Source organism: Rhodobacter capsulatus SB 1003 (assembly GCF_000021865.1).
Taxonomy (GTDB): domain Bacteria; phylum Pseudomonadota; class Alphaproteobacteria; order Rhodobacterales; family Rhodobacteraceae; genus Rhodobacter; species Rhodobacter capsulatus_B.
This window is the reverse complement of the sequence record NC_014035.1, coordinates 1-52362: the sequence shown is the minus strand read 5'-3', so window position 1 is coordinate 52362 and position 52362 is coordinate 1. Positions and strand designations below refer to the sequence as shown.

General features: G+C 66.6%; 59 protein-coding genes, 6 pseudogenes and 2 riboswitches (1 of these 67 only partly in view). Of the genes and pseudogenes, 40 read left to right on the top strand and 25 right to left on the bottom strand.

Translation table 11 applies throughout. The features are described from left to right. A protein-coding gene (locus RCAP_RS17805) for an NnrS family protein (RefSeq protein WP_013069293.1) crosses the window boundary here: on the top strand, positions 1 to 1010 show its 3' portion. Its footprint begins 211 nt before the window's first position; 1010 of the gene's 1221 nt are visible here — the last part of the coding sequence; its start codon lies beyond the left edge, outside the window; it ends in the stop codon at positions 1008 to 1010. 168 nt (positions 1011 to 1178) lie between these two features. On the opposite strand, the gene RCAP_RS17800 is transcribed toward RCAP_RS17805, so the two are convergent. The 4 genes from RCAP_RS17800 to RCAP_RS17785 form a co-directional block, all read right to left on the bottom strand. Then, positions 1179 to 1580, bottom strand: coding sequence for a type II toxin-antitoxin system VapC family toxin (locus tag RCAP_RS17800; RefSeq protein ID WP_013069292.1), 402 nt, complete (start codon positions 1578 to 1580; stop codon positions 1179 to 1181). Beyond that, positions 1580 to 1822: a type II toxin-antitoxin system Phd/YefM family antitoxin gene (locus tag RCAP_RS17795; RefSeq protein ID WP_013069291.1), complete on the bottom strand. Its 243-nt coding sequence runs from the start codon at positions 1820 to 1822 to the stop codon at positions 1580 to 1582. Before RCAP_RS17795 ends, RCAP_RS17800 begins: the two co-directional genes overlap by 1 nt. Before the next feature lie 356 nt (positions 1823 to 2178). Beyond that, positions 2179 to 4239, bottom strand: a complete 2061-nt coding sequence (locus RCAP_RS17790) for a TRAP transporter permease (protein ID WP_013069290.1) — start codon at positions 4237 to 4239, stop codon at positions 2179 to 2181. Between the two features lie 83 nt (positions 4240 to 4322). Further along, positions 4323 to 5333 (bottom strand): TAXI family TRAP transporter solute-binding subunit, encoded by a 1011-nt coding sequence (locus tag RCAP_RS17785; RefSeq protein WP_013069289.1) that lies wholly within the window; start codon positions 5331 to 5333, stop codon positions 4323 to 4325. 210 nt (positions 5334 to 5543) lie between these two features. Next, positions 5544 to 5770: riboswitch (cobalamin riboswitch) on the top strand. 39 nt (positions 5771 to 5809) lie between these two features. Between RCAP_RS17785 and RCAP_RS17780 the strand changes: the two genes are divergently transcribed. The 6 genes from RCAP_RS17780 (at position 5810) to RCAP_RS17755 (ending at position 12325) form a co-directional block, all read left to right on the top strand. Then, positions 5810 to 6826 carry a helix-turn-helix domain-containing protein gene (locus RCAP_RS17780; protein ID WP_023925889.1) on the top strand — a complete coding sequence of 339 codons (1017 nt, stop codon included), beginning with the start codon at positions 5810 to 5812 and terminating at the stop codon, positions 6824 to 6826. Between the two features lie 97 nt (positions 6827 to 6923). Then, positions 6924 to 9017: a TonB-dependent receptor gene (locus RCAP_RS17775; protein ID WP_013069287.1), complete on the top strand. Its 2094-nt coding sequence runs from the start codon at positions 6924 to 6926 to the stop codon at positions 9015 to 9017. Continuing rightward, positions 9011 to 10054, top strand: coding sequence for an SAM-dependent methyltransferase (locus tag RCAP_RS17770; RefSeq protein WP_013069286.1), 1044 nt, complete (start codon positions 9011 to 9013; stop codon positions 10052 to 10054). Before RCAP_RS17775 ends, RCAP_RS17770 begins: the two co-directional genes overlap by 7 nt. Next, the gene (locus tag RCAP_RS17765; RefSeq protein ID WP_013069285.1) at positions 10051 to 10980 is read left to right on the top strand and encodes a substrate-binding domain-containing protein; all 930 of its coding nucleotides are present in this window, start codon (positions 10051 to 10053) and stop codon (positions 10978 to 10980) included. Before RCAP_RS17770 ends, RCAP_RS17765 begins: the two co-directional genes overlap by 4 nt. Further along, the gene (locus RCAP_RS17760) at positions 10977 to 11735 is read left to right on the top strand and encodes an ABC transporter permease (RefSeq protein ID WP_013069284.1); all 759 of its coding nucleotides are present in this window, start codon (positions 10977 to 10979) and stop codon (positions 11733 to 11735) included. The genes RCAP_RS17765 and RCAP_RS17760 overlap by 4 nt, the downstream gene beginning before the upstream one ends. Positions 11736 to 11737: 2 nt before the next feature. Further along, positions 11738 to 12325: an ATP-binding cassette domain-containing protein gene (locus RCAP_RS17755; RefSeq protein ID WP_050759995.1), complete on the top strand. Its 588-nt coding sequence runs from the start codon at positions 11738 to 11740 to the stop codon at positions 12323 to 12325. Positions 12326 to 12527: 202 nt separating this feature from the next. Here the strand turns inward: RCAP_RS17755 and RCAP_RS17750 are convergent, their stop codons facing one another. Continuing rightward, positions 12528 to 13466 (bottom strand): alpha/beta hydrolase, encoded by a 939-nt coding sequence (locus tag RCAP_RS17750; RefSeq protein WP_013069282.1) that lies wholly within the window; start codon positions 13464 to 13466, stop codon positions 12528 to 12530. Between the two features lie 321 nt (positions 13467 to 13787). Continuing rightward, positions 13788 to 14347 (bottom strand): annotated as a pseudogene (locus RCAP_RS19985) (transposase); the annotation flags it as partial. A 93-nt stretch (positions 14348 to 14440) separates the two neighbouring features. On the opposite strand from RCAP_RS19985, the gene RCAP_RS17740 reads away from it, so the two are divergent. Next, positions 14441 to 15121, top strand: coding sequence for a condensation domain-containing protein (locus tag RCAP_RS17740; RefSeq protein WP_013069281.1), 681 nt, complete (start codon positions 14441 to 14443; stop codon positions 15119 to 15121). Between the two features lie 58 nt (positions 15122 to 15179). Here the strand turns inward: RCAP_RS17740 and RCAP_RS17735 are convergent, their stop codons facing one another. Next, positions 15180 to 16058 (bottom strand): TonB-dependent receptor, encoded by an 879-nt coding sequence (locus RCAP_RS17735; RefSeq protein WP_013069280.1) that lies wholly within the window; start codon positions 16056 to 16058, stop codon positions 15180 to 15182. Between the two features lie 132 nt (positions 16059 to 16190). On the opposite strand from RCAP_RS17735, the gene RCAP_RS17730 reads away from it, so the two are divergent. The 9 genes from RCAP_RS17730 (at position 16191) to RCAP_RS17690 (ending at position 24522) form a co-directional block, all read left to right on the top strand. Beyond that, positions 16191 to 17225, top strand: a complete 1035-nt coding sequence (locus RCAP_RS17730) for an ABC transporter substrate-binding protein (protein ID WP_013067069.1) — start codon at positions 16191 to 16193, stop codon at positions 17223 to 17225. After that, positions 17222 to 18262 carry a FecCD family ABC transporter permease gene (locus RCAP_RS17725; RefSeq protein ID WP_013069279.1) on the top strand — a complete coding sequence of 347 codons (1041 nt, stop codon included), beginning with the start codon at positions 17222 to 17224 and terminating at the stop codon, positions 18260 to 18262. The genes RCAP_RS17730 and RCAP_RS17725 overlap by 4 nt, the downstream gene beginning before the upstream one ends. Next, complete coding sequence (locus tag RCAP_RS17720; RefSeq protein ID WP_013069278.1) at positions 18259 to 19020, top strand: ABC transporter ATP-binding protein; 762 nt, start codon at positions 18259 to 18261, stop codon at positions 19018 to 19020. Before RCAP_RS17725 ends, RCAP_RS17720 begins: the two co-directional genes overlap by 4 nt. Before the next feature lie 21 nt (positions 19021 to 19041). Beyond that, complete coding sequence (locus RCAP_RS17715; RefSeq protein ID WP_013069277.1) at positions 19042 to 19977, top strand: DMT family transporter; 936 nt, start codon at positions 19042 to 19044, stop codon at positions 19975 to 19977. Positions 19978 to 20128: 151 nt separating this feature from the next. After that, positions 20129 to 20328, top strand: a riboswitch (cobalamin riboswitch). A 168-nt stretch (positions 20329 to 20496) separates the two neighbouring features. Beyond that, positions 20497 to 21507 (top strand): ABC transporter substrate-binding protein, encoded by a 1011-nt coding sequence (locus RCAP_RS17710; protein WP_013069276.1) that lies wholly within the window; start codon positions 20497 to 20499, stop codon positions 21505 to 21507. After that, a complete protein-coding gene (locus tag RCAP_RS17705) occupies positions 21504 to 22544 on the top strand; it encodes a FecCD family ABC transporter permease (RefSeq protein ID WP_013069275.1) in 1041 nt (346 codons plus the stop codon). The genes RCAP_RS17710 and RCAP_RS17705 overlap by 4 nt, the downstream gene beginning before the upstream one ends. Further along, positions 22541 to 23308 carry an ABC transporter ATP-binding protein gene (locus tag RCAP_RS17700; protein ID WP_013069274.1) on the top strand — a complete coding sequence of 256 codons (768 nt, stop codon included), beginning with the start codon at positions 22541 to 22543 and terminating at the stop codon, positions 23306 to 23308. Before RCAP_RS17705 ends, RCAP_RS17700 begins: the two co-directional genes overlap by 4 nt. Before the next feature lie 3 nt (positions 23309 to 23311). Beyond that, positions 23312 to 23737, top strand: a complete 426-nt coding sequence (locus RCAP_RS17695; protein ID WP_013069273.1) for a pseudoazurin — start codon at positions 23312 to 23314, stop codon at positions 23735 to 23737. After that, entirely contained in the window at positions 23734 to 24522 is a 789-nt protein-coding gene (locus RCAP_RS17690; protein WP_013069272.1) for a class I SAM-dependent methyltransferase, read from the top strand. Before RCAP_RS17695 ends, RCAP_RS17690 begins: the two co-directional genes overlap by 4 nt. A gap of 127 nt (positions 24523 to 24649) precedes the next feature. Here RCAP_RS17690 and RCAP_RS17685 read toward each other — a convergent pair whose 3' ends face one another. Both RCAP_RS17685 and RCAP_RS17680 read right to left on the bottom strand, forming a co-directional pair. Further along, positions 24650 to 25681: a hypothetical protein gene (locus RCAP_RS17685; protein WP_013069271.1), complete on the bottom strand. Its 1032-nt coding sequence runs from the start codon at positions 25679 to 25681 to the stop codon at positions 24650 to 24652. Positions 25682 to 25832: 151 nt separating this feature from the next. Continuing rightward, entirely contained in the window at positions 25833 to 26042 is a 210-nt protein-coding gene (locus RCAP_RS17680) for a hypothetical protein (RefSeq protein ID WP_013069270.1), read from the bottom strand. Between the two features lie 26 nt (positions 26043 to 26068). Here RCAP_RS17680 and RCAP_RS17675 point away from each other — a divergent pair, with 26 nt between their 5' ends. From RCAP_RS17675 to RCAP_RS17660, 4 genes are read left to right on the top strand one after another with little or no spacing between them, the layout of a single operon-like run. Then, the gene (locus RCAP_RS17675; RefSeq protein ID WP_131725974.1) at positions 26069 to 26572 is read left to right on the top strand and encodes a hypothetical protein; all 504 of its coding nucleotides are present in this window, start codon (positions 26069 to 26071) and stop codon (positions 26570 to 26572) included. A gap of 41 nt (positions 26573 to 26613) precedes the next feature. Beyond that, on the top strand, positions 26614 to 27336 hold the full coding sequence (locus RCAP_RS17670; RefSeq protein ID WP_023925871.1) for a hypothetical protein: 723 nt from the start codon (positions 26614 to 26616) through the stop codon (positions 27334 to 27336). A 41-nt stretch (positions 27337 to 27377) separates the two neighbouring features. Next, complete coding sequence (locus tag RCAP_RS17665) at positions 27378 to 28004, top strand: RNA ligase family protein (RefSeq protein WP_013069267.1); 627 nt, start codon at positions 27378 to 27380, stop codon at positions 28002 to 28004. Then, positions 28001 to 28750, top strand: coding sequence for a hypothetical protein (locus RCAP_RS17660; RefSeq protein ID WP_013069266.1), 750 nt, complete (start codon positions 28001 to 28003; stop codon positions 28748 to 28750). The genes RCAP_RS17665 and RCAP_RS17660 overlap by 4 nt, the downstream gene beginning before the upstream one ends. A gap of 11 nt (positions 28751 to 28761) precedes the next feature. Here the strand turns inward: RCAP_RS17660 and RCAP_RS17655 are convergent, their stop codons facing one another. From RCAP_RS17655 to RCAP_RS20225, 4 genes and pseudogenes are all read right to left on the bottom strand, one after another. Then, a complete protein-coding gene (locus RCAP_RS17655) occupies positions 28762 to 29220 on the bottom strand; it encodes a hypothetical protein (RefSeq protein WP_013069265.1) in 459 nt (152 codons plus the stop codon). 19 nt (positions 29221 to 29239) lie between these two features. After that, positions 29240 to 29386, bottom strand: a pseudogene (locus RCAP_RS19980) (ATP-grasp domain-containing protein); the annotation flags it as partial. 236 nt (positions 29387 to 29622) lie between these two features. Then, a complete protein-coding gene (locus RCAP_RS17645; protein ID WP_013069263.1) occupies positions 29623 to 30126 on the bottom strand; it encodes a metal-dependent hydrolase in 504 nt (167 codons plus the stop codon). An 81-nt stretch (positions 30127 to 30207) separates the two neighbouring features. Continuing rightward, entirely contained in the window at positions 30208 to 30411 is a 204-nt protein-coding gene (locus RCAP_RS20225) for an ATP-binding protein (RefSeq protein ID WP_148214871.1), read from the bottom strand. A gap of 331 nt (positions 30412 to 30742) precedes the next feature. Here RCAP_RS20225 and RCAP_RS17640 point away from each other — a divergent pair. The 3 genes and pseudogenes from RCAP_RS17640 to RCAP_RS17630 all read left to right on the top strand — a co-directional run bounded on the left by RCAP_RS17640 (position 30743) and on the right by RCAP_RS17630 (position 32075). Next, a pseudogene (locus tag RCAP_RS17640) lies at positions 30743 to 31377 on the top strand (tyrosine-type recombinase/integrase). A 90-nt stretch (positions 31378 to 31467) separates the two neighbouring features. Next, entirely contained in the window at positions 31468 to 31734 is a 267-nt protein-coding gene (locus RCAP_RS17635) for a type II toxin-antitoxin system RelE family toxin (RefSeq protein WP_044033738.1), read from the top strand. Continuing rightward, entirely contained in the window at positions 31731 to 32075 is a 345-nt protein-coding gene (locus RCAP_RS17630) for a helix-turn-helix transcriptional regulator (protein WP_013069259.1), read from the top strand. The genes RCAP_RS17635 and RCAP_RS17630 overlap by 4 nt, the downstream gene beginning before the upstream one ends. A gap of 86 nt (positions 32076 to 32161) precedes the next feature. Here RCAP_RS17630 and RCAP_RS17625 read toward each other — a convergent pair whose 3' ends face one another. Both RCAP_RS17625 and RCAP_RS17620 read right to left on the bottom strand, forming a co-directional pair. Further along, positions 32162 to 32941, bottom strand: a complete 780-nt coding sequence (locus RCAP_RS17625; protein ID WP_013069258.1) for an SDR family oxidoreductase — start codon at positions 32939 to 32941, stop codon at positions 32162 to 32164. Further along, the gene (locus RCAP_RS17620) at positions 32938 to 33261 is read right to left on the bottom strand and encodes a nuclear transport factor 2 family protein (RefSeq protein ID WP_044033737.1); all 324 of its coding nucleotides are present in this window, start codon (positions 33259 to 33261) and stop codon (positions 32938 to 32940) included. Before RCAP_RS17620 ends, RCAP_RS17625 begins: the two co-directional genes overlap by 4 nt. A gap of 101 nt (positions 33262 to 33362) precedes the next feature. Here RCAP_RS17620 and RCAP_RS17615 point away from each other — a divergent pair, with 101 nt between their 5' ends. Both RCAP_RS17615 and RCAP_RS17610 read left to right on the top strand, forming a co-directional pair. Then, positions 33363 to 34253, top strand: coding sequence for a LysR substrate-binding domain-containing protein (locus RCAP_RS17615; protein WP_013069256.1), 891 nt, complete (start codon positions 33363 to 33365; stop codon positions 34251 to 34253). 103 nt (positions 34254 to 34356) lie between these two features. Further along, a complete protein-coding gene (locus RCAP_RS17610; RefSeq protein ID WP_013069255.1) occupies positions 34357 to 34815 on the top strand; it encodes an NUDIX hydrolase in 459 nt (152 codons plus the stop codon). Positions 34816 to 35130: 315 nt separating this feature from the next. Here the strand turns inward: RCAP_RS17610 and RCAP_RS17605 are convergent, their stop codons facing one another. From RCAP_RS17605 to RCAP_RS17595, 4 genes are read right to left on the bottom strand one after another with little or no spacing between them, the layout of a single operon-like run. After that, positions 35131 to 35967: an NAD-dependent epimerase/dehydratase family protein gene (locus tag RCAP_RS17605; protein ID WP_013069253.1), complete on the bottom strand. Its 837-nt coding sequence runs from the start codon at positions 35965 to 35967 to the stop codon at positions 35131 to 35133. Beyond that, entirely contained in the window at positions 35889 to 36155 is a 267-nt protein-coding gene (locus tag RCAP_RS19745; protein WP_013069252.1) for a hypothetical protein, read from the bottom strand. Before RCAP_RS19745 ends, RCAP_RS17605 begins: the two co-directional genes overlap by 79 nt. Then, positions 36140 to 36910: a glucose-1-phosphate cytidylyltransferase gene (rfbF, locus tag RCAP_RS17600; protein ID WP_013069251.1), complete on the bottom strand. Its 771-nt coding sequence runs from the start codon at positions 36908 to 36910 to the stop codon at positions 36140 to 36142. Before rfbF ends, RCAP_RS19745 begins: the two co-directional genes overlap by 16 nt. Continuing rightward, positions 36907 to 37551 carry an O-linked N-acetylglucosamine transferase family protein gene (locus RCAP_RS17595; protein WP_013069250.1) on the bottom strand — a complete coding sequence of 215 codons (645 nt, stop codon included), beginning with the start codon at positions 37549 to 37551 and terminating at the stop codon, positions 36907 to 36909. The genes rfbF and RCAP_RS17595 overlap by 4 nt, the downstream gene beginning before the upstream one ends. Before the next feature lie 121 nt (positions 37552 to 37672). Here RCAP_RS17595 and RCAP_RS19975 point away from each other — a divergent pair. After that, a pseudogene (locus tag RCAP_RS19975) lies at positions 37673 to 37816 on the top strand (hypothetical protein); the annotation flags it as partial. A gap of 8 nt (positions 37817 to 37824) precedes the next feature. Here the strand turns inward: RCAP_RS19975 and RCAP_RS17590 are convergent. Then, a complete protein-coding gene (locus RCAP_RS17590; RefSeq protein WP_080514708.1) occupies positions 37825 to 38610 on the bottom strand; it encodes a DUF2493 domain-containing protein in 786 nt (261 codons plus the stop codon). Further along, positions 38597 to 38689: pseudogene (locus tag RCAP_RS20205) on the bottom strand (DNA repair protein); the annotation flags it as partial. The pseudogene RCAP_RS20205 and the gene RCAP_RS17590, both read right to left, overlap by 14 nt. Between RCAP_RS20205 and RCAP_RS17585 the strand changes: the two are divergent. The 3 genes from RCAP_RS17585 (at position 38670) to RCAP_RS17575 (ending at position 40061) form a co-directional block, all read left to right on the top strand. Next, positions 38670 to 39341: a hypothetical protein gene (locus RCAP_RS17585; protein WP_013069247.1), complete on the top strand. Its 672-nt coding sequence runs from the start codon at positions 38670 to 38672 to the stop codon at positions 39339 to 39341. The pseudogene RCAP_RS20205 and the gene RCAP_RS17585 sit on opposite strands and share 20 nt — an antisense overlap. A gap of 2 nt (positions 39342 to 39343) precedes the next feature. Continuing rightward, entirely contained in the window at positions 39344 to 39688 is a 345-nt protein-coding gene (locus RCAP_RS17580; protein ID WP_013069246.1) for a hypothetical protein, read from the top strand. A 61-nt stretch (positions 39689 to 39749) separates the two neighbouring features. Beyond that, positions 39750 to 40061 (top strand): hypothetical protein, encoded by a 312-nt coding sequence (locus tag RCAP_RS17575; protein ID WP_023925859.1) that lies wholly within the window; start codon positions 39750 to 39752, stop codon positions 40059 to 40061. Between the two features lie 72 nt (positions 40062 to 40133). Here the strand turns inward: RCAP_RS17575 and RCAP_RS17570 are convergent. Both RCAP_RS17570 and RCAP_RS17565 read right to left on the bottom strand, forming a co-directional pair. Then, a pseudogene (locus tag RCAP_RS17570) lies at positions 40134 to 40495 on the bottom strand (single-stranded DNA-binding protein). A gap of 272 nt (positions 40496 to 40767) precedes the next feature. Continuing rightward, complete coding sequence (locus tag RCAP_RS17565; RefSeq protein WP_013069243.1) at positions 40768 to 41550, bottom strand: alpha/beta fold hydrolase; 783 nt, start codon at positions 41548 to 41550, stop codon at positions 40768 to 40770. A gap of 136 nt (positions 41551 to 41686) precedes the next feature. Here RCAP_RS17565 and RCAP_RS17560 point away from each other — a divergent pair, with 136 nt between their 5' ends. The 6 genes from RCAP_RS17560 to RCAP_RS17540 all read left to right on the top strand — a co-directional run bounded on the left by RCAP_RS17560 (position 41687) and on the right by RCAP_RS17540 (position 47193). Beyond that, a complete protein-coding gene (locus RCAP_RS17560; protein WP_013069242.1) occupies positions 41687 to 42805 on the top strand; it encodes a helix-turn-helix transcriptional regulator in 1119 nt (372 codons plus the stop codon). A 29-nt stretch (positions 42806 to 42834) separates the two neighbouring features. Continuing rightward, positions 42835 to 43860, top strand: a complete 1026-nt coding sequence (locus RCAP_RS17555) for an alpha/beta hydrolase family protein (protein ID WP_013069241.1) — start codon at positions 42835 to 42837, stop codon at positions 43858 to 43860. A gap of 48 nt (positions 43861 to 43908) precedes the next feature. Further along, positions 43909 to 44055 carry a hypothetical protein gene (locus RCAP_RS19740; RefSeq protein WP_013069240.1) on the top strand — a complete coding sequence of 49 codons (147 nt, stop codon included), beginning with the start codon at positions 43909 to 43911 and terminating at the stop codon, positions 44053 to 44055. Between the two features lie 192 nt (positions 44056 to 44247). Further along, positions 44248 to 45297 carry a LacI family DNA-binding transcriptional regulator gene (locus RCAP_RS17550; protein ID WP_013069239.1) on the top strand — a complete coding sequence of 350 codons (1050 nt, stop codon included), beginning with the start codon at positions 44248 to 44250 and terminating at the stop codon, positions 45295 to 45297. Between the two features lie 169 nt (positions 45298 to 45466). Then, the gene (locus RCAP_RS17545) at positions 45467 to 46333 is read left to right on the top strand and encodes a sugar phosphate isomerase/epimerase family protein (protein ID WP_013069238.1); all 867 of its coding nucleotides are present in this window, start codon (positions 45467 to 45469) and stop codon (positions 46331 to 46333) included. After that, a complete protein-coding gene (locus RCAP_RS17540) occupies positions 46330 to 47193 on the top strand; it encodes a PfkB family carbohydrate kinase (protein ID WP_013069237.1) in 864 nt (287 codons plus the stop codon). The genes RCAP_RS17545 and RCAP_RS17540 overlap by 4 nt, the downstream gene beginning before the upstream one ends. 22 nt (positions 47194 to 47215) lie before the next feature. On the opposite strand, the gene RCAP_RS17535 is transcribed toward RCAP_RS17540, so the two are convergent. Together RCAP_RS17535 and RCAP_RS17530 are read right to left on the bottom strand one after the other, a co-directional pair. Further along, positions 47216 to 47941 carry a GntR family transcriptional regulator gene (locus tag RCAP_RS17535; RefSeq protein ID WP_013069236.1) on the bottom strand — a complete coding sequence of 242 codons (726 nt, stop codon included), beginning with the start codon at positions 47939 to 47941 and terminating at the stop codon, positions 47216 to 47218. Positions 47942 to 47961: 20 nt separating this feature from the next. After that, positions 47962 to 48960: an asparaginase gene (locus tag RCAP_RS17530; RefSeq protein WP_050759997.1), complete on the bottom strand. Its 999-nt coding sequence runs from the start codon at positions 48958 to 48960 to the stop codon at positions 47962 to 47964. 241 nt (positions 48961 to 49201) lie between these two features. Between RCAP_RS17530 and RCAP_RS17525 the strand changes: the two genes are divergently transcribed. Genes RCAP_RS17525 through RCAP_RS17510 form a run of 4 tightly spaced genes read left to right on the top strand, consistent with a single transcriptional unit; the run spans position 49202 to position 52302 of the window. After that, positions 49202 to 49942 carry an amino acid ABC transporter ATP-binding protein gene (locus RCAP_RS17525; RefSeq protein WP_013069234.1) on the top strand — a complete coding sequence of 247 codons (741 nt, stop codon included), beginning with the start codon at positions 49202 to 49204 and terminating at the stop codon, positions 49940 to 49942. Between the two features lie 57 nt (positions 49943 to 49999). Further along, positions 50000 to 50836: a transporter substrate-binding domain-containing protein gene (locus tag RCAP_RS17520; protein WP_013069233.1), complete on the top strand. Its 837-nt coding sequence runs from the start codon at positions 50000 to 50002 to the stop codon at positions 50834 to 50836. Positions 50837 to 50896: 60 nt separating this feature from the next. Beyond that, complete coding sequence (locus tag RCAP_RS17515; RefSeq protein WP_013069232.1) at positions 50897 to 51565, top strand: amino acid ABC transporter permease; 669 nt, start codon at positions 50897 to 50899, stop codon at positions 51563 to 51565. Between the two features lie 5 nt (positions 51566 to 51570). After that, the gene (locus RCAP_RS17510; RefSeq protein WP_013069231.1) at positions 51571 to 52302 is read left to right on the top strand and encodes an amino acid ABC transporter permease; all 732 of its coding nucleotides are present in this window, start codon (positions 51571 to 51573) and stop codon (positions 52300 to 52302) included. Positions 52303 to 52362: the final 60 nt, after the last annotated feature.

The following is a 52362-nucleotide window of genomic DNA, read 5'->3' as shown; positions in this document are numbered from 1 at the left end:
TCCTGCTGACGGCGGTGCCGAACTGGACCGGCGCCGCCCCGGCCGGGCCGCGGTTCCTGATCCTGGCCGGGGGGCTGTGGCTGGCCGGACGGGTCGGGATGTGGCTTTGGGGGGCGCTGCCCGCGCCGCTGGCCGCCGGGCTTGCGCTGGCTTTCCTGCCGGTCCTGACCGGGCGGATCTGGCTGATGCTGCGGGCGGCGCCGAAACCGGCCAATCTGCTGGTGCTGGGCGTCGTGGCGCTGATCTGGGGGGCGCAGCTGCGGGTGCTGCTGGATCTGCTCGGCTGGCCGATGGGCGATGCCGTCGCGGGGCTGCACGGGGCGCTGGCAACGCTGATCGCGCTGATCGTCATCATCGGCGGGCGGATCACCCCGGCCTTCACCCGCAACGCGCTGGCGCGCCGGGCGATGCTGGCGGGCGCGGCCCCGGATCTGGGCAAGCCCCGGGCCCCGGGCCTGCCGGTCAGCTTCGCACCGGCCGACAGGCTGGCCGTCGGTGCCGCGATCGCCGCCGCGCTGGCGATCACCCTTGGCCTGCCGGATCCGGTGATCGGCACGGCGGAACTGACCCTTGGCGCGGCCCAGCTGATCCGCATCGCGCGCTGGCAGGGCTGGGCGGTGCGGGGGGAGCCGATCCTGGCCGTCCTGCATGCGGCGATGGCGCTGGTGGGCTTCGGCGCGCTCTTGCAGGGGCTGGCCGCCTTCGGCATCGGATCTCAGATCGGCGCGCTGCATTTTTCCGCCATCGGCGGCATCGGCACGATGGTCAGCGCGGTGATGAGCCGCGCCACGCTCGGCCATACCGGCCGCCCGCTGGTCGCCCCCTTCCCCGTCGCGCTGGCCTATGCGCTGATCCCGCTGGCCGCGCTGCTTCGCTGGGCCGCCGCCGTCGGGCCGCTGGCGCTTTACACTCCCGGCACGATCCTTGCGGCGACGCTTTGGGCGCTGGCCTTCATGCTGATCCTGATCGCGCTTGCGCCCCTGCTGCTGGGTCCGCGCCCGCATTCCTGAATGCAAGCGGTGCATCGGCCCGATAAACCCCGATTTTCGGCCCCTCGAATGATCGGAACGATGGCGGAGGCGGCGCTGACCGGCTGAGCGCCGGGTTCGGGACCGCTGCCGGGGCCACGGATACCGTGCCTGGCTCTCATGTCTCGGCGCGAATTCCGCACAAGGCCCTTAAAATGGGTTCTCCAACATCGCTCCGGTCGGGGCGAAATCGCTGACATTCCCGGTCACGACCGTTGCGCCGTGGCGCAGCGCGGAGGCGGCGATCATGAGATCCGCGCCATTATGTCCGATGGCGGCGGACAGCTGGCCCCAAATCCGCGCATCCTCCGCCTCGAAAGGAAGCAGGCGGTCCGAAAACATCAGAACGGTGCGATCCAGCCAAACGCGAAGGTCGCGCGCAAAGTCGGGATCACGCGGGTCCTGCAAACGAATGCCGCGTTCGATCTCGCCCAGCGTGATGACGCTCAAAAAGAGATCCTGCTCCGCTTTTCCGCGCAGCCAGGCGGCCACCTTCGGCGCGCGGTCGGGACGACGCACAGCAGAAATGACATTCGTATCAAGGATGTACATCAGAAGTCCACATTGCGCGGGGCAACAGTGGCCCGGGGCACATCGCCCCCGGGAAACGCCATCAGATGATCCGCAAAGCTTTCGCGCGCTTTCACCGCCCCGGCCAGAAGTCGTCGATACTCCTCTACGGAAACAACCACCACCGCGGGCTTGCCTCTACGGCTCACCTCTTGCGGCTGACCCGCAAGCGCAGCTTCGACCACCGCGCTGAACTTGTTCTTGGCATCCTGAACGGTCCACATCAACGCACCCATCTGGCTAGCTGGCTAGACATATAGCTAGGACTGCCGCCGCATTTCGTCAAGTGGCCCGTTCAACACCGTCAGCTAAGGCGATCTGCGGGAGGGGATCACCTTGCGATCCTCCACCTCGGCAGCGGGTCCATCGCGCCGCGGGGCGTTTCTTGATCAGCCAGCCACGGTCTCTGAAGGCCGCCATCTCGCGCTGGACTGTCCGGGTCGCAGAGTCGGCAAGTTTTGACACGATCTCGGCGGAAAGCGGCTTTTCGCGGATGACGCATGGCGCAGCAAGAGAGCTGTCATTCCGTCATCGGGAAAGGCCGGCCTTCCGGCAATCACGGCGCTTTGGGGACTTTCTGTCAGGGGACGGCGGGCGATCGGGGGCGGTCCGCAAGCCATTGACGCAGGGTCACCGCCGCCAGGATGGCCGCCCCGATCACGGTGGAGATGATCTCGGGCGCGATCATCAGCAGCGCCGCAATCGGCAGAGCCACCCGTTCGATCAGCAGCAGCGGGCGCAGCAGCCAGTTGGTGATGGCCGCCGACAGCGCGATGATGCCAAGCACGGCCCCGCTGAACGCCAGCGCGAACGATCCCCAGCTGAAATCTGCCGTCACCAGCAGCAAGGACGGCGAGAACACGAACATGAACGGCACCAGCGCCTTGCCCATCGAAAGGCGGAACGCGGTGTTGCCGGCCTTGAACGCATTGGCCCCGGCGATCCCCGCGGCGGCATAGGCGGCCATCGCCACCGGGGGCGTCACATCCGCCAGCACGCCAAAGTAGAACACGAAGAAATGCGCCACGAGCGGCTCGACATTCATCATCGACAGGACCGGGGCCGCCACGGCGACCATGATGATGTAGTTTGCCGTCGTCGGAATCCCGCAGCCCATCAAGATGCACACCACCGCCGTCATCATCAGCGTGAACAAGAGTGCGAGCGTGGACATGCTGAACAGTTCGATCGGCAGGAAGGCGAGGAAAGCATGGGTGCTTTCCGCCCAACCCTGGGCCACGCTGGTCAGCATGAACGCGATCTTGAAGCCGATGCCCGTCAGCGTGACAACCCCGATGACAACCCCCACCAGCGCCGCAGCCGCCGTCACGGCAAGCGCGCCCTTGGCGCCCGAGATGAAGCTCTCGTAGATGCCCGCGGCGAACTCGCGGATGCCCTTGGCCAGCCCCGCCGCCATCACCCGCTGAATGGCATAGATCACGATACAGGCGGTGATCGCCCAGAAGGCGGCCAGAAACGGCGTGCGCCCCGACATCAGCATGTAAACCAGCAGGATCAGCGGCAGAATCGACAGCCAGCCCTCGCGCAGCACCCGCATCGCATTGGGCAATTCTTCCTTGCGCAGGCCGCGGATGCCCAGTCGCCGGGCCTCCAGATGCACCTGCACCAGCACCCCGAAAAAGTGCATGAAGGCGGGCACGATGGCCGCAATCAGGATGGTGCGCAGCGGGATGCCCAGATATTCGACCATCAGGAACGCCACCGCCCCCATCACCGGCGGGGTGATCTGACCGCCGGTGGAGGCGGCCGCCTCGACCGCCGCCGCGAAATGACGCCGGAAGCCGATCTTGATCATCGCGGGAATGGTCAGCGCGCCGGTGGTCACCGTATTGGCGATGGACGAGCCCGAGATCGAGCCCAGAAGCGCCGAGGACACGACCGACACTTTCGCCGGACCGCCGGAAAAGCGCCCGGTCAGCGCCGTCGCCAGGTCAATGAACAACTGACCCAGCCCGATACGCTGCGCCATCGCCCCGAACAGCACGAAATGGAACACATAGGTCGCGATGACACCCAGCGCGGTGCCGTAGACACCCTGCGACGACAGGTAAAGGTGGTTGACGATCCCCGACCAGTCCGCTCCGGGATGCACGAAGATCCCCGGCATCGACTGGCCGAAATAGGCATATCCGATGAACATCAGCGCGATGAGGGGCAAGGGCCAGCCCATCGACCGGCGCACGGCCTCAAGCAGGGTCACCAGAAGGATCGTCCCCATCGCCACGTCGATCTGCAGCGGATTGCCGATGCGGAAGGCAAGCTGATCATAGATCCACGGCACATAAAGCGCGCTGACCAGTGCCCCGATGCCGAAAAGCCAGTCCGTGACCGGCAGGCCAAGCACGGCAAAACCATGCGTCCTGTGGCGCCGAGAGGACAGCGCGGCAAAGCTGAGGAAGATCAGCAGCAGCGACACCCCCATGTGGATGCCGCGATGGGTGGTGGCGCGCGGAATGCCGAAACCGGAGGTATAGTAGTGATAGCAGGCCAGCGCGAAGAGGATCACCCCCGCCAGAGTGGCCACGGGCCGCGTGACGGTGCGAAAGCGCGCTTCGGGATCGAACTGTTCTTCGATCGCTGCAAGCTCCGCTGCGGTCATCGCGCGTTTGCCGTCACTCATCGGGGTATCCTCAAGGCTCGTGTAGATAAAGGAACGCGATCGGCGGTCGCGATCGCGTTCCCGGTCGGTTCAGAACAGGCCGATCACTTGATCGCGCCGACTTCCCTATAGAACTTTTCGGCGCCCGGATGGAACGGGATACCCGCGCCCTGCACCGCATTTTCCAGCGTGATGAACTTGCCCTTGGAATGTCCGTTGGCAAACAGCTTCTGGGTGGTCTCGTTGAACATCGCCTTGGTGATGCCGTAGACCAGCTCTTCGGAGAGATCGGCCGAGGTCACCAGCTGCGCGCCCACCGACAGGGTGGGCACTTCGGCGTCCTGGCCCTTGTAGGTGCCCGCCGGAACCACGTCATTGGCGAAGAACTTGTATTCGGCGCGCAGCGCATCGACCTCGGGGCCGGTGATCGGAACCATCACCACCTCATGCTGGCTGGACAGTTCGGCGATCGCACCGGCCGGATAACCGCCCACGAAGAAGAACGCGTCCATCGCCCCGTCGCGCATCCGGTCCGAGGCCTGATCGGGTTTCAGATATTCCGGCGTGATGTCGGCTTCGGTCAGGCCGAAGGCGCCCAGAATGATCTTGGCATCGACCAGCGTGCCCGATCCCGGCTCGTCAAGCGACACCCGCTTGCCCTTGAGATCGGCAACAGAGGTGATGCCCGACGCCTTGGTGGCGACAAGATGGATGCTTTCGGGGTAAAGGGTCGCGATCAGCCGCAGCTTTTCGACCGGCGGCTGACCTTCCCAGATGCCGGTTCCGGTCTGCGCCCAGAAGGCGACGTCGGACTGGCTGAAGCCTGCCTCAAGCGTGCCGCCGTTGATCGAATTCACGTTGCCGACCGACCCGTTCGAGGCCACGGCAGTGGCGATCAGCCCGGGCACGCCGCAAGACCCGCCATCCGCGCAGGCGCGCGATCCCGGCGGATTGGAAATCGCGTTCGCGATCAGGCCGCCGATCGGATAGTAGGTCCCGGCCGTGCCTCCGGTTCCGATCCTGAAAAACTGCAGGTCTTGCGCCACAACGCCCTGCGCCATCAGGCCGACCGCAAGCGCGGCTCCCGCAAGGGATTTGAAAGAAACGAATTTCATAGGTAGATCCTCCAGGACGTCGGTGGGGTAGATGCCGCTGCGAGCAAGCAGACCCTCCCGACCGTAAGGGATGATCCGCGTCAGGTCCAGCTTCGACGGCCAGGCAAGACTTTCCGGCAGGCCGTCGAGAGACGGCGGAGCGCGGCACCGCGGCGCGAGGGCGAGGCGGCCGGGCGTTCCGGACAGCTTGACCTTCCTGTCCCGAACTGGCAGCCTTCGTCCGTGCATGGTGCCATCGCAGATCCGATGGCAGGGAACAGGACAGCCATCCCGCCTGCGGCTTGCAGGAGGGCAAGAGCCAAATCCGACCGCCCCCGCGACTGTGAGCGGCGAGCCGACCCGAAAATCCACTGTGGCCCGGACTGACGCCGGACATGGGAAGGGCGGGAAGGCAGCGACCCGCAAGTCAGGAGACCGACCTTGCAGTCTGGCTCAGCCGTCGGGTGTGACGGATCGGAGGAATTATGGAGTCTGGCTTGTCATCGGCTGCCCGCAGCCGGGTTTCTGATTTTGCGGATGTCGCCAAACCCGCATCGGCCCCCTGTCCGGATCATCGCCGGGGACCGGGCGCGGCTGTTTCCGGCCGGATCGAACCGGCCCGCTCGCTTCCGGGAGAGGGCGAGACCACACGGATCACCCTGCCCGGGGTCGGCGCTGCAACGCGGATCGATCTGCTGCGGCTCGGGCCGGGGATCTCGGTCGCGCTGAGCCAATTCGCCCCCGGCCGGGGACGAGAGGATGTCATCCTTTGGCCCGCCGGTCGGTTGCTGATCGCCTTCAACCTCTTGGGGATCATGACGATCCGGGACGCCGCGGGGCGTGATCACGACATCTGCAACGGCGAGGGATGGGTGCTGCGCACCAACTCCGAAGCCCTGACGCGTGTGTTGCATCCCGGGCAGGGCTGTTCCAATCTGGTCATCGTGATCGAGGCCGAAGCGGTCACGGAACGGCTGTGCCGGGTGATCGCGCAGGAATTGCCCGACCCGGGGATGGTGCGCAGGTTTCGGCTGTCGCGTCCGGCGCGCGGGCTGCCGGAACGCTTTTTTGATGGCGCCGACACCCCGGCGGCGCTGCTGCGCAAGGAGGGAGATTGCCTCGCCCTCGTCGGCAATGTCTTCGAGGAACTGGCGCAGCAGGGCCGTGCGGGGGCCATGCCCGAGGCAATGCTGCTGGTGGCGCGCACAGAGGCGCTGCTGCGCGACCGGCTGGCCGAGACCTTCAGTCTTGACGATCTGGCGCAGGATCTGGGCCTGAGCCATGTCACGCTCAACCGCTGCTTCCGTCGCGAAACCGGCACGACCGTCTTCGAGCGCTTGCGAGAACTCCGGCTGGAGCGAGCGGCAGAACTGATCGGCCATCAAGGCCGCTCGTTGACAGAAATCGCTTATGACTGCGGCTTTTCCAGCCCCAGCCATCTGAGCACCGCCTTTCGCAAGCGCTTCGGCATGACCGCGCGCAGCTGGCGCCGCCATGGCAGCCAGCGCAACTGATGGTTTCGCCGAATGGAAGATTTATTTGCCCGGATGAAAGTCGGGGCGGCAGGCCCGTGTTAACCCGCAGGCGCCCATCCGCAGCGAGGACCGTGACATGTGCCCTGCCCCTCTTTTCTTGCCGCCACTGCCCGGCCCGCGCCATCGCGGGGTCCTGATTTCGGTTGCCGCCCTTGCGCTTGGCGCCACCCCTGTCGGCCTTTGCGCGCAGGAGGCGACCAACCTTGGCACCATCGAGATCTCACCCAGTCATTGGAGTGAGACCGCGCTGCGCTCCGCCAGCGATGCAACCGTGATTGACGGCGCGGATCTGGCCGAGCGCAACGCCCCGGATCTTGAGGCGGTGACGGCACGGGCGGGCAATGTTCTGTTTCAGCGCGCGAATTCCGGTGAGCGTCTGGTGGTTCGCGGCCTTTCCGCCTTTGACAACGCGTTGAGCGACCCGGTCGGTTACCAGGTGAATGGCGTCGCCCTGCCGCTCGGGACGCTGCAACTGCCGCATTTTTTCGCCGCCGAACAGGTGACACTGCTGAAAGGGCCGCAGGGAACGGCCTTCGGGCGCAATAGCGAAGCCGGTCTGCTGATCTACGACACGCTGCGCCCGGGCGATTTCACCGGGGTCAAGTTGGGCTTTGGCGTTTCCGGCTCGGATGCCGGGGCGCAGCCGCCGGGCTATACCGCCTCGGTGCTTTGGGGCGCGGCGAAGGAGGGGGCTCCGGCACTGCTGTTCGGCCTGGAGCGGTCGAAAACGGACGGGGTGATCTCGGACCCGCGCCCGGGCGGCGATGACGATGGCGGACGCGAAGGCCGAACCAGCCTCTTGGCGGGGGCGGCCTGGGCTTTCGAAAACGGTGGCACGCTGCGGGTCAGCTTCCTTGGCGAAGACGAGACCCTCGGCAAGGAGCAGTATCGCTACATCGACGGGCCGCAGGCGACCGGCCGCTACGAAAGTCGCTACAGCGATCCATCCCGGGAAAACCGCCGTTCGAGCGTCACTTCGCTGGACTATGCCCAGACCCTGGACGGGTTCGATCTGACCACCATCACCGGCTTCACCACCTTTGATCGCGATTTCCTGCTCGATACCGATTCCAGCCCGCTCCCGCCAATCCCCGGGGTCGCCGTGACGGCTTTCGATCTGAAGGACCGCATGATCTCTCAGGAGATCCGGCTGAGTTCGCTCGAGGGCGCCGAACGGTTCAAATGGTCTTTGGGCCTTCACGCTTATCATCAGGCAACCGACGTGGATTTCGACCTGCGCGGAATGGGCGCGCGCCGGGTGACCAGCATCACGCAAAACGGTGTCGCACTTTACGGCCTTGGCGAGGTTGCGCTGACTGACCGGCTCCGTCTTGGCGGCGGGCTGCGGATCGACCATATCGCCAGCTCTGCCAGCCAGACCTTCTCGCTGGCGGGCAGCTATGCCGCCTCGGATGCGACGACGACGCCGCTGCCGAAAGCCACTTTGGCGTGGGATATCTCCGACCGCACGACGCTGCACGCCTCCTATGCGCGCGGCTACATGCCCGCTGGTTACAACTATGCCTTTGCGGGCAATGCCGCGAGCCTGATCTACGCGCCCGAATACAGCTGGAACGCGGAAATCGGTCTGAAAACCATCTTTCTCAATGACGCGAGCCTCAGCCTGACCGGGTTTCACACCACGGTGAAGGACAAGCAGATCACCGAAACGGTGGTGGGCGCGGTTCAGAAAATCTCGAACGCCGCCGAGGCCGAAAGCTATGGGCTGGAGGCGGCGCTGTCCGCCCCCCTTGGTCATGGCTGGCAGATTGATGGATCGCTCGGATGGCAGCATGCGCGGGCAACCTCCTTCATGACCCGCACGGGTGCTGGGCCGGTGGATTATTCCGGCAACCAGCTGCCGATGGCTCCAAACCTGAGTTACGGTCTTGGTGTGACCTGGGAAGGCGGCGATGGCTGGCGTGCGCGCGCTGCAGTCAACGGCTACGGGTCGTCCTATTTCGACGCGGCCAACACTCTGGAACAGGATGGCTACCGGATCGTCGACGCTTCGATCAGCCGCGATCTGGGTAACGGAGTGCTGACGCTCTGGGCGCACAACCTTTTTGACGAGGAATATGCCGCGCTGTCGCTGCGCTCGTTCTACGGCACGTTGGTCGAGGATGGCCAGCCGCGCAGCTTCGGGCTGAACTGGACGACGCAATGGTGACTCCGGAGACGGCTCCCCGCCGCGATCAGGGGGCGCATGTGCTGTTCGAGACGATCGAGGGGCCGATCCGCTTTGCCCTGCTCGACCATGCGATGCAAACGGGACTCTTCGATCTTTGCGCGGCGCCAGTCGGGGCGTCCGATCTGGCGCTGGCGCAGGGTCTGGATCCGGATCGACTGACGCTGGTCCTGCGCGCCCTTGTGGCTTGCGGATTTCTGGACCGGGCGGGCGAAACGTTCCAGACGCCGCCCGATCTGTTGCCGCTGCTGTCGGCGCGAAGCCCGACCAGCCTGATCCCCAGCCTGCAGGCGCTGGCGCGGCTCAGGCATGCGGGGCTGGACCGGATCGCCGAGCTTCTGGCGCCGGAGCGGCCCTCTCCGGAGCGGCCGCTGTTTGACGCGGCTTATTGGAACCGCGCGCATGAAAGCCTTGCCTCGTTTCATCGCGGCGCGGCGGCAGAGGTGATGCTTCCGTGTCTGACCGGTCTGCCGGAATGGGAAAGCGCGCAAAGCTTGCTCGAGATCGGCCCCGGCTCGGGAACGCTTGCCCGCGCCTTGTCTGCCCTGCGACACGATCTGCGGATCACCCTTCTGGACCTGCCGCCGGTCGCCGAGCGCATCGCGGCAGAACTGGCGGAACTGTCGGTGCGGGTGCATCCGGGCAGCTACAACGATCCGCTGCCCGAAGGGGCCTTCGACATGATCTTCGCCTCGATGACGCTCTATTTCCATGATCGGGGGATCAGCGCCTTGATTGGGCGGATCGCCGAGCGGCTGTCGCCTCGGGGGGTGTTCGTCTCGCTGCATGCCACGCTGACCGAGGGACGCTGCGCCCCCGAGGAACATGTGATCGGCCGTCTGATGCCCGCGCTGTGGCAGCGCGACGTTTCCTTTGACGATGGCGAGATCGCCGATGCGATGGCACAGGCAGGCCTTGCCGTCAGTTCGAAATGGATCGGAACGCCCTTCGGCCGGTTCCGCGTCGACATGGGCCGCAAATCCCTTTCCCCTTCTGACCCCAAGGCGCCCCCCAGATGAACTTGCTCCCTCTGTTCGCCGCGCTGCTTCTTGGCCTGCCCGCCCCCCTGCGAGCCGAGGAAGTGATCCTGACCGGCCCGCCGATCTGGGACTCGGCCCCGCTGATCGCGCTTGCCGCGCAACAACCGCTGGCAGCCGACGGGATCACCTTCACCTTCCGGCCCTGGACCAATCCTGAAACGCTGCGCAAGGAGCTCGCTTCCGGGCGGCCGGTGGTGGCGATGGCGCCGGTGCTCATGGCGCCCCTGTTGCAGGCGCGCGGGATGAAAGGCGATCTTCTTGCGGCCAGCGTGACCGGGGGCAATCTGTGGCTGATCGGGCGCGGCTCCGATCTGGATGGGCCGGAAGCGCTGAGCGGTCTGAAGATCACCGTGCCCTTCGAGGGCAATCTGCCCGATCTGATGCTGCGCCGAATTCTTGGCACAACGGCCTGGCAACCGCTTTACACCGGCGCCTATCCGGCTTCGATGCAGATGCTGCTGGCCGGCAAGGCGGATCTCGCGCTTCTGGCCGAACCGATGGCCAGTGCGGCGCTCGCGGCGGACCCGACATTGCGGCGGCGTTCCGATCTGTGTCCGCTCTGGCAAAAAGCCACCGGCGCGACGGCCTGCCCGCCCGGCGGCGCACTGCTTGCAAGCCCCGATTTGCCTGCGCGCGGAAAGATCGTCACGGCATTGGAAACGGCTCATTCGGACCTCGCGGCCACTCCGGGGCAGGCACATGCTCTTCTGGCGGGCTTTTTTCCGGAACTCTCGACCGGGCCCGGGGCATCGGCCTTTGCGGGCATCACCGCCAGCCTTCTGGTCATGCCCGCCGATGCTGCCCCCCTGAGGGCCTTTTACGGCGAGATCTTCGACCTCGCCCCGCAGGCAATCGGCGGCACGCTGCCGGGACCGGAGTTCTATGCCTCCGGGATCCGAAAGTGAGCCCGTCTCCTCCCGCCAAGGCGGCGCGTCTTGGGGCCGGTCTGGCCGGAGCAGGGCTGCTCCTGCTGCTTTGGGAGGTGATCGCACGGCAGACACTGCCCGCAATCCTGCCCGGGCCGCTGGCGGTCGGACGCGCGCTGATTGCACTTCTGGGGGAGCGGACATTCTGGACCGGGAGCCTTGCGCCCAGCCTCGCCGCAGCGCTTGCCGGCGTGCTGTTGGCGCTGTTCTTTGGTCTCGTGCTTGGATGGATGTCCTTTCGCTGGCCGCTGATCGGCGCAGCTCTGGCGCCCTTGCGGCTGGTCCTGATGGGTCTGCCCGCGGCCGTGCTGGCGATTCTGCTGATCCTCTGGCTCGAGGGCGGCGGGACGATGGTGGTGGCGGCCGTGTCCGCGTTGCTTGTGCCGGTGTTCCAGATCGCGACGACTGCGGGCCTTGGCGCCATCGACCCGCAACTTGACGAGATGGCACGGCTGTTCCACGTCCCCCGCCTGCGGCGGTTGCGCCATGTCCTGTGGCCTGCGCTTGCAACCGCGCTGATGCCCGCGCTGCGTGTCGCCGTGGCCAACGGGCTGCGCATCACCCTGCTGGTCGAGCTTCTGGGCGGCGGTCAGGGACTTGGCCGCGCGATCCAGTCGGCGCAGACATGGTTGATGACGGACCGGCTTCTTGCCCTGACCTTCGTGGTCCTGCTGATGATCGCCGGAGCAGAGGCGCTGCTGGCCCTGGCGGACCGCAGGGCGCGGCGCAAATGACCATGCTGATCCGTGCAACCGCGCTCGGCCTGTGCCCCCCGGGGCATCAGCGCGCGCTTTTCGGTCCGCTGGCGCTGACGCTCGGCCCCGGGGAAAGCCTGCGCCTGAACGGCGCCAGCGGCGCGGGCAAGACGGCTCTGTTGCGCCATCTTGCGGGTCTGCCCAGCCCGGTTCGCGGCGAGGTCATCCGCAAGCCCGGGCTTCGCATCGGCTTCGCCTTTGCCGAGCCAAGGTTGATCCCCGGCCTTTCGGCGCGGGGCAACGTCGCCCTGCCGCTGCCCCGGCCGCAGACGGTCTGGCTGCAAGAGGCGCTGGATCAGCTGGGTCTTGGCGCCTGTGCCGCGCTGCCTGCGCCGCTCTTGTCGAAGGGGCAAGCGCAACGGGTGGCCTTGCTGCGCGCCTTGGCGATCCGGCCGGATCTTGTGATCCTGGACGAGGCTGTCTCGGGGCTCGACCCCGAGAGCCTCGCGCGCAGCAGGGATTTTCTGGAGCGAAGCCGGGCGGAAACGGGATTTGCCCTGATCGAGACCAGCCATGATGCGACCCGGTTCTTCGCGCCGGATGCCCCTTGCCTGAAGCTGGCCCCCTGAGCCTGTTCCGTATCCAGATCGCCTCAGCGACGTTCGCTCAAGATTTTGCTGTATCGAATGTTGACCGTCCGCTTCGAGCCAGCTGCGTTGCGGCGAAGACATGGCCTCGACCGGCGGCTTAGGGCCGATCTCGACGTCGCGAGATGTCCGCGATTCGGGGCATGCTGCGGCGAGACAGAGGTCAGCTCCGAGCCCCAAGTTGTCAGTCGGGACGCGCAGATTCGTCCATAAAGCTGGCGATGCCGGGCACGAGATTTTCATAGAGAGGGAGAGATGGGTCAGTATATGTGGCAAAGGGTTTCCCGGCGACCGCTGTCTTCAGCATATGCGTTCCCCGGACAAGATTGATCCGTTGGGACTGACGCAGCGCACTGGCCAGAAGATCGGCATCGCGAGGTCGGACTTGCGTGTCTTCGCTTCCTTGGACGATCAGCACGGGGCCGTTCCATTCTTTGGCAATCTCTACGGGGTCATAAGAGAAGAGGTCGATCATGTAGCGCTGAAGTCCCGAAGAGAATAGCGGACGCAGCACCGCGGACATGGAATCTGGATCGCGGGCCTCGCCCGCTTCAAGATCAGCTACGATGGCGCCGATCTCAGGCATCAAAGGAGCGTTTGCCGGATTGGCCTTGAACTGTTCGACCATGAGCTGCCCTATCGGGCGCCCCGGCGTTGCCAGAAGGATCAAGCCGCAGAGATTTTCCGGCGCGTCTTGGGCGGCCACAAGGGCCACCAGTCCACCTTCGGAATGCCCGGCAAGCCATACACAAGGTGCGACACTTGAGGCGTATGCTGCCCAATCGCGCACATCTTCGGCATACGCACGAATAGTGACATTGTTGGGATCGGAAATAGCCCCGGCGCTGCCATAAAACCCCCTCTTGTCGATACGCAATGAGGCGATGCCTTGTTCGGCAAATGCCTCGGCCAGTAACTTGTAGGTGTCAGTCGAGAGGCCCATCTGCGGCGAATTTCCGTCCCGGTCCGTCGGACCCGACCCAGGAATGATGATGATCACATGACCAGCCCTATCGACGGCGACCATTTCCGCCTCAAGCTGACCCTGCGGTCCGGGAATGTGAACCGGTTCGGCCATTGCCAATGCAGGAAGAGATAGCAGAAGTAGGGTAAGCAGGCGCATGAAATCCTCGCGTAAACCAAGGATACCAATAGGCTGCGTTTCATGAGCCGGCAACGGCAGCTTCGCCCGCGCAGCCAACCTTCACCTTCCGAAATGCTGCACGATGGACGAATGGCCGGTCTCGTGAAGCTGCACCGCAGCGCTCAGACAGGAAGCGACCGGCCGAGGCTGTGTGAAAACTCAGATTTTGGTTTCAAATCGTAGGCGCTCTGCCCCGTTCCGGCGGTTTTCAGAACCAATTTCTCCGAACCCCTGTTTTGAGGGCCTTTTCGGGCTCAAAAGGCGCCATTCTCGGGCTTGAGATCGCCGATTTTCCCGCGATCACCTTTGGATTGCAGCCACCAACCTCGGCATGCCCACCAAGGAGATCATTCTCTTGATGTTGTAGGCCTGCACGTTCAACGCCATTTCCGTGCCCACCCCTTGAAACCGCTTGGTCAGGAAATGGCAGGACCCGGTCCAGGCCTTGATCGTGCCGAACGGGTGCTCGACGGTTGATCTTCGCACCCGCATCGGCGCGCCGGCGCTGCGTCGGCGCGCATCCGATGCCTCGACCAGATGCTCGTGTTCCCACCGCGAAACCCGTCGTTCAGAGCCCCCCGTCCTTCATGGATCGTCGTGCAACGGCGTTTGATTTCGCAGCTTGAACACCCGCCGCGCCAATAGCGTCTGTGCTGCGCGCGCGTTGCCATCGCCCGGGCATCTGGGTCGGTCAGCGAAATTTGCCCGTCCGGCGCATCGTCCAGCGCCTTTTCCATCGCCAGCAAACGTTCGATCTGCTGACGAATGCCATGGTATCGCCCCTTCAGATGGGCCGCCCGCTCGGCCCGCGCCGCGCCGGTTTCCTGACGGTCGATCCGGTCCGCCTCCTCGATGTAACGGCCGGATCAGTTGCCCCTCGGCGTTGTAGCCAAGACCGACGATTCAGCGGGAAGCGCCGCGAAGGCCTGAGGGGCGAGGTCAGGCTCAACCTGATGATGGCCGAGCTGGCCTGCGCCTATGCCGCCCGGGCGGCGGAACGGGCCCCCGACTGGGCCGGACCGGTCGCACCGTTTCACGCTTTTGCTCGCGCCCGGGCCAGTGCCGGCATCGACGCCCGGTCGCTGGAACATTGGGTCACGGCTCTGCGCGACGCGCCGCCGCCGCAGCCGATCCGTGCCCCGGGCGCAGCGTCCCGGCCCGCGACCCCCGAGGATGCGGCCCCGGAGGATGCGACGGCGGGCGGCTGGTGCGAAATCGCCGTGCCGCCCGCGGTCTGCGCCGGGTTGCATGCCTTGGCAAAGACCTGCTCGGCCTCGCTGTTCAACACCGTCTATGCGGCGATCTCTGTGGCGCTGCAGCGGCTGGCCGGGCTTGAGGCGCTGACCATCGGCACCTCGGCCGCGGGCCGCACCGATCCGGCCTGGTTCGACACGATCGGCTATTTCACCACCGTCACCGCGCATTGCCTGCGCGCCCCCGGCGATGCGACCCCGCGCGCGCTGATCACCGCGGTGCGCGACCAGATCACCGCCTCGATGCCGCACAGCGAAATCCCGATAGATCTGGTCGAGGCGGCGCTGTCGGGTGGTACCGCGCCCCTTGATGCGCATATGTTCGAGGTCTTCATCCAGATCCACGCCCAGAACCGGCTGAACGGCGCGCTGCTGCCCTGATCCGGCGGATGCCCGCCTTCGCCCGGCCCCGAAGAGCGTCCCGGGGCCGGGCTGTCGGTCAGAAGGTCATTTTCAGGCCGACGCCGGCCGAGCGCGGATCGACCACGGTGCCCTGCAGCGATCCCTGCAGCGACCGCAGGTTGGTCACCGAACGATCGTCGAAGATGTTGTTCACATAGGCGAAAAGCGACAGATCCTCGCGCGGGGTCCAGGTCACGCGGGCATCGGCCACGGTATGCGCGTCGATCAGAAGCGCCGTCGCATTGGTGTCATCCGAGAAATAGGCGTCGGTGTAACGCACCGTGCCCGCCAGCGTCACATCGGGACGGATCGCCCAATCCGCACCAAGGCTGAGCGTGCGGCTGGGCGCGCGGCCGAATTCATGCCCCTCGTAATCGGCCAGCGCATTCTCGAAGCTGACGATTTCGGTGTGCAAAAGGCCAAGATTGCCGCGCAGGGTCAGGTCGTCGCGCGCCGCGAAGCTGAAGCCCAGCTCCATCCCGTAGGATTCCGCCTTGTCGGCATTGACGGTCACCGCATCGGTATAGCCGCCCTCGATCACCGAGGTCACATAGCGCTGCGCATTCTTCATCCGGCTGTAAAACAGGTTCCCGGTCAGGTCGAGCCGCTCGTCAAACAGCTTCGTGCGGCCGAAAAGCTCGTAGTTCCAGACCGTTTCCGGCTCGAAGGTCACATATTGCCTTGACACGAAGCCAAGCGTCACCCCGCCCGGGTTGTAGCCCTTGCTGACCATCGCGCCGATGCTGGTGGTGTCGTTCAGGTCATGGGTCAGCGCAAGCTTCGGCAGCCAGGCATCGAAGCTCCGGTCGTAATCCAGCACCTCGGGCGTGAAGCTGGTGGTGCCGCGCCGCTCCACGTCGTCGCGCTGATAGCGCAGGCCGCCGGTCACCCTCCAGTCGGGGGCAAAAGGTGCCACACCGCCGCACGTCGGCGTTGTGCAACAAAGCCCCTGTTTCGCCCGCAGTTCCTGAGTGAAACACTCTTGAGTTCCGCGGGTTGCGGGGATAGTGAAAATCGACTCTTTCACTCGGAAACCGGACCCTCCCCCATGTTGCCCCTCAAGACCGCCATTCTGGGTGGCGTCGCCCTCTCCTGCCTTTGCTCCGCCGCGCTTGCCGAGCGGACGAGCTATCCCCTCACCATCGAGAATTGCGAGCAAAAGGTGACCTTCGCGAAAGCACCCGAGCGCACCGTGGCGCTGGGGCAGAACAGCGCCGAGATCCTGCTCCTGCTGGGGCTCGAGGATCGCATGGCCGCCACCGCCTTCTGGCCGAACAGCGTCCTGCCGGAGCTGGCCGCGGCGCATGACAAGGTGGAGGTGCTGACGGTCGAATTCCCGACGCTTGAAGCGGTGCTGGCGCAGCAGCCCGATTTCGTGCCTGCCATGCTGGTGACGCTGATGGGGCCCGACAGCAAGGTCACCAAGCGTGAAGATCTGGAAGCGCTCGGCATCCCGACCTACCTCTCGCCCAGTGCCTGCACCACCGAGGCCGACACGCAGAGCGCGAACGGCAGCGCGGCGAGCTCTGCCTATGGTGTCCGCAAGGATCTGTGGTCCATGGACCTCCTCTACAAGGAGATCGAGGACATGGCGCGCATCTTCGACGTGGCCGAGCGCGGCGCGGCGGTGATCGCCGATTTCAAGGCCCGCGAGGCCGCCCTGCGCGCCGAATTCGCGCCGCGCGAGGATCTGACCTTCCTGTTCTGGTTCTCCAGCCCCTCGCCTGCCGACGATGCCTATCTGGGCGGCGGCCATGGGCCTTCGGGCTACATCGCCGATCTGCTTGGCGGCTCCAACGCGATCAGGACCGAGGCGGAATGGCCGACCCTGGGCTGGGAAGGCATCATGGCCGCCAATCCCACCGTCTTCGTCGCCGCGCAGGTGGACCGCAACCGCTGGGACCTTGACCGGGCCGACACCAAGATCGCCTGGCTGACCTCCGATCCGGCGGTCAGCCAGATGGAGGCGGTCAAGGCGGGGCGCATCGCGGTGATGAGCGGGGCGGCGATGAACCCCTCGATCCGCACGCTTTACGGCGCCGAGCAACTGGCAGACCAGCTCCGTTCCTTCGACCTGCCGTGAGCATTCGTGACGAGACCGGAAGCGGGGCGGGGAAATTCCTCTTGCTTCTGACGGTGTCCCTTCTGGTTCTGTGTCTTGCCGTCGCGGTGGCGATGACCGTCGGCGATTATGCCATTGCGCTTGGCACGGTCGTGCTGGCGGTGGGCAACGGGCTGGGCCTCACGACCGCCGAGATCCCGCGCATCGAGCAGAGCGTGGTCTGGGACCTGCGGCTGAGCCGTGCGCTGGTCGCGGCGCTGGCGGGCGCGGGGCTGGCCATCTGCGGCGCGATCCTGCAGGCGCTGCTGCGCAACCCGCTGGCCGAACCCTTCGTGCTGGGCGTCTCGGCGGGGGCCTCGACCGGCGCGGTGGCGGTCATCGTGCTGGGCATCGGCCGGGCGGGCTGTCGCTGTCCCATGGGGGCTTTCGCGGGCGCCTTCGCTGCCTTCGCGCTGGTGGCGCTTTTGTCGAACGGCGCGACCAGCGGGCCGAACCACACGATCCTCGCGGGGGTCGCCGCCTCGCAGCTTTTCAACGCGCTGACCTCCTATATCGTCACCACCTCGGGCAATGCCCAGCAGGCGCGCGACGTGATGTTCTGGTTGCTGGGCAGCTTCGGCGGCGTGCGCTGGCCGGATTTCCAGCTTCTGATCCTCGTCGTGATGACGGGCCTTGCGATCTGCCTGTTGATGGCACGTTCGCTTGACGCCTTCACCTTCGGCGACGAGGATGCCGCGGCGCTTGGCGTGCCGGTGGCGCGCATCCGCCTGATCCTGTTCGGCGTGACGGCGATGATGACCGCGACCATCGTCAGCATGGTTGGCGCCATCGGCTTCGTCGGGCTTGTCGTGCCCCATGCGGCACGCTTCATCGTCGGGCCGATGCATCTGCGGCTGATCCCGGCCTGCGCGGCTGCGGGGGCAATCTTCCTCGTGCTGGCCGACATCGCCGCGCGCGTGATCGTCGCGCAGCAGACCATTCCCATCGGCGTCGTCACCGCCCTGGTCGGCGTGCCCTTCTTCGCCATCATCCTCTATCGTTCCCGGCCGCAATCATGACCATCGCCGCCCGCAATCTGACCTGGGGCATCCGCAAGCGGACCATCGTCGCGGATGTCTCGCTTGATGTGGCGCGGGGCGAGACGCTGGGCCTGATCGGGCCGAACGGCTCGGGCAAGTCCTCGCTGCTGCGGCTGCTTGCCGGGTTGAAGCGCCCGCAGGCCGGTTTCGTCGAGATCGAGGGGCAGGATATCGCGCGCCTCCCGCGCCGGGCGCTGGCGCGGCAGCTGGCCTTCGTCCGGCAAAGCGCCGCGACCGACAGCAATGTCTCGGTCCGCGACGTGGTGCGGCTGGGGCGGACGCCGCACCGCTCCGCCCTCTCGGGCTGGTCGGCGGAGGACGAGGCGGCGGTCACCTCGGCGCTGGCCCGCGTCGACATGGAGGGGCGCCGCGCGCAGCCCTGGCAGACCCTCTCGGGCGGCGAGAAGCAGCGGGTCCACATCGCCCGGGCATTGGCCCAGGCGCCGCGCATCCTGTTTCTTGACGAGCCGACCAACCATCTCGACATCCATCATCAGATCGCGATCCTGCGCATGGTGCGCGAGCTTGATCTGACAAGCATCATCGCGCTGCATGACATGAACCTCGCCGCGATGTTCTGCGACCGGATCGTCGTGCTGGAGGCGGGCCGTGTCGTGGCCTGCGGCACGCCCGAGGCCGTGTTGACCGCCGAGCTGCTGCGCGCCGTGTTCCGGGTGGAGGCAGAGATCGCCACCTCGACAACGGCCGGGCCGCCGCATATCCGTTTCCGCGCCTGAAAGCGAAAGGGACCGATCCGCATGGGCAGTCTGACGACCCCTCGGCCGCGGCTGAGCGGCGAGCCGCTCGGCATCGCGCTGCGCATCGGCTCCACCCTCGCCTTCGCCGCGATGACCGCCTGCATCAAGGCGCTGGGTGACGCCGTTCCGCTGGGCCAGGTGGTGTTCTTCCGCTCGGCGGTGGCGCTGCTGCCTCTGGTGCTCTTTCTGTGGTGGACGGGCGACTTCCCCCGGGGGCTTGCCACGCGCCGCCCCTTCGGCCACATCGCCCGCTGCCTGATGGGGGCCGCGGCGATGTTCACCTCTTTCGCCACGCTGCGCTATCTGCCGCTGGCCGAGGCGACCTTGCTGTCCTATCTCGCGCCGGTCGTGCTGGCGCTGCTCGGGTGGGGGATGCTGGGCGAAAGGCTTGGTCCAAGGCGGCTGGGCGGCGTCGGGCTGGGGCTGGCGGGGGCGGCGGCCTTCTGCCTGCCCGCCTTCTCGGGCGGGCTTCCGCCGGGCGCGGCTTTGGGGGGGACGCTGGGCCTTGCCACCGCGATGCTGACAGCCGGAGCGCTGCTTCAGGTGCGCCGGCTGACCTTGGCGGGGGAAAAGGCGGGGGCGATCGCCTTCTGGTTCGCCGTGGTCTCGGCCGCGGCCGGGCTTGCGACCGTGCCCGCGGGCTGGGTGTGGCCGCACCCGGCCGAGTTCGCCCTGCTTCTTGGGGCAGGCCTTGCCGGGGGCGTCGCGCATATCCTCATGACGCTGTCGTTCCGCCATGCCGAAGCCGCGGCGCTGGCCCCGTACGAATATCTCTCGATCCTCTGGGCGGCCGTCGCGGGCATGCTTTTCTTCGCCGAACGCCCCGGCACGGCCTTCCTGATCGCCGGCCCGCTGATCCTTGGCGGCGCCATGATCGCGACGCCCGCAGGGCGCAAGCCGACGGTCGTCACCAGGGATCGCGCGCAGGGCCTCTGATCACGAAACCGCTCGATCATCGGGGCCGCTCTGCCCGCCCGCCGTCTCGGGGGATGGACCCGCCGAAGCGCGAGGTTCGATCTGTCCGAGATATAATTTGCAGCAGAAACAACGGTTTTTCGCTTCTCGCGCTTGCCGTTCCGCCACGTTCGGGGTAACCAGCGGCGTCGGTTTCCGAAAGGAATTGAAAGGGAATCCGTTGTCAGAAGCGTCTGACGAACCGGAACTGCCCCCGCAACTGTAGGCGGCGAGGGGTTTCGCACCCAAAGTCACTGTGGCGCATGCCATGGGAAGGCCGCGAAACCTCGATGACCCGCCAGTCAGGAGACCTGCCGACACGTCGAAACGCAATGCGGCCCGGGCGGGGTGTCCGGGGAGGTGTCGAATGACTTTTGCCCTTGGGTGCGTTTGCGCACCCTCCAGCCAGTTCGTGCGCGGCCCGCAGGGGTGCCGCAGGAACACGCCATGGCCGACCTTTCCTGATCTGTCCCCGGCTGCCCTGACATCCGGAGACTTTTCATGTTTGTCCGTTCCCTGACTGTCGCGCTTGCCTGCGCGACCGGCTTCGCGTCGCCCGTCATGGCCGAAACCACCTATCCCCTGCAGCTGAAGAACTGCGGTGTCGATCTGACTTTTCAGAAGGCGCCCGACAGCGTCGTGACCGTGGGGCAGGCCGCGACCGAGATCCTCTATGCGCTTGGCCTTGGCGACAAGGTGACCGGCACCTCGGTCTGGTTCACCGAGGTCCTTCCGGAGTTCCGCGAGACGAATGCCCGCGTCGCGCGGCTGGCCGACAATGACCCGAGCTTTGAATCGGTCGTGGCGAAAAAGCCGGGACTGGTCGCCGTGCAATACGAATGGCATGTGGGGCCGCAAGGCATCGTCGCCACGCGGGAACAGTTCGCCGATGTCGGCATCCCCACCTATGTCTTGCCCGCCGATTGCTGGAAAAAGGACAACAGCACCGGCTCCGACGGCACCCGCAGCGCGATGTTCGAGATGGCCTCGATCCATGCGGGCGTGACCCAGTTGGGGCAGATCTTCGACGTTTCGGACCGGGCCGATGCGCTTGTCGCCGATCTGAAGGCGCGCGAGGCCGTGGCGATCGAAAAGGCCCGGGCGCTCGATCTGCATGACGCGTCGGCGGTGTTCTGGTTTTCCTCGGCCGAGATGGATGTCGACCCCTATGTTGCGGGCCGCAAAGGGCCGCCCGGCTACATGATGGAGAAACTGGGGCTGAAGAATGTCGTGGAGAGCGACGAGGAATGGCCGACCGTAAGCTGGGAAACCATCGCGCGGGCGAATCCCTCGGTGATCGTCATCGCCCGCATGGACCGGCGCCGCTTCGAGGCGGATGATTACGAAAAGAAACTCGCCTTCCTGAAATCCGATCCGGTGACGCGCCAGATGGATGCGGTGAAGAACAACCGGATCGTCATTCTGGATGCCCATGCGATGGATCCCTCGATCCGCAACGTCACCGCGCTCGAGACGCTGGTTGAAGCCCTGCCGGCATTCGGTCTGAAATGATGGCGGCGGCAGCTTCCGGCTGGCGTGCCCGGTCTCTCCTGTGGCGAGGGATGCTTGGGGCTGCCGTGCTGACGATGGCGATCCTTGCGGGGGTCGTCATCGGCGAAACGCCGCTGCCGGTTTCGACGGTGGCGGCGGTTCTGGCCAATGAGCTTTGGAACGCGGGCCATCCCGTCGATCCGATCGATGCGGCGATCATCTGGAACTACCGGATGCCCCGCACGCTGGTGGCGGCGGGCTGCGGCGCCGGGCTGGCGCTTTCGGGCGTCGTGCTGCAAGCGCTGATCCGCAATGCGCTGGCCGATCCCTACCTGCTGGGCGTGTCGGCCGGCGCGTCGACCGGGGCGGTGGCGGTGACCATCCTTGGCGTGGGCGGAGGCGCGCTTGGCCTGTCCGGGGGCGCCTTCGTCGGCGCGGTTCTGGCCTTCGGGCTGGTCGCGGCGCTGGCCCGGGCCGCCGGAGGGGGGCCCGCGCAACTGGTGCTGGCCGGGATCGCGGGATCGCAGCTCTTCAACGCCCTGACGAGTTTCTTCATCGCGAAATCGGCCAATGCCGAACAGGCGCGGGGGATCATGTTCTGGCTTCTTGGCAATCTCTCCGGGGTGCGCTGGCCGGATGTGGCGCTGGCCGCGCCTGCGGCGGCCTTGGGGTTTCTGGTCTGTCTCTGGCATGTCCGGGCGATGGATGCCTTTGTATTCGGCGCGCAATCGGCGGCGGCGCTTGGCATTGCGGTGCGTCGGGTGCAGCTGGTGCTGATCGGCGCGACGACGCTGATGACCGCGACGATGGTCAGCCTTGTCGGCTCGATCGGCTTCGTCGGTCTGGTGATCCCGCATGCGGTGCGCTTTGCCGTGGGGGCGCGGCACGGGGCGCTGGTGCCGGGGGCGGCGCTGGCGGGCGCGGTGTTCCTGATCGCGGCCGACATCACCTCGCGCATGTTGATCCCCGGGCAGGTCGTCGCCATCGGGGTCGTGACCGCGCTCGTCGGCGCCCCGGGCTTCGCCCTTATCCTGATCCGCAACGGGGGGCGCAGATGAAGGTTTCCACGACGGATCTGGGCTGGGCCAGCGCCGGGCGCCCGATTGTCGAGGGCGTCACGCTGGATATCCGTCCGGGCGAGACCTTCGGGCTGGTCGGTCCGAACGGCTCCGGCAAGTCCACCCTGCTGCGGCTGATCGCCGGGCTCTTGCCGCATCCGAGGGGCGAGGTGCGGCTTGATGACGTGCCGCTGGCCCGGCAGTCACGGCGCGAGGTGGCCCGCAAGCTCGCCTTTGTCGAGCAGCAGGCCGAGACCGATGCGGCGCTGACCGTGCGCGATGCGGTCGAGCTGGGCCGCACCCCCTGGCTGTCAGCGTTGCATCCGTTCGGCCCCCGGGATGGTGCGATCGTCGATCGGGCCCTGACCGCGGTCGGCATGGCGCAGATGGGCGCGGCGCTCTGGTCCACCCTGTCGGGGGGCGAACGTCAGAGGGTGCATATCGCCCGCGCACTGGCGCAGGAGCCGCGGCTGCTCTTGCTCGACGAGCCGACGAACCATCTCGACATCCACCACCAATTGTCGCTGCTGCGGCTGATGACCCGCCTGCCGGTCACGGTGATCGTGGCGCTTCATGACCTCAATCAGGCGATCGGCTGCGACCGTCTGGGGGTGATGGCCGGGGGTCGGATGATCGCCTGCGGCCCGCCGCGGCAGGTGCTGACGCCCGAGCGGCTGGCGCGGATCTTCCGGGTCGGCGCCACCGTGCTGACCGATCCCGCCGATAACACAAACCTGTTCCGTTTCCATTGTCTTGAGGACTGATCGATGAAACTTGCCGCCATCCCGGCCGTTGCGCTGCTTCTGTTCGCCGCCCCGCTGCTGGCCGAAACACATGACGTGAAGATGTACAACCGCGCCGAGAGCGGGGCGATGGCCTATGAGCCCGCCTTCCTGCACATTGCCCCGGGCGATACGGTGCGATTTCTTCCGGCCCAGCCCGGTCACAACGCCGCCACGATCGAGGGGATGATCCCCGAAGGCGCCATCCCGTTCAAATCGAAGATCAACGAAACCTTCAGCGTCACCCTGACCGTTCCCGGAAGCTATGGCATCCGATGCAGCCCGCATTTCGCCATGGGCATGGTCATGCTGATCAAGGTGGGCGACGCCCCCGCGCCGGTGCTGCCCGCCGATCTGCCCGCGCGGGCGCGCAGCCGTTTCGAGGCGATCCTCGCGACGCATCCGCAATGAGCAACTTTGATCTGTCCGAGGAGATCCGCGCCTATTGGGGGCTGCGCGCCGCGACCTTCGACCTGGCTTTCGGCCACCGGATCGCCCCCGGCGCCGAGGCCGAGGCCTGGGCTGTCCCGATGCACCGGCTTGGCGACGCGCCGCAACGGGTGCTGGAGCTTGCCTGCGGCACGGGCGAGGTGACGCGGCTTTTGCACGATCTTGGCCACGAGGTCACCGCGCTCGACTTCTGCGAGCCGATGCTCGCCGTCGCACGGGCCAAGCACGCGGGCAAACCGCGGTTGCGGTTCCGTCTCGCCGATGCTCACGCCACGATGGAACCTGCGCAAAGCCAGGATGCGATCCTGTGCCGTCACCTCGTCTGGACACTGACGCGCCCGGCGGAGGCTTTTGCGGACTGGTTTCGCGTTTTGCGCCCGGGCGGGCGGTTGCTGATCTACGACGGCAACTGGGCGCAACCCGATCCGCGCGGGTATTGGGCGGCCGGGCTCCTGGCGCTGTGGGAGCGGCTGTCGCCCGATCCGACCTACCACGGCGCACTTGGCGATCGGCACGCCGGGATCATGCGCCGTCTGCCCTTTGGCGCCGGGCTGACGCTTGAGGCGCTTGAGCCGATGCTGCGTTCGGCGGGGTTCGTCGATCTGATGCAGATCCCGCATGAGCCGATCGCAAAGGCTCAACGCCGCTCCAATGGCCTGCGCAACCGCCTGAGGACGAGGGTATACACGCGTTTCATCCTGCTTGCCCGCAAGCCGGAGGTAGAGGCACCCTCTGCGGCGCGATGAATGCAGGAATATGGGTGGAGAACACAAAGCCACCCCTGACCATGTGTGGCGCGGTCGTGCGTACAGGTAGTGCGACCAAAAATCTGTTCCGCTTGCGGGGATCATCCCCGGTCCCCGAGGGCGGCATTCAACCACGCCCAAACTCTCCTATCAGCCTCGGCGCCGCTTCATGCAACTCCGCATCCGCGATGCCGTCAAATTCCACGACAGCCTCAAGCCCCGCGAGGGGCTGGTAGCTCAGTCGGCACAGACGGAAACGGATCCGCGTCGGGTCGTTGCGCCGTGCCGCATCGCGCGTGGCGGAACAGGTGAACCGTGCCGGGGTGCCGGTGGCATCGGGCGGCAGCGTGATCCCCTCGAGGGGGAGATGGTCGCGCAGCAAGATCTCTTCAATGTCTGGTTCGCGGGGCGCCGGGCGCAGGGTCACGCTGCGCGAAAGGGGCGCGGCGCACCAGGGGCTCACCAAGGCCTCGGGGTGGCGCGCGCACGATTGCGCCCGGCTTTCAGGCGGAGCTGTCTCGAGCGACGAAACCGGGACAACCCCGAACCGCCCCGCCGGGTCCGTGGCATCGAGCGTGATCCGGTCGAGCCGCGCCGGTTGGCCCGGCGCGGCGGGGGGCGGACCGCCCTGCAGCAGATCATGGGCCTGCGGCCGGGCGTCGAGCGCCGTGATGACGCAGACCCCGGGCGCGGCCGCTGCGCCGGGCGGGCAGGGTGTTGCCACGTGGATCTGGGGGGAAAAGGGCAGCTGCAGCCGTAACGTGCCGAACTGCACCGCAAGCGGCTTCCGCGCAAGGTCCGCCCAGCCCCGCGCATAGGCTCCCCGCGCGCTTGCCGTGCGGATCTCGAAGCTGATCCGTTCGGCGAAGGGGGCCGCAATCAAACCAAACGCAAGAGGCGCCGCCACAAGCCGCGCCGCGCGGCTGGCCAGCCCCGCGACGAGGCGGCAGGCGACATAGGTGACCAGCGCACAGGCTGCCACCGGCAGGCCAAGCGGCGCAAACAGGAACGACAGCGTCAGCATGATGCCCAAAAGCCCGGCGAGCCCAAGCACGATCTGTTGCACCGGCTTTGCATGGCGCCAGCCCGCTACCGACAGGCCGAGCAGGCCCGCCAGCAGGCCGAGGACGGTGATCCAGAACAGGGGCGCGGGGGACATTGCAAAAGACCTTTTGAAATCAATTCCGCACAGGACGTTCTGAGGGACCGAGGATGACCCGATCCTGCCTGCGCGACAAGCCTTTTCCAAACCGGCGCGGTCTGCGGCCGCGCGAACGGGCGAGGCGAAGCGACCGAAGCCGGGTTTGCCCCTAACCGGGATACAGTTCCACGCAGTTGAGATTGTAATGAAATGCTGCAAGCAACGCCCCGGCGACGACCCCGAGAAGCACCGAGATCAGCGAAAGCGTCCCTCTGCCGCGTCGGGCCAAGCCGACAGCAAAGGCCAGCCCGATCAGGACAGACCCCCAGCCGTAGGGGTCGAAAAACGTCGAGAGCAGACAGCCGGCGTAAGGTGTCATCGCGCGGTTCCTTTGCACAATGGCCCGTGAAACGCCCCGGCGGAGCGACATTCCGCAGGGTCGGGCCGCAAGCCAATCCGCGATCGCATCAGCCGCATTGCACTTTGGCGCGGGGCATGGGAGGTTTCAAGGACTGTAACGGATTGAAAAGGCGTGCGATGTTCGGAACGGCCCTGATGTTCGGGATGATGGTCCTGATCCTCTCCCTCCAGCTGCTGGGCGGATTTCCGCCCCTTTACCGGCCTTTTGGCAAGCTGCCCGAAGCGGATCTCCGGCGCCTGATCCCGCATCTCTTCCTGATCTTCCCGGCGATGGCGGCCTTCGTGGTGTTCAAGCAGCCGATCCGTCTCATCCTTCCCGGGGCGGTCGGGCTCTGGTGCGGCGGACGCATCCGCCGCCTCATCGCCGCCGGGGGCGCCACGCCCCGCTTCGTGCCGGATTGGCCGATTTTCACCCTTTCCCCGATGCTTGCCTTTGATCTTTGGACCCCGGGCGACGCCACGCTTGTTTCCGGGCGGCGGGTGCTGTGACCGCTCCCGCGCAGCACCGAACGGGATGGATCCCCCTTGCCATGGCGGGGCTGATCGCCGCGGGCTATGCCGATCTGGCGCCGCTGTCTTTGCTGCACAGACCGCGCGTCCCGGGAGACATCGCCGCGGCTGTGGCCGCGATCGTCGCCGCGCCCGTCCTGCCGCTGGTCTCTGCGCTTCTGGCGCGTTACGCGCGGCTGCGACTGCCGGGCCTCGTGCTCGTGCCATTGACGGTCTGCTGCGCGGTGCTGGGGGTCTTGCTCACTCTTGCCGCGATGATGGATGGCGGATCGGCCCTTGCCTTCCTCGAGGGGCTGATGCTGACCCTTGCCGTCGTGGGTGGCCTGCAGATGCTGGGCCGCGCCACCGAGGCGGGCGAACTCGCGGCCCTGTTGATGGCCTTGCCGACGCTCTTGGCCCTTTGGTCGCTCGCGACGGTCCCTGCCGCCGCGGTTTCGGCGCTGAAAATTGCGGCGGGCCATCCCTATTGCATCGCGCGCCACGGGGATACTCATCCCATCGACAGCTGGGCCGAGCTGCGCGGCCTGTCGCTTTACACCACCCGGACCGGCTTCAAGAGCACCTCGCACTGGTATCTGCACGCCGTGCTGATCGTCGAGGCCGATGCCGATTGGTCGGTCTGGAACTGGTCCTTTGGCGCGATGGGGTTCACCCCGCTGCCCCATCCCGACTGGCTGACCGAGCGCGCGGGAAGCGAATGCACGCCCGAACCGAGTTTCCTTGCCACGCTCGCGCCGTTCTGAGGCCTCTTTCCGCCCTCGTGGCATCCGGATACTCTGGCCGCATGACGAAGAAATATCCCCGCACCTTTCATTTGCCGATCTCGCCCGGCGCCAGCAGCGACGACAAGATCATGAACTCGCTCGAGGGGCTGATCTGCGACGATCTGGTGATCACCGAAAAGATGGACGGCGAGAACACCACGCTGCACCGCGGCGGGTGCCATGCGCGCAGCCCCGACAGCCGCAACCACCCCTCGCGCGATTGGCTCAAGGCCTTTGCCGCGGGTATCGCGCCGCAGCTGGCCGAGGGCGAGCGGATCGTCGGCGAGAACCTTTATGCCCGCCATTCGGTGGGCTACGACACGCTGCCCGCGTGGTTTCTGGGCTTTGCCTGGATCCGGGGCGACGAGGTGCAACCCTGGGATCTGACCCTGATGCGGTTCGAGGAGCTGGGCATCACCCCGGTGCCGGTGCTCTGGCGCGGACCTTGGCGTCCGGGGCTTTTTGAAACCATCGCGGCGGGGCTTGATCCGGTGCGGCAGGAGGGCTTTGTCGCGCGGGTGGCAACGGCCTTTTCGGAGGCCGAGATGCCGCGCCGGATGGGCAAATATGTCCGCGCGGGCCATGTGCAAAGCGAAACGCATTGGATGCAGGCGGCGCTGGTGCCGAACGGGCTGAGGGACGCATGAGGATCGGACGCGCCGCCCGGCATCTGGCGCTGGCTGCCGTGCTGACGGTGCTGACGCAGTTGGGCGGGCTGGCGTGGCTGATCAGCCGTCTGTTTCGGCGCAAGCTTCTTGCCTTTGCGCTGCTGTACGCCGCGCTTTGGCTGGGGGCGCTGATGATCGCACCGCACTTCAGGCGGGTGCCGATCACCTGCCATGGCGAGGGGCCGCTGGGGATGCGCTCCTGGGTCTTTTGCCTTGCGAACCGCAATTACGTCGCCCCCGAGCTCAAGGCCGCCGCCACGGACATGGCGACCGAAATGGCCCGGACCCATCCCGGCACCGTGACCCTTGCCCTTGATGGCAACTTCCCGTTTTTGAACGGCTTTCCGCTTCTGCCGCATCTGTCGCACAAGGATGGCCGCAAACTCGACCTGGCGTTTTATTACGCCGATCACGGCCGCTACCTGCCCGGGCAGACCCGGTCACCCTTGGGCTATTTCGCGTTCGAGCCGGGGCCCAGAACCTGCCCGCCGCGCTTTCCGACCCTGCGCTGGGATCTTGACTGGCTGCAACCGCTCTGGCCCGATTACGCCCCCGAGCCCGAGCGGATGCGCCTTGCATTGCGGCTTTTGTCGCGCGATCCCCGGATCGGAAAGATCTTCCTGGAACCGCATCTGGCGGCGAAATTCGGGGCGGGCGCGTCCAAGATCCGCTTTCAGGGCTGCGCCGCCGCCCGGCACGACGATCACATCCACATCCAGTTGTAAGATCCACGCGCTCAGCGGGCGGGTCTGGCCAGAGATGTCAGCCTTCGGGTCAGCGCCACAACGGCGAGACACAGCCCGATGATCAGACAAAGGCCCAGCTCAACCCAGTCCAGCCCGGCAAAGCCGCCATTGAGTTTCGCAAAGCCGAAGCCGACGCAAAGCGTGGTCAGAAAATTGACGGCGCTTTGTGACGAGGCCGATTTCGGGATCAGCAGTGAAAAGGCAAGAAACCCGATCACGACAGCAGCGCGCAGGCCCCAGTCAAGACTCTCCGACAGGCTGATGCCGCCCTGGCCTAGGCTCTCAAGCGTTGTCCGAACACGCTCCGGGTCGTTGGAGAACAGATCGCGCAGAAACACGCCCGATTGCTGATAAAGCTGCCGCCGCAACGGTGCGGTGGCAACATCAAGCCCAACCGCCAGCACGATCGGCAGGAAGAACAACAGCAGATGCCGCAAGACAAAACCCATCTCGCCCCTCCCGGACCGCTCAGCCAAGCGCGTCGATCGCCGCCGCCAGCTTCATCACATCGGCCGCATAGAACCCGGCGGCATTGATGCAATTCGTTTCCAGAAGTTTCAAGCCGGTCTCGGTGCTGCAGATATCCATGACATAGGCGGGCGCGTAGCCCGGGTTGCGCACCTCAGGCTCGGGGATCAGATCGCCAACGAAGGGCACGACCTTGTGCCAGGAATAGGCGACCCCCAACCGGTCGAGCGCGTGGGCCAGTTTCTCCATGTCGCCGCTTGCCGGAACGGGTTGCCTCGGCGACAGCAGCATCGGTCTGTCGTCTGAACCGTTTCCGAGATCGGCCGCCTCGCGAGGTCATCCTTCCCTCGGCCGGGGTCGGGCTGCGTCAGGTCAGAACGCGATCATGGGGTTGCGGGGCGCCTGCGGAGGAGATCCCGACGCAGCGTCAGCCCCGCCGCCAAGATGATCGCAAGTTCAAGGCCGAAGGTCCAGTGCAGCACGAAGTTCCAGACCCACCAGTTGTGACGTGCGGGCACTTCGACCAGGTTGACCTCGATGGTCGAAAGGGGGCGCAACCAGCCCACCCCGGCCGCGACGGAATCCAGCGCCAGATGCAGCAACAGGTTGGCCAGCGCCACAAGGATGAAGGAACCGGCGCCGTGTGCTCCCAGCGCGCGGGAAAGCCCCCAGGAAAGGGCTGCGATAAGCCCCCAAAACAGCGGCCAGTGGAACATATAGCCGTGATGCACGCTCTGGCGGTCCGATACCAGATAGAACCAGAAGAGATCGGTATCAGGCAGGACCGAGGCCAGAAGCCCGGTCGCGATCAAGGCGCCTTTGGCAGGATGGGACTTGGCGATCTGGCGCGACAGAAGATAGCCGGCAGGCAGGTGGGCGATGAACATCTTGGCCTCGGCTGAGTGTCTGAGGCGCCAGTCTGGCACGGGGCGGGGCGGAGCAAAAGCCCGGCCCTGCGCAGTGTGGGGTCAGATGCGCGGATCGGCGTCAAAGGTGATGCGAAAGCGGGTCGGGCGGGAGGTCGCAAGGCTGATCCCGCCGCGATGGGCGGACAGCAGGTTGCGCACGACCGCAAGGCCCATGCCGGTGCCGCCCGATGCCCGTCGCGTGGAAAAACCGGCTCGAACACCCTCAGCCGCAGACTCGGGAGGCTGCAAGACGCTGATACGCATTCTCGGGAAGGCCGTGGAAAAGACCCTCGCCGAGGTTCGGAACTGAGGTGCGGGCCAATGCCGGATCGCAGTTGAAAGGCAGCTTTGAGGCGCCCCACGTCAGCCGCGCCAAGCGTGCCGTCCCGCGCGCCATGCCTGTTCTCTGCGCAGTGCGCCGTTCCCCGAGCCACCTCGCGAACGGCCGCTATCGCCGATTGCCGCGGGACGATGCCGCGCCCTCACAAGCCGCTCCCCGCCCACTCGATCGATCGAAACGACGGATGGATCGGTGCTACACTTCCGGATCGGCGGAGCCGAGGATGTGGCGGGCGTGGTGGAGGGGAGTACCGTCATGGCCATTGAAACCTTGCCCGCTCTTCGCCCGACCCACGCGCCGTGGAACAAGGGCCGCATCGTCGGCCAAAAGCTTCCGCTGCAGCCAAAACACGTCTGGTCCATCTGCTTGCGATTGGAAATGGCCGACAATCGGCGCGACCTCGCCCTGTTCAACAGGACCGTCGATAGCAAACTCAGGGGCTGCGATCTGGTCGGCCTCAGGGTGAATGACATCTATGCCGCCGGTCACGTCAAGGAACGTGCCTCGGTGACCCAGAGCAAAACCCGAAAACCCGTCCGCTTCGAGATCACCGAGATCACGCGCCTGGCTCTTGAACGGTGGATCAAGGATCCCGAGATGATCGGCAACGACTATCTCTGGCCCAGCCGCGTTCACGCCAGCCCGCACCTCTCGACGCGCCAATATGCCCGGACCCTGCGCGACTGGGTTCTTTCGATCGGGCTCGAGCCCAGTGCCTATGGCACGCATTCGATGCGGCGCACGAAAGTTGCGCAGATCACCAAGAAGACCGGAAATCTTCGCGCCGTGCAGCTGCTTCTGGGCCACGACCCAAGATGGACAGCACAGTTCGATATCTGGGGGTCGATCTGGAGGATGCGCTGACGCTGTCGGAAGGGATTGATCTATGACCTTTGCCTGGCCGGCGCCTGTCGGCCAGGCATGTCGCGCAGGGCGACATTATGCTTGACTTTGGCCGAAATGTCGCCCAAAGCTACATCATGAAGCAGATCAGCACCACGAAAGCCGCGATCAAGGCCTTGCGGCGGATGCCCTCGACGACCGCTGCGCTGATCCGCGCCAAGATCGAAGCTTACGCGCAAGACCCAAGCGCGCAGGCCAATAACGTGAAGCCCTTGAAAGGCCGGGAGGGTATTCGGCTCAGGGTGGGGGACCCGCGGGTGATCATGGATGATCAGGGCAATGTTCTGGTCCTTCTCGATATCGGGCCGCGCGGCGGCGTCTGCGACGGAAAGGGCTTGAGATGACCGAGATGGTGACGATCCCGCGCGAAGAATATGACCGCCTGCTTGCTGCCGCGGAGGATCTGGCCGACCTGCAAAGCTATGACCGCGCCAAGGCGCGGCTTGCGGCGGGAGAGGACGAGTTGATCCCGGCGGACTATGCGAACCGCCTTCTGAATGGCGAAAGCGCCTTGCGCGTCTACCGCGATCTGCGCGGTCTGACGCAAGCTGCGCTGGCGGAAAAATCGGGCGTGAATCGGGTCACCGTGGCCGAGATCGAGACCGGCCGAAAGCAGGGCTCGATCGCAACATTGCGCGCTCTGGCCGACGCGCTTGGCGTGAGCTTGGATGATCTGGCGGCGTAACGTCGCCCCCTTTCGGTTTGTCAGGCGTGATGCGGCCTTTGCCCGTGGCGTCTTCGACACGAAGCGTCGCACGGGGCCGCCAGCTCTCAGGCCGTCGGCACCGTGCCCCCGTCGATCACATGTTCCGTCCCGGTGATGCTGCTGGCGCGGTCCGAGGCGAGGAAGGCGATCAGGCTTGCAATCTCCTCCGGGGTCGAGGGGCGGCCCAGCGGGATGCCGCCGAGGCTGTCCATGATCATCCGCTTGCCGCCCTCAAGGTCGGTGCCCGCGGCCTCCGCCAGCCGCCCGGCCAGCCGGATCGACGCCGCGGTGGCAATCCAGCCCGGCGCCACGCGCAGCACGCGCAGCCCCGCGGGCGCCACCTCCTTCGACAGGCTCTTGCTGTAGACCGACAGCGCGGCCTTGGCGGCGGCATAGGCGGTGGTGGCGGCGGGCAGCGGCATCAGCCGCTGGATCGAGGTGACATGCACCACCACCCCCGCCCGCTGCGCCACCATGCCGGGCAGAAGCGCGCGGTCAAGCCGCACCGCGGGCATCAGGTTCAGGTTCAGCTCGGCCTGCCATTCGGCCTCGCCCAGGGCGGCAAAGCCGCCGCCCGGCGCGGTGGACCCGCCCAGCATGTGGACCAGAACATCCACCCCGCCCATGCGGTCCTGCACCGCCCTGGCGACCCTCTCGCAGCCCTGAACCGTGCTCAGGTCGGCGGCGACGAACATCGCCTCCGGCAGGGTCTCGGGTCGGTTGCGGGCAGTGGTCAGCACCTGCGCGCCAAGATCGCGAAACAGCGCCACGGTGGCCGCGCCTGCGCCCTGGGTGCCGCCGGTGATCAGGGCGCGTTTGCCCCGCAGGTTAAGAAAGCCGGTCATCCGCCGATCCTCAGATCGCGGATGCGCTCCCCCGTCAGGCCGAAGCGGAAGCGCAAGACCACCGGGTTGCCCGGAAAATCGCCGCTGACACGGGCGCGGACCACGGTCTTGTCGCCCTCCTCGGTGATCTCCAGCGGTTCGGCGCTGTGGCGGTATTTCGCCTTGGTGGCCAGCCACCACTGCCGGATCGCCTCGGGGCCGTGATGGCGGGCGCCCTCGTCCTCGACGGTGGCCTCGGGGGCAAAGGCCGCCGCAAAGGCCGCGGCCTCCTGCGGTGCCTGCGCGGTGAAATAGGTCCGGATCGGGGCGGGAAGGGGGATCATCGGGGGCTCCTGTGCTGTCTGACCGCAGCATAAGCCTCGACGCGCCGCCCGATAATCGGGATAATCCAGCATCTGCTGATGACAGAATCGGGACAATCATGGAGGCCGGGCTCAAGGCGCTGGAGGCGGTGCAGGCGATCGCGCGGCGTGGGTCGTTCCGCGCGGCGGCGCTGGATCTGGGGCTGTCCACCACGGCGCTGTCGCAGACCATCGCGCGGCTGGAGGCAAATCTGGGCGTGCGGCTGTTCAACCGCACCACCCGCAGCGTGTCGCTGACCGAGGCCGGGCGCGATTTCGCCGCCCGCACTGCCCCCGCGCTGGCCGAGATCCGCGCCGCGATGGAGAGGGTCCGGGCGCAGCGCGACACCCCCTCGGGGCGGCTGCGGATCAATGCTTCGGCGCAGGGCGGGCGGGCCGTGGCGCCCCTGGTGCTGGAGTTCCTGAACAGCCACCCGCAGATGCAGGTCGATCTGGTGACCGAGGGGCGGCTGGTCGATATCGTCGCCGAGGGCTTCGATCTGGGCATCCGCCCCGCCGATCTGGTGCCGCGCGACATGATCGCGCTGCCGCTGGGCGCCCCCGCGCGCCATGCCGTGGTGGCGGCGCCCGGCTGGCTGGCGCGGCATCCCTCCCCGCTCTCGCCCGCCGATCTGGACCCCGACCATTGCCTGCGCGTGCGTCTGCCCAATGGTGCGCTGCTGCGCTGGCCGTTCGAAAAGGACGGCCGGGCGCTGCCCTTCGAGGCCCGGGGTCGGCTGACGGTGGATGACCCCGCCATCGCCCGCGCCGCGGTGCTCGACGGCGCAGGCATCGGCTATTTCATCGAAGCGGATGTGGCCGAGGACATCGCCGCCGGGCGGATGGTGCGGCTGCTGGCGGATTGGACGCCGAACCGCCCCGGCTTCAGCCTTTATTACCCCGGGCGGCGCAATGCTTCGGCCGGGTTCACGGCCTTCCTCGCCCTGGCGCGGCAGCGCGCGGGGGCATGACCGCCGCGGTGCCCCCCTTGTCATTCCTGACCGCTTGCGCCTCTATGCCAGCGGCCCTTTTCCGTCGGGGCAGGTTCGGACCAGTCTTTGCCAGAGGGTTTGCATGTCAGCGGACAAGACCAGCCTTTCGTCGGCGCAAGCGGCGGCCCGCCCGATCGTCGCGACGATCGCAACGGTTTTCAGGGACGGCCATGTGCTGCTCGTGCGCCGCGCAAATCCGCCGGATGCCGGCACATGGGGCTTTCCCGGCGGCAAGGTGGAGCTTGGGGAACCCCTTGAAAAGGCAGCGCTTCGCGAGCTTTTCGAAGAAACCGGCATCGAAGCGCGGGCCGAGCGGGTCTTCACCGCGCTCGATGCTTTCGACCGGGACGAGGCCGGAGCCCTGCGCCATCATCATGTCCTGGTGGCCGTCCTCTGTTCCTGGGTTTCCGGCGAGCCGGTGGCCGGGGATGATGCTCTGGAAGCCCGCTGGTTCCCGCTCCATGCGCTGGAGGCAGGGGATCTTGCGCTGAGCCGCGATGTCGCGAAACTCGCCCGACAGGGGGCCGAAATCGCCACTTGAGCTTGGTCATCGTCCCCGCCGGGTGATCGCGTCGCGGCTCTGGCAGGCGTCGGGCAGCGCCGTCCCCCAGTAGAGCTGCGACACGATACAGTATCGCGCGTCCCGGCCCTCAGCCGACGGTCGCATCATTGACCGCCATGCTTCGAACCGGCCCTTCGAGCGAACCGCGGCAACGGGGCCGAGCAGCCGCTCGTGCGGGGCGCGGCGGAAGGCTTCGCGCAGGTATGACGGTGGGCTGACGCCTGTAATGGTGCCGAGTCGGCGGCGCACCAAACCGTGAAAGCCGCCGTTCGAAGGTGTCTAAGCTGCCCTTGATCAAGCCGCGCCGATTTCGCGGCGGACATGTTCGGTCAGGGCTTGCAACGGGTGCTCCGGTTTCAAACCGCTCACGGCGGCCAGAGCGGCAAAGTGCGGGGTGAGTTCCGCCGGATCCTGCGGGCCGGGCGTATGCGACAACCTCAAGAGGTCGGGCCTGCCCGCCGCCTCGGCGATGATCCGTGCCAGCGCGCCCAGGCTGCGGGACTGCCCCGATCCTATGTCGAATGCCCCGGTTGCGCCGCTGTCCATCAGCCCGACAAGGGCGCGGGCGACATGCGCGCTGGAGGCGAAATCGCGGATCAGACCCGCGGCGCGCACCTCGGCCGGGCGGCCTTCGCGAGCCGCGTCGATGAGCGAAGGGACCAAGCGGCGGCGGTCTTCGCCGGGACCGTAAAGGTGAAAGAGCCGCGCCCAGATCAGCCTCGGCCCGCAGATCCGGCCAAGCTCCTCATGCAAGGATGCTTTTGCCTGACCATAAGGCGTGATCGGCGCGACAAGACGGACCGCGGCCAGCGCACTGGGCGCGAGCGGATCGTATTCGGCACAGGTTCCCAGCGCGAGCACCCGCTCTCCGCCCGCCGCAAGAAACTCGCGCGCCAGATCGCAGGACACCCTGCGCCACAGATCATTCGCGGGCGCGGTCCAGAACGCGCCGTGCTCGATCTCCCAGGCGCAATGCAGAAGCTGCTTGGCCGGGGACCCCGCCAGCAGGCGGGCGCGCTCGGCGCCCTCGCGCAGATCGGCCGTGTGCCAGATCACGCCGGGTTGCGCGGAGCCGGGGGAACGGGCGGTCGCGTGAACGGGAATGCCGCGCGCGACCAGTTCGGCCAGCACTGCCCGACCGCCAGCGCCGCAAAGGCCGAAGGCCCGGGCGCCGGGTCGAGCGCCAGCCCCGTCACCTCTGCACCCAGCAGGGTCAGCATCCGTGCGGCCCAAGCGCCCTTGAAGCCGGTGTGGCCGGTCAACAGCACCCGCTTCCCGGCCCAGACCCCCGGATCAGGCCGCCTTACCAGATCTTCCACGGTGCCGCCCCCCCGTCCCAAAGTGCCTGCAGATGGTCGCGGTCGCGCAGCGTGTCCATCGGTTGCCAGAAACCGCGATGGTCAAAGGCGCGCAATTCGCCATCGCGCGCAAGGCCCTTGAGCAGCTCCTGTTCAAAGACCGTCGCATCGCCTTCGATCCGGTCAAGTACCGACGGCGACAGCACGAAAAAGCCGCCGTTGATCGTGCCGCCATCGCCTGCGGGCTTTTCGACAAAGGCCGAAACCCGGTCGCCTTGCCGGTCGAGCGCGCCGAAGCGGCCCGGCGGCACTACCGCCGTCACGGTCGCAGCCTTGCCATGGGCGCGGTGAAAAGCGATCGCGGCGGTGATATGGACATCGCCGAGACCGTCGCCATAGGTCAGGCAAAAGGCATCGTCGTCACGCAGAAGATGCCCCACCCGTTTCAGCCGCCCGCCGGTCTGGGTGTCTTCGCCAGTGTCGATCAGATGGATCTTCCACGGCTCGGACGCCGGGCGCAGCATCTCGACGACGCCCGAGGCGAGATCGACCGTCAGATCCGACGAGAGCCGCGCGGAGTTCAGGAAGTAGTCCTTGATCTGCCAGCCGCGATAGCCAAGGCAGAGCACGAACTCGTTCACCCCATGCGCGGCATAGATCTTCAGGATGTGCCACAGGATCGGCTGCCCGCCGATGTCCACCATCGGTTTCGGCCGCCGCCCGGTTTCTTCGGAAAGCCGCGTTCCACGTCCCCCCGCAAGGATCACGGCTTTCATTGGCTGGCCACCTTTCGCGCAAGGTCATAGAAGTTCTTCGTGAACCGCGCGGGCTGGCCAAGCGGATTGGCCGCGATCTGCGCCCGCGCACCGGCCCGCAGCGCCGCACGGCGCGCCGGATCGGCAGCCAGTTCCGCCGCCTTGGCGACATAATCGGCGACCGAGCGCACGGCCAGATCGCCAAGCCCCGCATTCGACAGGTTCGAACAGCTCAGCCGTTCGGCAAAGCCCGGGCCGATCAGGCTGACAGTCGGCACCCCCATCCAGAGCGCCTCGCAGGTCGTCGTGCCACCGACATGCGGCAGGGTATCAAGGGCAATGTCGATCTCGTTGTAATGGCGCATGTGATCGCCACGCACGCCGATGAAATCAAGCCGGTCGGGGTCGACATCGCGGCGCGCGAATGCCGCGCGGGCATTGGCGCGGAAACTCTCGACGCCGCCTTCGGGGCGCAGGAAAACGAAGCGCGATCCGAGGACAGTGCGCAGCACCGCAGCCCAGGCATCCAGACAGGCGGGCGTGTATTTATAGGGGTTGTTCGCAGTGCCAAAGGTCAGATGCCCCTTGCGAGACTGCGGCGTGCGTTCGGCAATCTCATGGGGCGCAAACATCCGCGACAGGCTGACCCAGGTTTCGGGCATCTCGAAGGGACGTTCGATCAGCAGGCGCGGGTCTTCGGGGCGCAGGTAGGGATCGGTCAGGATCAGGTCGATCTGTTCCAGCCCGGCCGAATGCGGATATCAAAAGCGCGACAAGGTGGCGATGGTGGTGTTTCGGCACCGCAGCGCCGAAGTGGTGCTGCCGCCGACCGGCTCGGTCGATCGCGCGGCACGGCTGCTGGCCGAGCTCGAGGTGGGCGGCCGCACGCCGCTGACCCAGGGGCTTGGCGAAGCGGCCAATGTGCTGCGTCAGGTTCAGCGCAGGGACCCGAATGTCCTGCCGCTGGTCATCGTGATGACCGACGGCCGCGCCAATGCCGGGCTTGGCACCGCCCCCCCGCATGAAGAGGCGCTGCAGGCCGCGGCGGGGCTGCCCCCGTGCAGAAGCACCATGTCGGGATGCTTGGTCCGGACCTGATCGAGCTTGCCCCAGATCAGGTGGTGATCGTTGAAATCGGTCCCGCCGGTGAGGGCAACCTTGGGGCCCACGGGCAGCATCACCTCGGTTTCCGCGCGGCGCTTGGCGGCCAGGAAATCGCGGCTGTCGATCAGCGCTGCGGTCATGTGCCGGCGGTTCACCATCGAGCCGGGGCGGGGCCGCCAGGTCGATCCCGTGTGATGAGAGAATTCGGTCGCGGCGTGATCGCGCATCATGTCCATGCAGTTGCGCCGCTCGATGGGGGTCAGGCCTTCCGCCGTCAGGCGCTCGAGTTCGGTCGACTTCACCTCGGAGCCGTCTTGCTCGCGCTGAAGGCGGCGCTGCGCCTGCTCGTTCTCGTCAAGCGACCGCTCGATCCGGGCGGTGGCGCGGTGGAAGAGGTTGACCTGGCCCCAGAGCACCTCTTCGAGGTCGGGTTCCATGCGGGTGTCCTCGAGAGTGGCGACGAGGGCGTCGAAGATGTCGGCGACGGCAACCGCAAGGCGCTGCGCATCGGGCATCGGGCGCGGATCGGGTTCGTCGAAGGGGCGGTAGCCGTAGAGCTGCAGCTCTTCGAGCGCATGGGCGGTCTGGGAAACGGTGTGGGCGGGTGAGCGCGCAATAGTCGAGCAGCGCTTGCCAGCTGCCGATGACCGGGTTCTGGCTGAGGTATCGGCCAAGGATGTCCCGGGCCTCGAGGATCGTCGAAGGGGATCCTGCCGCCCAACTTGCCCTCGGAGACTTCGTGCAGCAAGCCTACAACGCATTCGCGGAAAGCCGGTTGCGGCGGCAGCACGGCACAATTGCCCAAGGTTGGGTCAAGGTTTTCCCGGAACTCACTGGCGGCGAGCGCCGGTTGGGTGAACTTCCCGGCTTCACGCCGGAACGCATCGACCAGTGGCTGGAAACCTATCCGGCCGAGACCCTTGGTCTGCCGAACCACACGGGTTCGCTGCCCGTCGAGGATCCTGACGGTAACATCATCTCCACGCCGATCCCGGATGAAGCGGGGCCGAACATTGTCGAGGCACGTCGGGATGAGGCGTTCACCACCCCTGGCGGGAATACGATTGACGACCACGGCGGCAAGGGCGACGGGCTGGAATACGTCACAGGAAAAGGGCACACTGCCGGGCAAATCGATGAAATCATCGCCAATCCCCGGCCCGATCTTAGCGGAATCGTCGCCGGACGTGGTCGATACAAGGGCCAGGAGATGACCTTGTTGACCGGTCAGGATGGGTATTGGGTTCTTTTGAGCCCGGAGGGGCGCGTCGTCGCTGTAAGCAATCGGAACCGCCCCCTTTGGGAAACGGAAAATGAACCAGACCCGATCATCAGGCCATTGGAGTGAACATGCGCGACGAGTTTGAAAAGATGCTGGAGCAACTCGAAGCTGGCAAATTCGTGTATGTTGAGCCGTCGAGCGTAATGCTCGAGTTCAACGAATATATGGCATCCCGGGGCTACAGCGTTGCGCGACTGGAGGTCGTCAGAGTTCAGGGCGGCAGTCGAACCGGGCGCACCTTCGAGTACGATTTCCTGGCAAACGCGGGCCCGGGCTACGAGGAAGAATGGCAGATATTTCTCGATCCACAGCGATCTGCCGCGAATATCCGCGACATCGTGCGCCGCGCGTCGAGCGAGGGCGGGGAATACCAATACCTGGTGTGGGCAGAGGTGCCACCGTCCAAGGGGTGACCGGTGTTCCCACCGGATAAAGAAAAACCAAGGTCTGGGACGGCATCATACGGTGATTTCGATGGCGATATTTTACAACGCCTATTCCGATCTAGACCTACCTGACCTCATGCAGCGACTGGACGCAGCAGCGAGGAGTGCCGGTGACGTCTGGGAGGCTTGGAGCGCAAGTGACGACCTGGGGCCGTTCCATCTGGAAATCATGGCCGAGTATGGTGTTGGAGAGGGCTTCAAGAGCGAATGTTTCACACGACACTCGAAAGACCATACCGTGCAGGCCCGAGAGGCCATGCTTGCCTTCTTCGAGTCCTTTCCAGGACGAAAGCTGCTCTTGAATGGCGATGTCCTCGTCGCCTTCCACCCGGAGCAGTGAATTGGCAACTAAAAAACTAATGCCGCGAACCCGGCGGGTTTCCCCGCCGGGCCCGAGGGGGAGACCCCGTTCTCAGAACGGGATCTCGTCGTCGCGATCGATGAACTCGGGGTTTTCGTTCTCGGCCGCTTTCGGGCGGCTTGAGGCAAGTCGACCTTCTCGGCGATGATCTCGCAGCTGTAGCGGTCGTTCCCCATGCTGTCGGTCCACTTGATGTAGTGGATGCGGCCGTGGACGAGGACCTTCATGCCCTTTTCGCAATGCTCCGCGACCGTCTTGCCGAGACCGTTGAAGCAGGTGATGCGGTGCCATTCCGTGTCCATGATCCGGTAGCCATTCTCGTCGCGCAGGACGCGACCTTCCGAGAGGCGGGGGCGCGAGGTGGCGAGGCTGAAGTTGGTGATCTTGGTGCCCGCGCCTTTGGTGGTGCGGATTTCGGGGGCCTGTAGCTTAAATCACCCGGAAACCTGTCCAAGGATCGGGGAGTAGCTCAGGCATTTGCCAATGCCCTCTTCCGCAAAGCAGTCATTTTTCCATGGTGAGAACCCGCTTTTATAACTCGCCTTGCGGGCAGATCGGGATTCAATTTCGACTTTGACTGCGGTTGCCTCCCATCGCCCGGCTCCTCACCAAACAGCCTGTCACCTGTACCATTCAGCGGCCGAAGTCCGGACGAATATCACTCCGCGCTTCCGGTCCGGCGATGCTATCTTCCAACCGCCGCGATGGCGGCCGTGACTTGCTCGGGGGCAGAGGTCTGGATGTAATGGCCGCTTGCAACCGGGATCACACTGGTCTGGCGGAAATCCGAGGCAAAAGCCTCGGCATGCGCGGCCCAGACCCCGCGCCAGCGCGGATCCTCGCCAAGACCTGCCTTTTCGGCCAAAAGGATCGTCAGCGGAATGTCGCGCAGGGCGCCAAGGTCGCGCAGCGCCGTCTCGGTCTCGGGAACCCCGCCCAACTCGAGCCGCTCGACATTCGTAAGCGTCAGGCGCAACAGCGGCGGGATTTCGCAGCCGCGCAGCTGCTCGGCCTTGCAGCGCGCGGTGAACCCCGGCAGGCGCGGATCGACAAGGACGATGCCCTTGACCTGATCGGGATGGCTGCGGGCGAAATCAAGCACGTAAAGCGCGCCGAGCGAATGGCCGACAAGGATATAGGGCGGCCTTGCCTGCACCCGGGTCAGGGCCGCCTCCAGCTGGGCTGTCACCTCGGCCCCGGTGCGGCGGCCATCGGCATCGCCTGGCCAGGATTGACCGGCGACCAGATCGGCGCCGAGCCCATATCCCGCCCGTGTCCAGGCAAATCGCCCAAGGCCGGGGGGCATGTCGACGCGGTCCCAGACGGTGGCAGTATCGCCAAGGCCCGCTTCGAAGATCACCGTCGGGCCTTTGGCATGGGTGACTTCGGGCCCGGGCGGGGCACAGGCGAAAAGCAGCGGCACAAGAAGCGCTGCGTGAAGCAGGGGGGCGCGAAAAAGGGCTGTCATGGGACCTCCGGGCTGGATGTGCCGCGATCTTCGGCGGATCCGGCGCGCAGGGCGACCGATCCAAAGGGGCCGGACGCCGGGCCGCGCTTGCACCCGGTCCGACTTCCCCGCATTCTGCCTTGGCGCGGGGGAACGGATGGCGGGAATTTTCGCGGGAATGGCGGCGATGGCTGCGCTGGCTATCTGGTTGCGGGGGCGTGGCGCAGATGCGCGGCTGACCCCGGCTGTGGGATGTCTTGCGCTTTTTGCGCTGGGGCTGGCGGTGTTTCTGGGGCTTGACGGCGGCCCCTGGGAGGATTGGCAGGTGCTGGTTCTGCCGCTGTTGCCGATCCTCCTTGCCCAACACGTCCGCAGCTTGGCGGGGCCTGCACGCTGGCCACGGATCGAGGCCGCGCTGGCGGCAAGCGGAGGTCTGTGTCTGCCTTTCCTTCTGTTGCCCGCCGCGGCCCGCGCCGCGATCGAGGCGGGACAGGTGCCGACGCTTGCACCGGGCTGGCTGCTGGCGGCTCTGGCCGGGGTCGGGCTTTACTGGCTCGCCCTTTGCCTTGGAACGGCTCTGGCCGGGATCGGCATCCTGCGCGCGCTGCGCCGTCACGCCAAGGCGTTGGCGCAGATCATCGCCGCGCCGCCCACGCCCCGGCTCAGCGGTGTTGCCCTGCTGGGCGCCTGTCTTGTCGCGCTGTTCGCGATCCAGCTTCTGGACCTTCTGTCGCTCGGGCGGGTGCTGATCGGGCCGCTCTCGGACCTGTTCCTGTTCGCGCTGATCCTTGGGACGGCGCTGCACGGGCTGACCTTGAAGATGCACTGGCCCGACTGGGCCGATGCGGTGATCGCCGCCACCGAGGTTCCTGCGGCGCCGCCAAGCTACGCCCGTTCGGGGCTTGATCCCGAGGCGATGGCGCAGCTTTTGACCCGGATCGACGCGGCGATGCGGCGCGACAGCCTGTGGCGTGCCCCGGGCCTCTCGCTGGCCGATCTGGCCGAGGCCGCCCGGGCGAAGCCCTTCTACGTCAGTCAGGCGCTCAATCAGGGGCGGGCCGAAAGCTTTTACGACTACGTCAACGGCTGGCGGGTGAGCGAGGCACAGGCGCTGTTGCGCGCGACCGATCACACCGTGCTCGACATCGCCCATGCCACAGGGTTCAACGCCAAATCCACCTTCAATGCGGCGTTTCTCAAGCGCACGGGCATGACGCCCAGTGCCTGGCGGGCGTCCGGCCCCATCGGCCCGGTCGCAAAGGGCGCGCAAGGCTGAGAGATCCGGGCAAAACCCCGGAGGCTTTCATGACCCGTCGTTCCTTTCTTGTCCTTCTGGGCGTCTTGCCGCTGATGGCCTGCCTGCGGCCGCAAGATCCCCGCTTCCGCCCCGATCCGCATCGCAGCCTGCACATCGCTGGACCTGCAGGCGTGCTGGCGGGTGACCTGGTGCTGCCCGCAGGCCCCGGTCCCTTTCCCGCCGTGCTGTTGCTGGCGGGCTCGGGGCCGCAGGACCGCGACGAGCATGTGGCGGGGCATCGGCCCTTCCTCGTGCTGTCAGATGCGCTGGCCCGGGCGGGGATTGCCAGCCTGCGTTATGACAAACGCGGGGTGGGCGGAAGCGCCGGCGATTTCGCCACCGCCACGATTTCGGATTTCGCCCGTGACGCCGGGGCGGCCTTCGACGCCCTTGCTGCAAGGCCCGAGATCGACCCGGCGCGCATCGCGATCCTTGGCCATTCCGAAGGCGGGCTGACCGCGCCCCTTGCCGCGCGCGGGCGCAAGGTGGCGGCTTTGGTGCTTCTGGCCGGTCCCGCAGTGCCGATGGAACAGGTGCTGCGCCATCAGACCCGCGCCATCGCCGCGCTGCAAGGCGCCCCCGCGGACCGGATCGCGGCGCTTGATGAGGCGCTTGCGGCCAGCTTTGCCGCCCTGCGCGCGGCGCCCGACCTTGCCGCGGCCCGCCCCCGGCTCACGGCCGCGCTGGCCCCGTTGCCGCCCGAGGTGCGCAGGACCTATGCCGCCGTTCTGGCCACGCCTTGGGGGTTTGATGCCGCCCGCCCCGATCCGCTGGCCCTGATCGGGGCGTTTGACGGTCCGGTTCTGGCGCTTTACGGCGGCAGCGACACCCAGGTCGATGCGACCGAGAACGCCGCCGCCCTGCGCGATCTGGCCCGGACAGCTGGGATGCAGGTCGACGTCATGGCGGGTCTGAACCATTTGTTCCAAGCAGATCCGACCGGCGATCCGCAAAATTACGCCCGCATCCCGCAGACATTGGCCCCCGAAGTTCCCGCCCGGATCGTCGCGTTTCTGCGCCGCGCCGCAGGCTGACAGGGCGCATTCCCGCGAGACCGACTTCTGACCCTGAAAGGAGCCTCCATGTCCCCCGCCGCATCGGCCGCCTACATCGCCGAACTGCGCCAGCAGATCGCGATCCTTTCGGAACGCTGCGCGCTTTTCGCCGCCGAACTGGCCGCCGCCCGAGAGGCGCAAAACCCGCCGCCTGACCCATTCATTGCAGGTTGAACCCCACCCAGACCGCCCTGTGCCCCACCCTTCCGGCGGGGTTTTTCTTTGCCTGAAAGGACCACACCCATGCCCGGCAGCACCTCCTCGCGGCGCCGGGACTGTCGGCCTCTGCGCTTGAAAGTTCCGCCGCGGCCCTGTTAGCTGAAGACGCGGCTGCCCGGCAGTTTCGCTCCACCGGAAGAGGCGGCAATGGCCCCCAGAAAAACCGTGACGCTCAAGGATATCGCCGCTGCCGCAAACGTGTCGCGGGCGGCGGCGGCGCGGGCGCTCAACGGCTATGGCTATGTCGGCGCCGCGACGGCCGAGCGGGTGATCGAAATCGCGGCCCAGCTGGGCTATCGCGGCAACCGCGTCGCCCAGGCGCTGCGGGGCGGGCAATTGCCGCTTGTGGGCTTCGTGCCCGGGGACATTCAAAACCCCTTCTTCGCGCAGATCGCCCATGACATCGACGCGCAGCTGCGCCAGAGCCGTCAAAGCCTGCTGATCGCCAGCAGCGCCGAAAGCGTCGCGCAGGAGCGCGACCTGATCGAAAGCTTCCGCGCGCTGAACGTGCGGGGGGTGATCGTCGCCCCCGCCGCAAGTCCGACCCGCCCGCATCTGGAGGCGCTCTTGCACGAGGGCGTGCCGCTGGTGCTGATCGACCGCGCGGTGGAGGGTCTGCCTTGCGACTGTGTCTCGGTCGACAATGCGGGCGGCGCGCGGGCGGCGGTCGGCTGCCTGATCGCGGCCGGACATCGTCGGGTGGCGGTGATCCACGACGATCAGCGGATCGTGACCGCGCGGGACCGACTGGCGGGCTATGCGGGGGCGCTGGCCGATCACGGGATCGCGCTTGATGCGCGGCTGATCGCGGTGGCGCAATCCACTGTCGCGCAGGCGACCGAGGCAACGATCCGGCTCTTCCGCCAACCCGATCCGCCCACCGCGCTGTTCACCCTCGACAGCCTGATGACCAAGGGGGCGCTTTTGGGCCTGCGCGCGCTTGGTCTGTCGGTGCCGCGCGATGTCTCGCTGGTGGGGTTTGACGATTTCGATCTGGCGACCTTCACCGAGCCGCAGATCACGGTTGTCGCGCAGCCGGTCGCGCAGATCGGTCCGCTGGCGGTCCGGATGCTGCTTGAGCGCATGCGCGGCAGCACCGAGCCGCCGCGCCATGTTCAGCTTCCCACCCGGCTGATCCGGCGCGGATCGGTGGCGCCGCCCGGAGGCGGTGCGGCCGCGACGGATTCCGCCTGCTGAGAAATGGCGCAAAAACCTCTTGCCAGACCGGGGCGGCCATGCGTTACATCGATGTGAGATCGGTCTCTCATGCAGTCGACCGATCCTTTCCCAAGACATCCGGGATCGGCGCCGTTCCGGTTCCGGTTGCGGCGGCACCCCCGCTGCGCCCAGACCGAAAGAGATGCAGATGACGACCCCTCCCCCGCGCCTGTCGACCGATCAGCTGATTGGCGCGAATTTCAGCTTTCAGCACTGGCCCCTTGCCGATGTGGCCCGCGCCATGCAGGGCTTTGGCATGACCGAAATCGAGCTTTGGGGCATCGCGCCGCATCTTGATCTGTTTCACGCCGATGCCGCGCGGATCGACGGGGTGCGGCGGGTGTTGGAGGAAACCGGGTTGAAGCTGCGCTGCCTGACGCCCGAACAGGTGCTTTACCCGATCAACATCGCCTCGGGCGACGAGGCCTATCGGCAGGCCAGCATCGCGCGGTTCTGCCGCGCGGCCGAGATCGCGGCGGATCTGGGGGCGCGTCATCTGTTCCTGACCCCCGGGCGAGGCTTTGAATCCGAACCCGCCAGCCGGGCCTGGGACCGCTCGGCCGAGGCGCTGCGGATCATTGCCGCCCATGCCGCCGACCGCGGGCTGCGCTGCCTGCTCGAACCGCTGCAACGGCGCGAAAGCAACATCGCCCACAGCGCCGCCGACCTGCGCCTTCTGCTTGACATGGTGGATGCCGAAACGATGGATGTGGTGCTTGATACGGTGGCGATGGCCTGTGCCGGCGACAGCGTGGCCGATTATGTGCGGCTGTTCGGCGACCGGCTGGCGCATGTGCATCTGGTCGACGGCACCCCCTCGGGCCATCTGATCTGGGGCGAGGGGGTGCTGCCGCTGGCGCAATATCTGCAGGATCTGGCGCAGGCGGGCTATCGCGGTGCGCTGTCCTTCGAACCCTTTGGCGATGGCAGCTATGCGCTCGATCCGATGCGCGCGTGGCGGCACAACATGCAGGCCATCGCGGCCCATCTCGCTCCCGGAAAGGCCCTTGCATGACTGTCGTCTCCGATCTGATCGCCGTGGGCGACAACTGCCTTGATGTCTATCTGACCAAGGGGCACATGGCCGTGGGCGGCAATGCGCTGAACGTCGCGGCGCAATGGCGGCGCAAGGGGCTTGCGGCGCGGTATCTGGGCGTGGTCGGCCCCGATGCCGAGGGCGCGGTGATCCTCGACGCGCTGGCCGGGGTCGGGCTTGATCCGGCCGATGTCGAACGGCGCCCGGGCAATACCGCGGTGACGCTGATCCGCGATCATCATGGCGACCGGCGCTTCCTGCTCGAAGATCTGGGCGTCGGCGATGGCTGGCGGCCCGACGCGGCGCATCAGGCCGCGCTGCAAGCGGCACGCTGGGTGCATCTGGGCACCAATGCCGATCCGGGGCTGCTGCGCTGGCTGCTGGAGGCGGGGGTGGGGTTCAGCATCGATGTCTCCACCCGCCATGCGGATCTGCCGCTTGCGGGCGTGCCCCTCGTCTTCGCCTCGGGCCCCGAGGATCCGGCCGAGCCGATCGAGCCGGTCCTTGCGGCCTTTCGCGCCCGGGGCGCGCGGCGCACGGTGGTGACCTGCGGCAGCCGCGGCGCCTTTTTCGACGACGGCGGCACGGTCTGCAGCGTCGCGGCGCGCAAGATCGCGGTGCGCGACACCTGCGGGGCGGGCGACAGTTTCATCGCGACCTTTCTGGCCGCGCTGATCGGCGCGCACCGCCCGGGGCCGGAGGCCTTGCAGCTGGCCACTCTGGCCGCGGCGGAAACCTGTCAGCACGAGGGCGGTTTTCCGCAGCCGCTCATCCCGATCCCGGTCTGGCTGCTGGACAAATACGCCGATGTGATCGGCGCGGCGGACGGGGGGGCATGAGCCCCCGTCCCGGGCAAGCGGGCTATTTCCGCACGAAGCTGAAGGAAAAGGCCGAGCCGCGGTGATAATCCAGCGCATAGATCACCCGGCTGCCATCGGCGGCATAGCAGATCTCCTCGATCAGCAGCGCCGGGCCGAAAGCCTCGAGCCCATGCATCGCGGCGACCTCGGGCGGCAGCAGCGTCGCCATGACATTCGCGGTCGAGGCCACCGGGTTGCGGTCGAGCTTCGCCAGCAGCCCGACGATCGAGCCGCTCCAGTCCGGGGCGGTTTCGCCGTCCGTCACGATCAGATCGCGCGGCAGCCAGTCGATCGAATAGATCAGCGGTTGCCCGCCGCTGCTGCGCAGCCGTTCGATGCGCAAGGCCGCCGCCCCCTCGGCCAGATCAAGCTTGGCGGCGATCTCGGGCGGGGCGGGCACGGTGGCAAAGCCCAGAACCCGGGTCTGCGCCTTGTAGCCATGGCTGGCCACCATCTGCGAGACGCTTTCGAATTTGGTGATCGGCCGCGCGATGCTCAGGCTGGCCCCCGCCGCCAGAAACCGCCCCTTGCCCTGATGCACGTCGATCACCGCTTCCTGTTCCAGAAGCTTCAGCGCCTCGCGCAGCGTCGGGCGCGACACCTGGAACCGCTCGGCCATCTCCTTTTCGGTGGGCAGCCTGTCGCCGAGGGACAGGTTCAACTCACGGATCATCTCCAAAAGCGCGGTGCGCAGGCGCTCGATGTTGCTTTCCCGAGGCTTTTCCATCTCGTCACTCCTGTTCCGGCTCACCTGAACACATCGGCAATCTGCGGCGGTTTCATCCCGCAGGCCAGCGCCAATTGCAGCATGATCCGCGCCTTTTGCGGGCTCAGAAGACCGGCGGGGAGGAAGCCATGCCCGTCGTTGCGGCTGTTGGGCATCACCATCCCCTGCGCGCGTGAGGCGATGACGACAAGGCCGCCCTCCTCCTTGATCCAGCGCTCCAGCCTGCGCGCCTGCACGCCGGTGGCATAGCCCGGGGCAAAGCCCGCAACGACGATCCCGCGCGCCCCCGCCGCAAGGAAAGCCTCGATCGCCACCGCATCCCCGCCGGTGTGGCACAGCACGATGTCGACCCGCGGCAGCGCGGAGGGATCGGCCGGAACGCGCCAGATCCGCCGCGCCGCGGCCGGGGCACGATGAAAACGCACGGTCTCGCCCGTCACCAACCCCACCGGTCCCAGCACCGGCGCGCGGAACGTGTCGAGCCCGAAGTTCAGCGTCTTCGTCACCTCGGCGGGCAGGTGGATCTCGCCATGGGTGACGACCAGCACGCCATGCGCCCCCGCCTCGGGGCAGGCCGCGACACAGGCGGCCTGAAAGAAATTCATGTAGCCGTCGCTGCCGAGCGCCGAGGCCGGGCGCTGAGCCCCGGTCAGCACCAGCGGCACCGGCAGATCCCAGGTGCAGGACAGGAAGAACGCCGTCTCCTCGAGCGAGCCGGTGCCATGGGTCAGCACGAAACCCGACAGATCGGGCACAGCCTGCAGCATTGCCGTGCAGAGCCTCCGGATCTCCTGCCATTGCGGCGGGCCCATGTCGAAGCTGGGCAGCGGCGTGAAGGGGACGGGATGCAGCGCGAAGCGCGTCTGCATTGGGCCGCAGCGCGCGATCAGCGCCTGCGCGTCAAGACTGCCCGCCTGTCCGTAATCGCAGATCTCGAAGGGATCCAGCGCCAGCGCGGTCAGCGTGCCGCCGCCCGCGATGACGGCGATTCGGGGCAGCGGGGGCGCGTTCCGGGGCATCATCTTGTCCTTTCAATGCCGGGCCGGTCGCGTTTTGCGCCCCGGCCGTCCATGATGTCTGACAAGATACAGGCGTGATTTGCACAAGTCCACCTGATAAAACAACGCAAATACGGGCTTATAGGTGAATATGATCCGTAGATGTATTTTCTGTTGACAGGCGGCGCCCGCATCAAGTTAATACTTGTCAGACAAGTTGGCACAAGCTGACGCAACCGGCTGCAGGGAGATGGCATTGCCAATGACGCGGGCTCTCGGGATCACCTTTGACAAGGTCAACAAGTGGTATGGCCGGATGCATGTCCTGCGCGACGTGAGCTTCTCGGTCGCACCGGGCGAAAAGATCGTGGTCTGCGGCCCTTCGGGGTCGGGCAAGTCGACGATGATCCGCTGCATCAACCGCCTTGAGGAACATCAGTCCGGCACGATCACCGTGAACGGGGTCGAGGTGAACGACCAGCGCCGCAACGTCGATCAGGTCCGCCGTCAGGTCGGCATGGTGTTCCAGAACTTCAATCTTTATCCGCATCTGAGCATCCTGGACAATTGCACCGTCGCGCCGCGCTGGGTGCGCAACATCCCCCGCGCCGAGGCCGAGGAACGGGCGATGCACTATCTGGAGCGGGTCCGCATCCCCGATCAGGCGCACAAATATCCCAGCCAGCTCTCGGGCGGTCAGCAACAGCGCGTCGCCATCGCGCGGTCGCTGTGCATGCAGCCCGAGATCATCCTGTTTGACGAACCGACCAGCGCGCTCGACCCCGAACTGGTGCGCGAGGTGCTCGACACGATGGTCTCGCTGGCCGAAGACGGCATGACGATGATCTGCGTCACCCACGAGATGGGCTTTGCCCGTCAGGTGGCCGACCGGGTGATCTTCATGGACCGCGGCGCCATCGTCGAAAGCGCCGCCCCCGACGACTTCTTTCGCAATCCGCGCGAGGAACGCACGCGGCTGTTCCTCAGCCAGATCCTGCACTGATCCCGCAGAAGGACCGGCAGGCCCCAATCGACCAACCCCAACGGAAAGGTACATCGGATGCTCAACGTCAACACGACCCTCGGCGCGCTGCTGCTGGCGGGGGTGACGGCCCTGTCCGGCGCCGCCCAGGCGCAGGACTTCCCGCCGCTGCCCGCGGCGATCAAGGAGGCGGGCAAGATCCGCATCGGCGTGAAATGCGACAGCCCGCCCTTCGGCGCCTCGGGCCCCGACGGCAAGCCGCTCGGCATCGAGATCGAGATGGCCCGGAAGATCGGCACATTCGCCTTCGGTTCGGAAGCGGGGGCAGAGCTTTCCTGCGTCACCTCCGAGGCGCGGATCCCCTCGCTCAATTCCGGCAAGCTTGACCTCATCCTGGCGACGCTGGGCCGGACCCCGGCGCGGATGGACGTGATCGACTATTCCGACATCTATTTCTGGGGCAGCTCGAACGTGCTCGTTCCGGCCGACAGCCCGGTGAAGACGCTTGCGGACCTGTCGGGCAAGACCGTCATCGTGGTCAAGGGCGCGACGCAGATCAAATGGCTCGAGGCCAACATCCCCGGCATCGAGATCTTGCAGCTGAACACCACCGCCGACGGGGTGCAGGCGCTCAAGCAGGGCCGCGCCGACGGCTTTGTCGGCGACGGCGGGCTGGTCTACACGCTGGCGGGCAATTATCCCGAGACGCGCGTGGTGGAAGAGGGGCTCGACCTGGGCGTGAACGGCATCGGCCTGCGCAAGAACGAGCCCGAGCTGAAGGCCTTTGTCGATGCCGCGCTGGACGAACTGCGCAAGGACGGGTTCTATGAGCGGGTGATCCCCGAATTCGTCAAGGAACCCGCCGTGGCCGAGGTGATGAAACGCGGCTTCCTCGAAGCGCCGCCGCAGCTGTGATCCTCTGCGGGCCGGGGTCTTCTCCGGCCCGCCCGTTCCTTCTCATGCATCGGACCGACGATGAGCTTTCTTGACTGGGCCTATATCCTGAACGCCGGGCCGGACCTGATGCGAGGTCTGGGCATGACGCTGCTGGTCAGCGGCCTGGCGATCCTCCTTTCGCTGACGCTCGGGGCGATCGGCTGCGTGTTGCGCGTCTCGCGGCTGCGGCCCGCGGCCTGGGCGGTGGCGGCCTATGTCGAGTTCATCCGCGGCACGCCCTATCTGGTTCAGATCTTCTTCATCTTCTACGGCCTGCCCAGCCTTGGCGTGAAACTGTCGATCTTCTGGTCGGGCGTGCTGGCGCTGACGGTCTGGGCCAGCGCCTTTCATGTCGAAAGCTTCCGCGCCGGCCTGTCCTCGGTCAGCCGCGACATCCGCAATGCCTCGGCCTCGCTGGGCCTGCGCCCCTGGCAGCATGCGCTTTTGGTGGTGATCCCGATCGCGCTGCGCTCGGCGCTGCCCTCCACGCTCAACACGGTCGTCGGCACGATCAAGAACTCGGCCTATCTGCAGGCGATCGGGCTGGTCGAGCTGACCTTCGTCGCGGTGGACCGGATCGCGCAGGATTTCCGCTCGATCGAGATGTTCCTGTCGATCTGCGTGATCTATCTGGTCGTGATCCTCGGTGTTTCGGCGCTTGGGCGGCGGCTGGAAAAACGCCTCAACCGCCCCTATGCGGCACGGTGACCCCGATGGACCTGATTTACGAATATCGCGTCTTCCTGATCGCGGGGCTGATCGAAACGCTGAAGATGTCGCTCGTCGTGGCGATCGGCGGGACGCTTTGCGCCATTGCGATCAGCGCGGCGGTGCTGGCCAAGACCCGGATCCTGCGCCAGATCGGCTTTGCGCTGATGGAAGTGCTGCGCGATCTGCCGCTGATGGTCACGGTGCTGCTCGTGTATTTCATGCTGCCGATGACCGGGCTCAACCTTGACCCGTTCTGGTCCTGCTGTGCGGCGATCTCGATCTGGGGCGGGGCGAATGGCGCGCAGATCCTGCGGGCGGGGCTGACCTCGGTCAGCGCGGGCCAGCGCGAGACCGCCGCGGCCTTCGGCTTCAGCCCGCTCAAGGGGCTGTTGCTGATCACCCTGCCGCAGGCGATGCCGGTGATCATTCCGCCCTATGTCAGCCTGCTGACGGCGCTGGTGCAGGCGACGTCGCTTGGCGCGGTGGTGGGGGCGCAGGAACTGCTGCGCTCGGGGCAGGTGGTGATCGAACAGACCACGATCCTGCGCGGCGGCAGCCCGGCCTATCTGGTCTACGGCTCGATCCTCGTCGTCTATTTCGCGCTTTGCACGCTGATCTCGCTGATCGGGGGCCGGATCGAACGCCACTTCCTGCGGCCCTATGCGCCCGGCGACGACACCCGGCTGGAGGCACAGGCCCGCGACCTCGGGGCCAGGCTGCAGACGCGGGCCTGACCGTGACCCCCCGCACTTTCCGTTCCGACCTCCCCCTCGCCGGGCGCCCTGCGCCCCGCG

Excerpts from the sequence above, each read along its gene's own strand:
- RCAP_RS17610 (WP_013069255.1), top strand. The coding sequence starts at position 34,357 with ATGTCAGCGGACAAGACCAGCCTTTCGTCGGCGCAAGCGGCGGCCCGC.
- RCAP_RS17615 (WP_013069256.1), top strand. The coding sequence starts at position 33,363 with ATGGAGGCCGGGCTCAAGGCGCTGGAGGCGGTGCAGGCGATCGCGCGG.
- RCAP_RS17520 (WP_013069233.1), top strand. The coding sequence starts at position 50,000 with ATGCTCAACGTCAACACGACCCTCGGCGCGCTGCTGCTGGCGGGGGTG.
- RCAP_RS17770 (WP_013069286.1), top strand. The coding sequence starts at position 9,011 with ATGGTGACTCCGGAGACGGCTCCCCGCCGCGATCAGGGGGCGCATGTG.
- RCAP_RS17550 (WP_013069239.1), top strand. The coding sequence starts at position 44,248 with ATGGCCCCCAGAAAAACCGTGACGCTCAAGGATATCGCCGCTGCCGCA.
- RCAP_RS17685 (WP_013069271.1), bottom strand. The coding sequence starts at position 25,681 with ATGTCCCCCGCGCCCCTGTTCTGGATCACCGTCCTCGGCCTGCTGGCG.
- RCAP_RS17525 (WP_013069234.1), top strand. The coding sequence starts at position 49,202 with ATGACGCGGGCTCTCGGGATCACCTTTGACAAGGTCAACAAGTGGTAT.
- rfbF (WP_013069251.1), bottom strand. The coding sequence starts at position 36,910 with ATGAAAGCCGTGATCCTTGCGGGGGGACGTGGAACGCGGCTTTCCGAA.
- RCAP_RS17575 (WP_023925859.1), top strand. The coding sequence starts at position 39,750 with ATGGCGATATTTTACAACGCCTATTCCGATCTAGACCTACCTGACCTC.
- RCAP_RS17795 (WP_013069291.1), bottom strand. The coding sequence starts at position 1,822 with ATGTGGACCGTTCAGGATGCCAAGAACAAGTTCAGCGCGGTGGTCGAA.
- RCAP_RS17705 (WP_013069275.1), top strand. The coding sequence starts at position 21,504 with ATGATGGCGGCGGCAGCTTCCGGCTGGCGTGCCCGGTCTCTCCTGTGG.
- RCAP_RS17730 (WP_013067069.1), top strand. The coding sequence starts at position 16,191 with ATGTTGCCCCTCAAGACCGCCATTCTGGGTGGCGTCGCCCTCTCCTGC.
- RCAP_RS17740 (WP_013069281.1), top strand. The coding sequence starts at position 14,441 with ATGATGGCCGAGCTGGCCTGCGCCTATGCCGCCCGGGCGGCGGAACGG.
- RCAP_RS17635 (WP_044033738.1), top strand. The coding sequence starts at position 31,468 with ATGAAGCAGATCAGCACCACGAAAGCCGCGATCAAGGCCTTGCGGCGG.
- RCAP_RS17790 (WP_013069290.1), bottom strand. The coding sequence starts at position 4,239 with ATGAGTGACGGCAAACGCGCGATGACCGCAGCGGAGCTTGCAGCGATC.
- RCAP_RS17655 (WP_013069265.1), bottom strand. The coding sequence starts at position 29,220 with ATGGGTTTTGTCTTGCGGCATCTGCTGTTGTTCTTCCTGCCGATCGTG.
- RCAP_RS17580 (WP_013069246.1), top strand. The coding sequence starts at position 39,344 with ATGCGCGACGAGTTTGAAAAGATGCTGGAGCAACTCGAAGCTGGCAAA.
- RCAP_RS20225 (WP_148214871.1), bottom strand. The coding sequence starts at position 30,411 with ATGCGTATCAGCGTCTTGCAGCCTCCCGAGTCTGCGGCTGAGGGTGTT.
- RCAP_RS17540 (WP_013069237.1), top strand. The coding sequence starts at position 46,330 with ATGACTGTCGTCTCCGATCTGATCGCCGTGGGCGACAACTGCCTTGAT.
- RCAP_RS17695 (WP_013069273.1), top strand. The coding sequence starts at position 23,312 with ATGAAACTTGCCGCCATCCCGGCCGTTGCGCTGCTTCTGTTCGCCGCC.
- RCAP_RS17560 (WP_013069242.1), top strand. The coding sequence starts at position 41,687 with ATGGCGGGAATTTTCGCGGGAATGGCGGCGATGGCTGCGCTGGCTATC.
- RCAP_RS17690 (WP_013069272.1), top strand. The coding sequence starts at position 23,734 with ATGAGCAACTTTGATCTGTCCGAGGAGATCCGCGCCTATTGGGGGCTG.
- RCAP_RS17630 (WP_013069259.1), top strand. The coding sequence starts at position 31,731 with ATGACCGAGATGGTGACGATCCCGCGCGAAGAATATGACCGCCTGCTT.
- RCAP_RS17645 (WP_013069263.1), bottom strand. The coding sequence starts at position 30,126 with ATGTTCATCGCCCACCTGCCTGCCGGCTATCTTCTGTCGCGCCAGATC.
- RCAP_RS17565 (WP_013069243.1), bottom strand. The coding sequence starts at position 41,550 with ATGACAGCCCTTTTTCGCGCCCCCCTGCTTCACGCAGCGCTTCTTGTG.
- RCAP_RS17555 (WP_013069241.1), top strand. The coding sequence starts at position 42,835 with ATGACCCGTCGTTCCTTTCTTGTCCTTCTGGGCGTCTTGCCGCTGATG.
- RCAP_RS17660 (WP_013069266.1), top strand. The coding sequence starts at position 28,001 with ATGAGGATCGGACGCGCCGCCCGGCATCTGGCGCTGGCTGCCGTGCTG.
- RCAP_RS17765 (WP_013069285.1), top strand. The coding sequence starts at position 10,051 with ATGAACTTGCTCCCTCTGTTCGCCGCGCTGCTTCTTGGCCTGCCCGCC.
- RCAP_RS17515 (WP_013069232.1), top strand. The coding sequence starts at position 50,897 with ATGAGCTTTCTTGACTGGGCCTATATCCTGAACGCCGGGCCGGACCTG.
- RCAP_RS17715 (WP_013069277.1), top strand. The coding sequence starts at position 19,042 with ATGGGCAGTCTGACGACCCCTCGGCCGCGGCTGAGCGGCGAGCCGCTC.
- RCAP_RS17670 (WP_023925871.1), top strand. The coding sequence starts at position 26,614 with ATGGCGGGGCTGATCGCCGCGGGCTATGCCGATCTGGCGCCGCTGTCT.
- RCAP_RS17585 (WP_013069247.1), top strand. The coding sequence starts at position 38,670 with ATGTCCCGGGCCTCGAGGATCGTCGAAGGGGATCCTGCCGCCCAACTT.
- RCAP_RS17545 (WP_013069238.1), top strand. The coding sequence starts at position 45,467 with ATGACGACCCCTCCCCCGCGCCTGTCGACCGATCAGCTGATTGGCGCG.
- RCAP_RS17750 (WP_013069282.1), bottom strand. The coding sequence starts at position 13,466 with ATGCGCCTGCTTACCCTACTTCTGCTATCTCTTCCTGCATTGGCAATG.
- RCAP_RS17595 (WP_013069250.1), bottom strand. The coding sequence starts at position 37,551 with ATGCCCGAAACCTGGGTCAGCCTGTCGCGGATGTTTGCGCCCCATGAG.
- RCAP_RS17800 (WP_013069292.1), bottom strand. The coding sequence starts at position 1,580 with ATGTACATCCTTGATACGAATGTCATTTCTGCTGTGCGTCGTCCCGAC.
- RCAP_RS17700 (WP_013069274.1), top strand. The coding sequence starts at position 22,541 with ATGAAGGTTTCCACGACGGATCTGGGCTGGGCCAGCGCCGGGCGCCCG.
- RCAP_RS17510 (WP_013069231.1), top strand. The coding sequence starts at position 51,571 with ATGGACCTGATTTACGAATATCGCGTCTTCCTGATCGCGGGGCTGATC.
- RCAP_RS17680 (WP_013069270.1), bottom strand. The coding sequence starts at position 26,042 with ATGACACCTTACGCCGGCTGTCTGCTCTCGACGTTTTTCGACCCCTAC.
- RCAP_RS17710 (WP_013069276.1), top strand. The coding sequence starts at position 20,497 with ATGTTTGTCCGTTCCCTGACTGTCGCGCTTGCCTGCGCGACCGGCTTC.
- RCAP_RS19740 (WP_013069240.1), top strand. The coding sequence starts at position 43,909 with ATGTCCCCCGCCGCATCGGCCGCCTACATCGCCGAACTGCGCCAGCAG.
- RCAP_RS17530 (WP_050759997.1), bottom strand. The coding sequence starts at position 48,960 with ATGCCCCGGAACGCGCCCCCGCTGCCCCGAATCGCCGTCATCGCGGGC.
- RCAP_RS17775 (WP_013069287.1), top strand. The coding sequence starts at position 6,924 with ATGTGCCCTGCCCCTCTTTTCTTGCCGCCACTGCCCGGCCCGCGCCAT.
- RCAP_RS17665 (WP_013069267.1), top strand. The coding sequence starts at position 27,378 with ATGACGAAGAAATATCCCCGCACCTTTCATTTGCCGATCTCGCCCGGC.
- RCAP_RS17720 (WP_013069278.1), top strand. The coding sequence starts at position 18,259 with ATGACCATCGCCGCCCGCAATCTGACCTGGGGCATCCGCAAGCGGACC.
- RCAP_RS17535 (WP_013069236.1), bottom strand. The coding sequence starts at position 47,941 with ATGGAAAAGCCTCGGGAAAGCAACATCGAGCGCCTGCGCACCGCGCTT.
- RCAP_RS17625 (WP_013069258.1), bottom strand. The coding sequence starts at position 32,941 with ATGACCGGCTTTCTTAACCTGCGGGGCAAACGCGCCCTGATCACCGGC.
- RCAP_RS17755 (WP_050759995.1), top strand. The coding sequence starts at position 11,738 with ATGCTGATCCGTGCAACCGCGCTCGGCCTGTGCCCCCCGGGGCATCAG.
- RCAP_RS17785 (WP_013069289.1), bottom strand. The coding sequence starts at position 5,333 with ATGAAATTCGTTTCTTTCAAATCCCTTGCGGGAGCCGCGCTTGCGGTC.